Below are 57,671 nucleotides of genomic sequence, written 5' to 3' on the forward strand. Positions count from 1 at the left end.
AACAAAATAACAGCTAAACAAAAACAAATGAATAGTTCCTTCGTCCATATTTTTTTCACACGCATCCCCCAAACTTCCAATTGTAAGAATATTATACCAATTTTCAGAACAAATCGCATACGCTGATTTTATTCCTCCAAAATACCTAATGTTAGGTTTTCTAACATAACCCAAAAAGTTTTCTGAATTTTTAGTTGATTTTTATTTCTTTTTCGAATATGATATGAAACATAACAAGTCGATGTTATTTCTTCTAACATCATAGGAGGAGAGAGAATGAATACGGGAGATACAGTTTTTATGTTTGTAACGACAGTAATGGTCATGTTGATGACACCAGGATTGGCACTTTTTTACGGGGGCATGGTTCGCAGTAAAAACGTACTCAGCACGACAATGCATAGTTATAGCGCAATGGCTATCGTTTCGATTCAATGGATTGTTATCGGTTATTCTTTATCATTCGGACCAGATTGGCACGGACTTATCGGCAATCTCGATTGGTTCGCTCTAAACGGAGTTACCTACGCACCAAATCCAGACTACTCATCTACTATTCCTCACAATTTATTTATGATGTTCCAACTCATGTTCGCTATTTTAACTCCAGCTTTAATTTCAGGTGCATTCGCTGAAAGAATGCGATTTTCTGCCTTTCTTATTTTTATCCTTCTTTGGACAACAATCGTTTACAATCCTGTCGCTCATTGGGTATGGGGCGTTGGCGGATGGCTAAGAGAACTCGGCGCGTTAGACTTCGCTGGCGGTAATGTCGTTCATATCACATCTGGTGTTGCCGGTCTTGTATTAGCTATTTTCCTAGGAAAACGAAAAAACATAAGCGGCACCTCTCCTCATCATTTACCATTTACAATGTTAGGCGCAGGCTTACTTTGGTTCGGCTGGTTCGGTTTTAACGTCGGTAGCGCATTATCTTTAAATGACGTAGCTTTAACTGCATTTATTAATACAAATATAGCCGCAGCTGCCTCAGCTCTAACTTGGATGCTTTCTGAATGGTTCTTCCAATCAAAGCCGACTGCGATGGGAGCTGCTTGCGGGGTTGTTTCTGGTTTAGTCGCAATTACCCCGGCTTGCGGATTCGTTACACCTTTCTCCGCTCTTCTTATCGGAGCAATCGGCGGTATATTATGCTTTGGCGCTGTCTTCTTCTTAAAAACGAAATTCGGATACGACGATACACTCGATGCATTTGGATCCCACGGCATCGGAGGAACTTGGGGTGGTATTGCAACTGGACTATTTGCAACTACTACTGTAAACGGTGATGGCGCTAACGGATTATTTTACGGAAACGCAGCTCTCCTTTTCAAACAACTTGTAGCAATAGGAGCAACATATGCATTCACAATCATAATGACGTACGCCATTATTAAAGCGATCAACTTCTTCCTCCCTGTTCGAGTCGATGAGCATGAGGAACATATGGGGCTTGATATTTCGATGCATGGGGAGAAAGCTTATGAGTATACTGAGCGAGTGAACTAAAAAAAGAGAGGCAATCTATTGGTAGTAGATTGCCTCTCTTTTCATTGTACTTGTCAGCAGTATACCCCATCCAGTATTTATGTGAATATATCAGCGATTCTTTCAATATATCGACGTTTTGATACAACATATCAATTTACCAACAAATTCCGACATGACAAAACCGAAAAATACCCCTGCATAAGTTACGAATCACCGTATTTACTTTTATTCAAACTTAATATAATAAGAAACGCAATCGCTATTACAGCTAAAAAGCGAACTGGATTAAACGGTGTTCCTACCGTTTCATTAAAACGATGATAAATGAAAGGGATCATTTCAAGTACCATTAGCCCCATCGCAATTTTAAATGTCTCAGCCATCGCTTTATTTTTTATAAACGTAGCACGTTCATCACCTTGTTTTCCAATCGCTATAAACATTTTTATAATAGCAAACACTACAAATAAAAAGACACTTAATGCAATAATAAAAATCAAAACATCCATCAAAACACACCCCTTATATGTAAAACTCATTTGACAAGAGTATAACATTTTTTACATTTGATGTAAAACATCTTTTACACACAAAAAAGACGACCGTTTAACAGTCGTCTTTTCCTATTTATTTCGGAGTATTCCCTACATATTGCGTAATATCAACATTTAAAGCTTGCGCTAAGCGCATTCCATACTCTTGATCTGCACGGAAGAAATTACAAACAGCTAATAATTTCGTGCGCTCATTTACGTCTTTTAAGTCATTTGTTAAGTTTGCAATTAAGTTGGCTTGCTCTTCTTTAGAGAATGAACAGTAACGCTCACCTGCTTGTTTGAAATCATTTGGTTTCTCAATTTTTTCACGAGATACATAGCCTTCTACTTTCATGGTTGAATCGCGGTAAGTTGGGTCTTCAACTGGATTTTCAGTATGACGGCTCGGTTCGTAGTTGATTGTAGATGGGTTTTGATTCACTTGCATCGCACCATCACGTTGTTGGTTATGAACAGCTGCATATGGACAGTTTACAGGAATTTGTAAGTAATTTGCACCAAGGCGATAACGCTGTGTATCTGGATAAGAGAATAAACGACCTTGTAATAATTTATCTTCAGATGGTTCAATACCATTTACAGTTGCACTTGGAGAAAATGCCACTTGCTCTACTTCTGCAAAGAAGTTTTTCGGGTTACGGTTTAGCGTCATTGTCCCTACTTCAATTAACGGGAAACGATCTTCTGGCCATACTTTCGTTGGGTCTAGTGGATCGAAATCTAAAGAATCCGTTTCATCTAGTTGCATTACTTGTACGTGTAAATCCCATTTTGGATGGTTTCCTTTTTCGATTGCATCGAATAAGTCACGAGTTGCATGGTTGAAGTCTTTTCCTTGCACTTCCTGCACTTCTTTCGCATTTAAATTACGTACACCTTGTTGTGGTTTCCAATGATATTTAATGTAAACAATTTTTCCTTCTGCATTAATCCATTTAAATGAATGGACACCGAAACCTTCCATTTCGCGATAATTCGCTGGCGTACCGTAATCAGAAAATACCCATGTCATCATATGTGTAGATTCTGGGGTTAGCGTCATGAAATCCCAGTAACGATCTGGCGTTTGAACATTTGTATCAGGTGCTGGTTTTAAAGAATGTACCATATCTGGGAATTTAATTGCATCACGAATGAAGAAAACTGGTAAATGGTTACCTACAATATCGTAGTTTCCTTCTTCTGTATAAAATTTAACAGCGAAACCACGTGGATCACGCGCTGTTTCTGGAGAACCTTGACCATGAATAACCGTTGAGAAACGAACAAATACAGGTGTCTCAGTTCCTTCATTTTGTAAAAACGCTGCTTTCGTATATTGCTTCATGCTGTTTTTCGTTACGAACACACCGTGAGCACCTGCACCACGCGCATGCACAACACGCTCTGGAATACGTTCACGATCAAAGTGTGCAAGTTTTTCTACTAAATGATAGTCTTCTAACAATACCGGTCCACGGCGACCAGCTGTACGAGAGTTTTGGTTATCTCCAACTGGAGCACCTTGGTTTGTTGTTAAGCGATTATTTGGATTCATCTGGGGGATCCTCCTCTTTCTTTCATAGTAATTATTATTTATTTAAAATTATTATAAACTAATTATTATTCAAAACTAAATCTTTGTCAACTATTTCCTTCATTTTTTTGGAAACAATTTCAGCTAAACAATCAATAAATACAGGTTGTGCATTTGGCATATTCGGTCTAAAATATTGGGCGTTTAATTCATCCGTTACAACCTTACATTCATAGTCGTTGTCATATAAAACTTCTAAATGCTCTGCCACAAATCCAACTGGACAATATACGAAAGATTCATATCCATGCTCTTCAAATAAATCTCTCGTTAAATCTTGCACATCCGGTCCAATCCATGGGTCAGGTGTATTTCCTGCACTTTGCCAACCAATTGTATAGTGCTTTACACCTGCTTCTGTAGCAATTAAATCTGCTGTTTGCCGTAATTGCTCTACGTATGGGTCACCTGCTGCAATAATCTTCTCTGGTAAACTATGCGCCGAAAAAATTACGACTGCTTTTTCTTTATCTTTAACTTTTGTAAACGTTTCTTTTATTTGATCTGCCCAATAAGAAATAAACTTCGATTCGTCGTACCATTGTTCAATTGGTTCAATAACAGGGCCACCAATTTTTTCCGAAAGACGAATCGCGCGTTCATTATACGCTTTAATGCTGAATGTAGAGTAATGCGGTGCTAATACGATACTAATCGCACGCTCAATCCCATCTTTCTTCATCTCTTCTACTGCGTCTTCTATAAATGGTGCAATATGTTTTAATCCTAAGTAACAAGTAAATTCATACTCTGTAAATATATTATTCATTGAATCCGTTAATTTATGCGCTTGCTCTTTCGTAATTTTCGCAAGCGGTGATATTCCACCAATTGCTTTATAACGCCCGATTAAATCTTGGAGCGCTTCTTCTGTTGGCTTACGCCCATGACGGATATGTGTATAATACACTTCTACATCATCCAATGACTCTGGCGTTCCATACGCCATTACGAGTAAACCTATTTTTTTCTTTTCCATCTATTTCACACCTCAATTTTTGAAAATGAGAATCTTTTTCAAGAACATTTGTTTCCAAGTATAACAATTAATAATAAATACGTCAAAATAATAATTCTAAATAAGTATTATTTCTAATATGATTTTGAATTTTATATGACAATTTATTTAATAAAAAGAGCGACTCACATAAATGTAAGCCGCTCTTTTCCCTATTCTTTAATATTTACCCCATACTCTTTAAACCAAACGTGAATTTGAGCTAAGTGAGCTAAAAGTTGAGGCCCTGTCATTAATTGACCGAACCATGGCGTTTGGAATGCACTTCCACCAGACTCAATCAACCCGCTCAATTGCTCCTTATCTAACAATTCATGCAAAATTGAGCCTTTATCCGTTAATAAATCTTGTAGCCATACTGTGACCGCTTTCGTATAGTGCGGATTATGCGTTTTCGGATACGGACTTTTCTTTCTATACAATATATCATTTGGAAGTAATCCTTCTAACGCCTTACGTAATAGACCTTTTTCGCGGTTTTTATACATTTTCATTTCCCAAGGAATATTCCACGCATATTCGACAAGTCGGTGGTCCGCAAATGGAACGCGTACTTCTAAGCTTGCTCCCATACTCATGCGGTCTTTTCTGTCTAATAATGTTGTCATAAACCATACCATGTTTAAATAAAATAATTGTCGTCTCTTCGCTTCTAGTGGGCTTTCTCCCTCTAAAATAGGAACTTCTTGAATAGATTCTTCATAGCGTCTTTGTACATATTGTTGTAAATTTAATTTACTTCTCCATTCTTTCTTCAGAAGTTGTTCACGCGCTTCTGTAGAGCGCATCCATGGGAATGCACTTGATTGTAAATCATCTTCTCTATAAAACCACGGATACCCACCGAATATTTCATCTGCACATTCCCCAGATAAACCGACGACAAAATCTTGTTTAATTTCGCGGCAAAACCATAATAATGAGGAATCGATATCTGCCATACCAGGCAAATCACGAACGAGCACCGCTTCTGTTAAACACTCTGCTAGCAATTCATTTGAAATGACGCAACGATGGTGAGTCGTTTGAAACGTTTCAGTCATTAAGTTAATAAACGGTGCATCTGAATTTGGTTGAAATGCATTTGCTTTAAAATATTTTTCATTGTCTTCATAGTCAATAGAATACGTGTGTAACGGCCCTTTCCCTGATCTTTCATATTCTTTTGCGGCAATTGCTGTTATAGCACTTGAATCTACACCACCTGATAAAAAAGTGCATAATGGTACGTCAGAAACTAATTGTCTCGTAATCGCATCTTGTAATAAAAAACGAGTTTTCTCTACTGTTTCTTCAAATGAATCTTCATGTTTTTTACTTTCCACATTCCAATATCTCCATATACATAAACCGTCTTTTGAGAACGTCATTGCATGACCCGGGCGCAGTTCTTGAATACCAGCATATATACCGTGACCAGGCGTTCTAGATGGTCCGAGGCCGAATATTTCTGACAGACCTTCTAACGTTACTTCCGCCTTCACATCTGGATGCGCTATTATCGCTTTTAACTCTGAACCAAATAATAATCGTCCGCTATCATATTTATAAAATAGTGGCTTCACACCTAATCGATCTCTAGCAATAAAGACTCGTTCATTTTTCTCATCCCATACTGCAAACGCATATATACCGTTTAAATGATCGACACATTCTTCTTTCCATTCAATATAAGAGGCCAATAGTACTTCTGTATCGGAATGCCCTTTAAATGTATAACCTCTTCTTAATAACTCTTTCCGGATATCTTCTGTATTGTAGAGCTCTCCGTTATAGCAAATCGCATAACTAGTTTCATCTTTCAAACAAGTCATGGGTTGTTTACCACCTTCAGGATCTACAACGATTAACCGTTTGTGCCCAAATGCAACGTTCCCTTTAATCCAAACTTTATTATCATCTGGACCGCGTTTCGCTAGCGTTTCCGCCATCTTCGTCACGATGTCCCTTTCCCCTTCTAATGAGCGCTTATAATCCACCCATCCTGTAATCCCGCACATAAGAATCATCCTTCCTAATCTAATATCTGTTTCTGAACGTGCAGTAATCCCCACCCTATGAGTGCGGATACATAAAAACAACAAACTTGACGATAACTAACTATCCATATATGGAATAGCAGTTTCACTGTGTGAAGCGTGTTTTATTGTATGCCCATCTATCTTTAGATGTGTCTAGTTATAAAGAACGTACGAACTGTCCATAACAAGAATAACTATTTCTATAAAAGGAGAAATGAACTATGGTACAACGCAAACATATTTTGTATAACCAGCCGCGCGCTCATTCAATCGGTAATGTGGAATATATAAACAACGAATGGATATTCTTTGATGATGAAAATGATGAGGCTTTTCTATTAGAAGATATTGCCGAAGATGGTTTTGAAATTTTATATAACAACAATTGGCTACCAGCTCGTTTTTATGAACAAGACATATTGCAAATTGCAAATGAACAACACTCTCTCCAAAACGGGGAAATGATAAGAATTCGAAAAAAATTACTTCTTAGCTATAATGAATGGCTTGAGGAGTTACCTGACTCTGTCTTTACATTATTAACCGAATCATTGCAATCCCTTAATTACTCCTTATACGATTGCATGTATTGTCATAATTATTTATCATTCTTATCGAAAGAGGAAGCATGCGAAGGAGTAAATATTCTTTTGTTTGATAATGAAGAAATGATCTGTACATTGCAGCATCATTTCGTACGTCACTCTTCCTCTAATAAAAATATTTTACGATTTACGAAAGTAAACGGAGAAGAGTTGCATCTCGATGCGACATAAAATAAAAAAACCACCTTATCTCCCAAACATTTGAGATCATAAGGTGGTTTTATTTTTAATTAAAATACTTTCCAGCCAATTGGTAATTTCAATCCAAGATAAAATACCGCTACTAGCGCGACAATAAATAATCCCCAAACTGCCCCTGTTGCCTTGTTCTTGCTCATTTTTACAAGAACCATTTCCATTCCACCGATAACTAAAATACCAGCTAGCATTTTCATGCCGTACCACATGTGCATGCTACCTGTTGCCGTCTTCACAATACTCATGTACAACATGAAACCTGTCACAATAATGATAATGTACATAAGGCGAAGCCCCATATGTACACCTTTCCCTTTTCTTCCTGCTGAATAAAGAGAGTACGCTACAAAAAATAAAATTAAACCTAACGCCCATGCTGTAATATGCATATGTACCATCGTATCCCTTACCTCCTCTTTTCACACTTTTTCACTCTATATGATAACATGTTCATTTATTTTCAGGAAATGTTTCGCTTTTTTACATTTAAATGCTATAATATTTAGAGTATTTACAAACTTCTTGTAATAACAAAAGGGGGAACAATCATGATTCAAACTAAGGATATTATCGAACTTACAGACACATACGGAGCAAATAACTATCATCCACTTCCAATCGTTATTTCTAAAGCAGAAGGTGTTTGGGTAGAAGATCCTGAAGGGAACCGCTATATGGACTTATTAAGTGCATATTCTGCAGTAAACCAAGGTCATCGTCACCCGAAAATTATTAATGCTTTAATTGACCAAGCTAATCGTGTTACGTTAACTTCTCGTGCTTTCCATAGCGATCAATTAGGTCCTTGGTACGAAAAAGTTGCGAAACTAACTAATAAAGAAATGGTACTTCCAATGAATACAGGTGCAGAGGCTGTTGAAACTGCAATTAAAACAGCTCGCCGCTGGGCTTATGATGTGAAAAAAGTAGAAGCAAACCGCGCTGAAATCATCGTTTGTGAAGATAACTTCCACGGACGTACGATGGGTGCTGTTTCTATGTCATCAAACGAAGAGTACAAGCGTGGCTTCGGTCCAATGCTTCCTGGCATTATTGTAATTCCTTACGGTGATTTAGAAGCGTTAAAAGCTGCAATCACACCAAATACAGCAGCATTCATTTTAGAGCCAATCCAAGGTGAAGCAGGAATAAACATTCCACCAGCTGGTTTCTTAAAAGAAGCTCTTGAAGTATGTAAAAAAGAAAACGTTTTATTTGTAGCAGATGAAATCCAAACAGGCTTAGGCCGTACTGGTAAAGTATTTGCTTGCGACTGGGACGATGTAACTCCTGACATGTACATACTTGGTAAAGCACTTGGTGGCGGCGTATTCCCAATCTCTTGCGTTGCAGCAAACCGCGACATTTTAGGTGTATTCGAGCCAGGTTCTCACGGTTCTACATTCGGTGGTAACCCACTTGCATGCGCTGTTTCTATCGCAGCTCTTGAAGTGCTAGAAGAAGAAAAATTAACAGAGCGTTCTCTTCAATTAGGAGAAAAATTAGTTGGGCAATTAAAAGAAATTGATAACCCAATGATCACTGACGTTCGCGGTAAAGGTTTATTCATCGGTATCGAATTAAACGAGCCAGCTCGTCCTTACTGTGAACAATTAAAAGCAGCTGGTCTATTATGTAAAGAAACACACGAAAATGTAATTCGTATCGCACCACCTCTAGTAATCTCTGAAGAAGATTTAGAGTGGGCATTCCAAAAAATTAAAGCTGTACTATCTTAATCATAGTGAGGTTGTCCTAAATATAGGACAACCTCTTTCTTTTTTTAGTAATTTACCGTAAAATAAAATTGAATATTCTGTTTTATTCGAAAAGGGGGTAACTGCATGCTATTGAAATACGGTAAACATATTAACTATTTAGCTACAATTTTTATTTCTATGACATTCATCGGCTTCATATTATCTACAACTTTACTCAGTCATTATTCAACTCCTAATACATTCACACTACTTAAAACATCATTTTGGACTGCTGTTTTCCTTACAATTATCGGTTTTGGCCGTGAGAGAAGCGCACTTGCAGTTATGCTAATTGGAATTTGCACTTTAGCATTAATCGGATTGTATATTTTCGCCATTATAGATTACTCCGTTAATCCACGCCCATAGAAAAGAGCTATCTTTTCACAAGATAGCTCTTTTCTCATTTCACTATATTTCTTAGCGTACCAATTCCCTCTACTGTAACAACAACTTCATCACCAGCATGCAAAAACTTCGGTGGTGTAAAACCTTTACCAACACCAGCCGGTGTCCCTGTTGCAATGATATCTCCTGGTTCTAATGTCATGCCTTTACTTATAGTTGAAATAATTTCTTCTACTGAAAAAATCATTTCTCTCGTATTTGAAGTTTGCCTTACTTCTCCATTTACCACTGTTTCAATGTGTAATTCATTCGGCGTTCTAACCATCGATTTATGAATTAAATACGGTCCCATTGGACAAAATGTATCGAAACTTTTCCCTAGGAAAAATTGTTTATGTTTTCTTTGAATATCCCGAGCAGTTACATCATTTATAACTGTATATCCAAAAACATGGTCAAGAGCTTTTTCTATTTTTATTTGTTTCCCTCGCTTACCGATAACGATTGCTAGTTCACCTTCGTAATCAAGTTCATTCGTTGCGTGAGGGTGACCATTAATTTGCTCATCAATTCCAATCACTGTTGTTGGCGCCTTTGTAAAAATCATTATATTTTCAGGGATAGACTCTACTCCGCCCATTTCTACCGCATGCTCACGATAGTTCTTTCCAACACAAAGAATATTTTTTCTCGGCCTTGGAATGGGTGCTAATATTTTCACCTCTGCTAACGGATAATACGCTGATCCCGCATTTTCCTTCGCCCAATTTACAATGTCGCACACTTTCTCAAGACATTCGCTTCCTCTTTCAATACACTCTAACATGGTAATTGGGATAGTAACCTTTTCCCCTTTTTGTCTTTGCGCTTCTCTTAAATGTAATACTTTTTCTTCCTCTTCATCCACAATACCTACAAATACCTTTTCTTCTTTCTTCGCCGTTACAAAACGCAACATTTCCACTCTCCATCCTAAAACTCATACCCTATAATTGTATTCGCATCCTTAAGAAAAAAACCTTCTCACGCACGCTAATTTTTACAATATTCCTCCCTTCTTACATTCGTTCCTCACCCTTCATTTGACATAAAATGTAGAAATTATACTTTTTTTAGCGAAGATGTTTCTTTTTTATGTAATTTTTGTATAATATGTACTAAATATATACATAAAAATTTATTGAGAGATGGAGCCGATTTCAATGTTTGAGCAAGCTATCGAAAAAAAACGCGAAAAAATGATCTATTTTGCTGAACGCTACGGAATGACTTCTCAAAAAACAGTGAATTGTAGCCAAGAACTGGACAGGCTCTTAAATGTTATTTGGCATATACACACAGATTGCACGCACACTCAAATGTTCGAAACACATACGCAATAGCGTATGTGTTTCTTTTATTTCAAAAAAATACACATTTTATTGAAAACGCCCATACAATAGTAGAAAAGAAAATTTAAAAAATGAAAGGTGTTTTGTATGCCAGCTATGGTCGGACATATTCGTATCGTTAATATTGGATCAAGTGGTATTTTTCATATTGGAGATGTATTTGCGATTAGGCCTATTAGTTATTCACGCGCTTTTGCCGGAGCCGGTTCATTTAACGTTGGGGATAACGTCTCTGTCTACAATTATCAAAGCTCAACGACTGTCAATGATTCAGATGTAATCGATCAAGCAATAATTGGTTCGAACTAAAGGAGGCGATTGCATTGAATTTTTATGTGAACCAAAGTATCATCATTAACAGCATTAAAATCGATAGCATTACGACCTCTTCCGTTTTTCAAATTGGAACTGCAGGTAGTATTAAAGCTCTTTCTAAATTCTCAAATACTGGCGGATTTACAGAACCTCTTCGCCCTTTAAGTGCGAAAGGACAAATTATTTCCATTAAACCTTCAACTAGTTCTTCTTAAGGCATCCTTGTCATAAATATATAGCAGGAATATATATACCCTCCCTATTGAGAAGGAGGTTTCACAAAATGAATCAAGATATATACACTTACCTACACCAACTTCAGCAAGCTCTCCAAATACAGCAGCAAACTATTCTAAATCTTGAAGATCAAGTTCGCCTACTACAAGAAGAGCTTAATGAGTTAAAAAGTCGTCCCTCCTCTTCTATAGGAAAAGTGGAATATAAATTCGATCAATTAAAAGTAGAAAATTTAAACGGCACTTTAAATATTGGCTTGAATCCATTTTCAACAAAAGGGCAACAGATTGAAGATTTCCAAGTGGATACAGAAACATTAAAAGTAAATCCTGAAACAGAAACAAATCCAGACTTTTATCAAGGTATCCTTCAAGAAATGCATCGCTATTTAGATGAAGAAGCATATAGTCGAATTCTCCATTTTGAACAAGAAGAGAGAACGCCGCTTGATGAGATGTATCGACAAATGATGGTGGATGACATAAAAAAACAGATGGAACATAGACTTCCGTATTATTTATCACAAGTTCAATCGTATGAAGGTATTTCCACAGATCCCGATTATTTACGAGACGTTATTATTCAAGCAATGAAACAAGATATCGATAAAGCGTTCCTTTCCTTTATTCAACACATACCGGGCAATTTCCGAAAGGAGTAAGTATGTATGAACTTAAATGTTGTAAACCGTGAGTTAAAAGTAGGGCAGATTAAAATGAACGGGGTTTCTTCTTCCGCATTATTTTTAATTGGAGATGCAAACCTTCTCATCCTTTCTTCTATTCTTGATACGCCATTTGAATCCGTTACCGAGGGGCCATTTGTACCATTAGTAACAGATGTCCCTCCGACTCCAGGTTGAGGAGAGGAAAAATTATGCTCCGTCATACTTCAATTGTACAAAATGTTTCTATCGTTTCTATGGGGGTTGCAGCTGTCTTCCAGGCCGGGGATTCTAATCAAATAGAATTAAAAAATAGAGCGATTATCGTTCATCGAGAAATCCCTTGTTATATAAAAGGTGAAGGTCGTTTTGATGCGTTTGAAATCTTTACAGATGAACACATTACAATTCCAAAGCGAACAACAGATGTAAGAATGAATATTGTAAATGAGTGCCCTTTTATTGAAGTAAATGATGTTCACTTGCGAACAATTTTAAATTCCGCGTGCTTCCAAATCGGCAATGTTGACTATGTTTTTAATAATTCTCGCACGCTACAAATCCGCCAATTTATTACTGATGAACCTTCCTCTAAATAATTCATATAGTAATTAAAAAGCTTAGCAAAGTAGGTGGATGGTATGCCTTCGGTTGTGGGAAATCTTGTCGTTCAAAACAGTAACGGCTCTTTCAACTTAGGAGATTTTTATAACGTGTCTCCGAAAGAAAATACGAAAGCTTATAACGGGTCTGGAGCTTCCAATGTTGGATTTGTCGTCAATACTTTTAGCGGCGTGAGTGCAACAAATACATTCGATTCGGACGTTGCAGACCAAGATCAGATTGGAACAGCGTAAAAAAAGAAACAGCCCGAGCTCTATATTGTATAGAGCTAAGGCTGTTTCTTCTATTTTTTTAACATCTTACATATTTACGTTTGAACCCTAGTCTCCCTCTATCAAGTTCTTTATGAATACTTTCGTAAGCATTTAGAAAACTGCTTTTCTTCTTTTCTCGTTTTAGTTCTACTATGCCTACTTCTCTTGCCGTTTCAACTGCCTTTTCATGTAGCGGCACATATGAAATCCCCACGGTGTTTAGAAAATTATTCATAGCGGATTTCGTTCGTTCTGGTGCATCGTGAATTGTATTTTTCACAACTTCTAGCATATTGGCAATCTTGCTTTCGGAAAATTCATTGTCTTTTCGATTCCCTAAAAGCCAGCAGTAGCAACTCCAGCCCGCTGACATTCTTAGTTCGTCACCACTTGCAATCCATTTATCAGCCACGTCTTGTGCAAAATCTGATTCTGATAAAGTTACTGCCACCACGTAATCGGACAGCATATAAAAGTACGCTCCATCCATCCAACGATCAAAATCCGATTCATTCATAGTTTTTGGGTCTGCGATAATGCCTGCAAAGTACATTGCATCGTAGTTACCTGTAGCATAAAGCTCTTCAGCTAAACTTTGATTGATTTTTATTTTCTTTGCGATTGGTTTCATAGCACCTGTAGCTACACCAAAAAGTGGATCCTTTGCACCATTAGATATGTATATTTTTTTAGTTCGTTCCTTACCGAGAGTTTCAAGCTCTTGCATTACTGTTTCAAAATCCATCGTGTTGCACTTCCTTCCTTAATATTATAATTAATTCACTTATCTTCTTTATCAAGTTCTCTACACTTCATAAATTCATCTTTTACAGCGTTTTTTCCATCGATTTACGATTTTCAAAATGAGATTTCGTTATACGTGTTTATCCAGCTAATTAATACCGATTATATAAACTAATCATTAGTGAAGATACTACTCCCCACTAATGATTAGTTTTTCTTTATTTAAATGATAATCCCTTATCTTCTAAAGCCGTTCTCAATTTAGGTAAAGATGCTGGCCCTATACCGTGCAGTTTCAAAATTTCTTTTTCACTGTACTTTGAAAGTTCTTCTAAAGTATGAATTCCATAATGTTCTAACGCTCGCCTTGCTGGTGCTGAAAGAAGAGAAAGAAAGCCTTCTTTTGGCTTTCTCTCTTTCTCACAGGTTGGGCAAGTTGGACAATCGCTACTTTTGTAGTACTCGTGTCCTTGATCACAGGTTCTTAACGTCGCCATAATCCATAATCCCTCTCTAAGCTCTATTCCTCAATATTTACAACATGATTCCCATCAAAGAAATATAAACATTTCTCTTTCACAGGATGTTGTAAGCTTTTCTCGAGTGCTTTTGCATATAGTGATAGTTGTACTTTGTATCGATCTTCTAAAATTGGTTTCGCTTGATCGAATCCGCCTGGGAATTTCCCTTCAATCGTATCTGTTTTAAAGTCGATTAACGTAATTCCGTCTTCCTCTTCGATCATGCAGTCGATAACCCCTTGGACAAGTATTGATTCGCCTTTCTTCCCTTGCCAATCTTGATACGCTTCTTCTGCTGAAAGCATCATCGTAAATGGTACTTCACGCTCTACACTTTTCGCGGCTAATACTCTTTTACCAAGATTACTTTCAAAGAATGAAATTACTTTTTCAATCGCTATTTCTTCAGCTTGCTCAAATGTTAATAGTTCTTTATTTACCATTCTTGCAATTTGTTCTTGAAGAACTTCAATTGTAATTGGTTTCTTCAAGTCTACATGTTGCATAACAGCATGGACTGCTGTCCCTCGCTCTGCGTATGTTAGTCCTTTTTTCTCCATAAAGCGCGGGCGTGTTTTAATTGGTGCACGAAGTTTTTTAATAAAAGCGTTATCGCTGCCTTCTTCAGATTGATAATTTCTCTTTATCTCTGTAACAGATTGTTTCGCACGGTGAGATGTCGCGTCCTCATACCCGTATTCCCACATTAATCTGTCGTACACTTCTTCTTTTCGTTCACTCTCTAACGGAACAGCCTTTTTCTCACGAAGCGCTTCTAGCAATTCTTGTTTCTCTTCTTGAACTGGTTCTGGTGCAAGTAGATCTTTTCCTTCAACAACTTCTACTTTCCAGCTAGTATCATACCCATAAATTTCACCTGGAATATTTCCTTGTCCTAATTCCAGAAGCATTTCACTATCACGGTGCCTATACAGTGACGGCGCAATCCAATCTAAATAACATGACGCTCCCGCGCGTATATGATCTGGTAATAACCACTCACTATGTTCCCGTGCATCAAGCCATTTTTCCATTTCTTTATTTGCATCCTTAACTGTTCCAATTAAAATTAACTTCTCTTTCGCACGTGTTAAAGCTACGTATAATACACGCATTTCTTCTGCTATTAATTCCATCTTCATTTTACGCTTAATCGCTAGTTGCGATAATGTCGTATATTTAATTCGTTTACGCGGATCGATAAATTGTGAACCGAAACCGAAATCTTTATGAAGTAAGAAACGCTTCATTAAATCTTGTGTATTAAAACGGCGACCCAGTCCAGCTACAAATACGACTGGGAACTCTAGCCCTTTACTTTTATGAATCGTCATAATGCGAACTACGTCTTCTTGTTCACCGAGAGCTCTCGCCGTTCCCATATCATCACCGCGTTCTAAAATACGCTCAATAAAGCGTAAGAAGCGGAATAATCCTCTAAACGATGTTGCTTCATATTGTCTTGCACGGTCATAAAGTACACGCAGGTTTGCTTGTCTTTGCTTTCCGGCTGGTAAACCGCCAACAAAGTCGTAATACCCTGTCTCACCGTACACTTTCCAAATTAAATCAGAAAGTGACTGTTGACGCGCGAATTCACGCCATCCTTGCAGTAAGTTATAAAACCACTCTAATTTATCATGAAGTTCTTGTTCCTCATCAAGTGGTGCCCCTTTTAAGAATGAACTCATCACTTCATAAAACGAACCTTTCTTTCCATGAGCACGAAGCGTCGCAAGTTCTTCGTCATTTAGTCCAACGATCGGTGAACGAAGTACAGCTGCAAGCGGTATATCTTGCATCGGATTATCAATAACGCGGAATACGTTCATCATAATATTTACTTCTGTCGCTTCAAAGTAACCAGTCGCAAGGTCAGCATATACTGGAATTCCTTGTAGTTTTAACTCTTCCATAATTTGTGGTGCCCACGGCATGGAGCGAAGTAAAATAACGAAATCACGATATTGTACTTGGCGCATACTATCAGTTTTACGGTCATACACTTCATAACCTGAATCGACCATCGCTTTAATACGCTGCGCCATAAGACGAGCTTCCAGCTGCGCTTTTTCTACTTCGGCACCTTCTTCTCCGTCTTGCACTTCTTCTTCCGTTTGCTGAATACATAATAGCTCTGCCGCTACATCTTCACCTTCTGGATAGCTAGCACCTAGCTTTAATTCAGCGTCAGCATCATAATCGATTTCTCCGACTTCTTCGCCCATAATTTGTTTGAAGATAAAGTTCGTACCTGCTAGCACTTCATGACGGCTACGGAAGTTTTTCGCTAAGTCAATCTTCATTCCGCCGTCCAATCCTTCTTGTGTGAAACGTTTATATTTTCCTAAGAATAAACCAGGCTCTGCTAGTCGGAAACGATAGATTGACTGTTTTACGTCACCAACCATGAACAAGTTTCCTTCACTCTCAGAATCTTTCGTTACGAATTTAATAATTGATTCCTGTACAAAGTTCGTATCTTGATATTCATCGACTAGTACTTCAGCAAATTTATTACGATATTGAAGTGCTACTGCTGACGGCTTCATTTCACCGTCTTCACTTTGCTCACTTAAAATTTGCAAACAGAAATGCTCTAAATCTGTGAAATCGACCATTCCTTTATCTCGCTTAATCGCTTGGAAACGCTCTGTAAATACTTTTACAAGCTTCACAAGCTTTTCTAATACAGGATGCATATCTTGAAAATCTCGTAAGAAACTTTCGGGTCTGCGGCTAAATAACTCTTCTTGTAATTTCTTTACTTCATCTTTCGCTTTATTACGAAGAGAATCCACTTGCTTTACAACATCTTCGTTGTAATCACTTTTCTTAATACGCTTTAATGTTTGCCAAGATACATTTTGCATCGCTTCATAAACGCTTGTCCACGACCCACGAGCTGCTGATGATAACGTTCCAAGTAAAGCTAAATCCGCTTGCAGGGTTTCAACGCGAGGCGCTGGGCCATCAGGAAGCATTGCGAGTTCAGTCGCTTTACGAATATGCTCTTCCGCTGTTTCAAGCTGGAATTTCACATCTTCTAATAAGTAAGAAGCGTACACTAAATCTTCAATCGTCTTTCCTTCAACGTCGTATGCTTCTACTAATTTATCAAGCCACTTCTCCGGATTTGGATGCGCTCTTGATTCTGTATGAAGCGCTAAAATCATTCGTTGTAAGTCATCGTCACTACGGTCACTCGTATAACGATCAACTAATTCAAAGAAAATACTATTATCTTCGATTCCATACTCTTCTTCTAATATGTCATCTAGCACTTCTTCTTTTAATAACTCATTTTCTGTTTGGTTCGCAATACGAAAGCGAGGATCGACATCAAGCATGTAATAATATCCTCTAATAACTTGTAAACAAAATGAATGAATTGTAGAAATGGAAGCTTTATTTAATAAGCTAAGCTGTTTTCTTATATGCTGTGAACCTGGCCCATCAATTAATACTTTTTCTAACGCTTCCCCAATTCGATTTTTCATTTCTTGCGCCGCTGCATTCGTAAATGTTACAACGAGCAGGCGGTCGACATCGACTGGATTTTCCTCACTTATAATCTTTTTAATAATACGTTCAACTAATACTGCTGTTTTTCCTGATCCAGCTGCCGCTGCGACTAAAATATCACGTCCGTTCGCTACAACCGCTTTCCACTGATCATATGTCCATTGACTACCTTCTGGTTTCTCAGGCCAATTTTCTATCATTCTCCGCCAACCTCCTCTCTAATTTTCTCCATTGCTTCGCTATCTTTCATATCTTTTAACATACGGAATTGGTTATCTTCAAGTGATTCATCAAATTGACAAACAGATTTGAAGTTACAGAACGTACATGCCGCTTTATTCCCCTTTTTGTAAGGAGCAATATCGATAACACCTTCTGTTATGTCTTTTCCGATATTTTCAAACGAGTGATGTACATATTTTTGAAGTACGTTAAACTCTTGTTCACTTGCAATGCTAGAACGCGCACTAAAACTACCATCTTTTTTCAGACCAGCAGAAATAATATCAGAGCTTCCTGTTGAAAGTTTATTATCCATTAAACGCACAACGTCAGCATCTCCTAGTACGAGCCCTTTCATTTTAAATTTCTTTAAAATTTCTTTCTCAATTTCTTCTTCAGATGCATCGCCTTTCATCTCAACAATCGGGTTATGAATATGGAAATACAATACACCCGCCGGTGATGCAGTACTGCCCTTTTTCATCCACGTATGTGCATTTGCAGTAACAACATCTAAATACGTTAACATTTGAAGTGCGAGTCCGTAATACACTTCTGTTAAATCTAACGCTTTCGAACTTGATTTATAATCAATAATACGAAGGAACGTACCACTCTCATCTTCCGCTTTATCAACACGGTCAATACGGCCAACTACTTCCATCTTCACACCATTTGGCAACGCAAATTCCATTGGCGGAAGCGATCCTGTCCCGCCCATACCGAACGGTACTTCTAAATCAACCGGTACAAAGCCACTCGACTTCGCATGTTCACGAAGAATAAGCGATGTACGGAAAATGATTTGTTGTAGTTTTTGTTTTAAATAGAAATGACGGTTTGAACTTAATAAAATTTGTCTTTGTAATAACGGTGCAATTTCTTCTATTACTAAAGTAGATAGATGCTCACACTCTTTTATTGATAAATCCGCCCAAGTACGATTTTCACGTAATAGCTTGTCTGCAATTCTCTTCAGCGCTGCATGGAATAATTCACCGATATCTGGCGCATCAAGTTTGAAAATATCACGCTCTCTTAGCGATAAACCGTGCTGAGCAAAATGAGCGTACGCACAGCGATTAAATAGTTCCATACGAGAAACGCTTCCCTTAATTGTATCTCCATATAAATCCCTACTTACATCTGTACTTAGTTTCTGTGCACGATTTCGGTAGAATAAACTCGATAACACGCGGCTACTTTTTTGCTTCCATTCATCTGAAGTAACGTAGAAGTTATATACATCCCACCAAAAGTCTAAATTGCCTTCAAATCCGTATCGCTTCCACGTTTGCAGTTGCTGCATTACGTAAGACAACGTTACTTCTGGCGTTGCTACATATGAAATTTGTTCCGAACGCGATAAGTCATTTACATCGTTCGTAATAAACGATTCTTTCACATCCGGGAACATTCTTTTTATTTTCTTAATAAAACTAGAAGCAAGTAACGTCTTTCCTTCTTCATCCGCAAGCGGACAGGAAATGTATAACTTCTCAGATGCTCTCGTCACCATTTGATACATAACGAACTGTTCTTCTAATAAAGTTTGTCTCGTCGTTGGTGCTAATTCGATACCTGCAGCGGTGAGAACATTTCTTTCCTCATCAGAAAGCATACCTTCATCCATAGGCGCTGCTGGAATCACTCCTTCATTTACTCCAATAATGAACGTCGCTTTAACATCTGATAATCTAGAATGATCAATGTTAGCAACTAACACTTGATCTAGTGACGGCGGAATGTTCGCAAATTGAAGTGCCTCAAGACCCGTCGTCATTACATCAGTGAACATAGACAGGGACATCTTCTCTTCGCCAAGCATCTCAACGAACGTATCAAGAAGGCTCATCACTTCTTCCCATACTTGCTCATGGTCTGTCGCAAATAAGAAATCTCCGCTTTCTTCTGCACGAATACGTAATGCTGCTAGTTTTTTCGGAACGTCAAGCTCCTCTAAAAATAAATATACCGCTTCGCACATTTGCATAACTGTTCCAGCACGCTTCAGTCTTTTTTGCATACGAATAACTGGCGTTCTTACAACGTCGCGAAGTCGATTTATTTTCTCTTCCATTTCACGCTCACTGTCTGTTATCATTTCGCTCGCATCATCAAGAGAACGATAACGACGATACATCCACGGATCTTCAGAAGTCCATCGCTTCCCTTGTACACCGTACGCTAAACAGTAGTTTTCAAACTCATCCATCTCTTCGCGCATCGCTTCTTTTCTTACGTCTAGTGGATATAAGAGCTCTGTTTTCACACAGCGGAACACTGCATCATAACGCCAATTCCCGCTAATAATCTCGAGTGCCGAACGAATACATTCTACTAGCGGATGATGTGACATCGGGCGTTTTTCATCGATGAAATGCGGGATATTATAATCTGTAAATAACGTTCGCATTACATCATAATAACTTTCTCCGTTACGAAGAAGTACTGCGATATCTCGGTAACGATAGTCTTCATCCGCCACAAGTCTTCGAATTTCACGAGCAACACCTTCTACTTCAGCTCGTAAATTAGCTGCTGTACTAATTGTCACACTCGCTTCACCGTGAAACTTTTCATTTGGACGCGCTTCGTAATGCATTTCTAAATGCGCTAATGCTTGCGAATGAAAACGCGGCTGTTCCATAAGGGGAATTGTTTTTTCAACTTCTATTTTCTCTTCACGAGCTACTTGTTTTATTCTTTCATACGTTAACGTCGTTTCATAAAATAAATCTAGTTCATTCACTGGCTGCGCTAACGTTTTTTCATCTATCGTTAATGTTATTGTTACTCTAGTTCCTAATCTCATTAGCCCTCTAACGATTTCTAGCTCTTGAGGAGAAAATGAATGGAATCCATCTATATAAATTTCCGCGCCTTTTACATACTCAGAGTCTGAAAGCTTCTCAATTAATAATTGTAAGTAGTCTTCTGAATCTAAATACTTTCCGATTAAAGCACGTTCAAAATCATCATATAGTAACTGTAAATCATACACTTTATTCGCTAGTAGTTTTTGCTCTGCACTACTGCTATGCGTGTCTAATTGTTGCCACATTTCATATACGTTAGACGGCGTCACATTGTAACGTTTAAACTCCGCAATCATACTACCAAGATGTTCAAAGAAACCGTTTTGCTCCGCTGCTTTTTGAAACACAGATAGTCCATCTTTACGAGATTCTACAATTTTACGAAGCAACATATGTACACCAGCTTCATCAATATGAAGACGACTCGCTCCGCCAACTTCTTGCAGCACCTTCCACGCTAATCGCGAAAAACTAAAAACTTGTGCCCGAATAGAACCTCTTACATCTTCGCTCCCAATTAACGCCTGCTGCGTTTGGAATGTCATCTGTTCTGGCACAAGATATAATATTGTTTTCCCTCTTGGACGCTGCTTTAACTCTTCTTGCACTTCGTGTAAACAAAGTGTACTTTTTCCACTTCCAGCTCTACCAATCACAAATCGAAGTGACATGTAACCCCACCTTTCACTTACATAACGAACGTTAGTTTGCTACCATAATTGTATTATAGGACACGAAAAAAGACAAACTGAGCTGTTTGTCTTTTCCTTATACTTCATTTTATTATATCAGCCTTTTGAAAAATTCGTTTGTACCTCTTGAATCGGCCAATATCGTAAATCAACTTTACCGACAACTGTATCAGCTTTCACAAAGCCGAAGTGCCTACTATCCCAGCTACCAAGGCGGTTGTCACCAACTACAAAAATAGAACCGGGTGGTACAAACTTTTCTTTCGTTAACTCTTCTAGTTTAAAATCGCCTGTTAATTGCCGTCCATTTGTCTCTTTCTTATACGTCTCTAAATAAGGTTCATCCACGAATTGTCCGTTTATATATAGTTTATCCTGTTTATATTCAATATGATCCCCAGGTAAACCGATAATTCGCTTTACATAGTCCTCTTTTTTATTCGCATGAAAAACGACGACATCAAATCGATTCAAGTCCCCTACTTGATAACTCACCTTATTCACAACGAGCATATTTCCATCTTGCAATGTCGGCATCATTGACTTCCCCTCTACAACGTAAGTTGAAAAGAAAAACGTTCGAAAAAATACAGCTAATAGTACACCAATTAAAATTGTTCTTATCCACTCTAGCCCTTCTTTTTTCAAAGTTTTCTTCATTCGCTTCTCCCCTCGCCCTTTAATAATGAAGCTTTCCTTTACAAAGAAGACTAGTCCTAATGTAGTTCTAACTTTACTTCAATTTTTTTACCTACATACCATAAAATAAAAATAACAACGCCCACAATAACCGATTTCAACGGTTTATGAATAAACGACATTAAGTCATGACCGATATACGTTAAAATAAAGATCATAACAAGCTTTCCGAATGCTAATGCTAGTCCAAACTGTTTTACGCTAATGCGAGATAAACCAGCTACAACATTTATAAGCGCAGACGGTGTGAACGGAAAACAAAATATAACAAAGATTGGCGCGAATCCTTTTCTTTCAATCCATCCCATCGCTTTTCGCACTCTCTCATGCTTATTTACAAAAGAAAAGAAACGACTTCTTCCAAAGCTACGAATAATGAAAAATACAAGCATTGCACCAATTACTGACCCAAGCCATGAATAAAGAAAACCGAACCAAAAGCCAAATGCAACAGCATTCGCCAACACAAACACGATGAGAGGCAATGCTGGAATAAGCGCCTCTATCATCGGTAAACCAATACCAAGAAGCGGTCCGAACGCACGATAACTTTCAACAATATGATCCATATTTTCTGGTGAAAAATATTCTTTGATCGTTTGAAAATCCATTCTACACTTTACCCCTTTACTCTAATTACTACCTCTACTGTATCATTGCTTAAATGAAAGAGGAAATGGTAGATACGACATATGGAGATGTATTTATTAAAGTTTCCATATCTTTCATTAGAATTCCTTCATTATCACGCTATGATAATCTTTCAATATTCGACAAGACATGAGAATAATTTAGACACCACGCACAGATTATAACTTAACGGTTACATATTATAAAAAAGAAGAAACTACAGAAAGTGTCAATCTGTAGTTTCAAAAAAACCCTTACTACGCGTAAGGTTATTTCTACCTGTATGGAAATGAGTAATGACAAATAATTGTTATACCTTCAAACAATTCTCCTTTTCTAATGACTAGTTCTTACAAGAAACTTTTTTAGTAAGCGTATACTATCAATCACGATAAGTATTAATAAATATAAGAAAGATAGTATTAATACTATACTTGGAATAGGTAACATTCGAAATTTGTATAAAAACTTATCAATCGTATATATATCTTGCTCATTCGTTATAGTAGTAGGAGTGAATATAAGGTGCTCTTGCCAATTATCTATCCAAGTTAAATCAACTGCGGAAAATTGCATCGTCCCTAACCACACGTAAAGAAAAATTGGTATGAGAATCATATATTGCAAGCTATGTACTATCTTTCTTTGCTTCTTACATTCAATCATTTGCAAGACAATAAGTGTCAGTGCGTACACGATCGATAGAAGAAATACTATGGTGACAACTGGTTGAATTGAAAAAGCAAATAGCAATTTATCAATTTCACTAATTTGACTATATTCTGTTGCATTTTGAGGCGTAAAAATAAAATGTTGTTTATCAGCACCTATCATTAACTGACTGCCAACGAAACCAGTAAACATAAAGGTAAGAAATAATATAGGCAAAACAAGAATATATTGCGCCCAAAATAACATGGTCCTTTTCAATATAACAGCCCCCTTTTTTATATAATAAGGAAAGAACTATCCTGTATACCGCGAATATAAAATAATATATAATCACACTAAATTAAGAATATTTAAAAAATAAACCTTATATTGTAATTTTATATTATCTTAAGTTATTATAGGCTGAAAATTCAGGGAATTGACCTTGTTTTATTTATGAATCTTACCGTGTAAATAGTATATATAACGAAATCAAAAAGGATGAGTCTCCCCATCCTTTCCCTCTTACACTTCGCCTTCCTTCACAAAATACACTTTCTCATATGCTGGTGTTAATTTAGATTCTTCATTTTTATCAATCTCTTTAAAGCAAGGATTCCCTTGTTTTTTCTTACGGTCTTCATATTCTGTCCGCAATTTCGCTGTACGATTTTGCTGATTTTCAAAGCTAATTTTTGACATTTCTAGTTTCACAGCGAAACCATTTATAAATCTAATAATAAGATTTCCATCTTTTAATTCTTTATTACCTTCAATATGAAAATGAGACAACCACGCACACTCTTTTCGAGAATAAGAATACGTAGGGAAAAAATAAAGTTGATCTGTCGGGCTAATTGCGATAGGAGCTTTATGTGTAATACGAGTTAACTCTTTCGTTCCTTCTTTTCTTCCAAAGAAACTAGAACCGTGTTTCCGGCAACTTCTCTCTATAATATCAAGTGGCTTTTGAAATACGAAAAAAGAATCCTCCATTTCAACAATTCGCGTAACAACTTTCTTTTCTCCTAGAACAACAGGAAGTAAGGCCATTGTATTTTTGCTTACAACATAATTTTCGACATAACGTTCTACTTTACTTTCCATAGTCTACTATCTCCTTTTTTCCATTTATATTAGCAGCTGCATATATAATTTTAGCACCTATGAAAAGGAAGTGGTTTACAGATTACGCTTTTTTACAATCTTTTATCATTTATCAAACACTTTATAAATCTTAAAATAATAATATACAAATAAATACGTTAATGACTATATAAAAATTATTTATACTATCTACAAATATTTATAATCACCCCCTCTTTTCACATCATTACAACAATCAACTTTGCTATAATTAAAATATAAAGTGAAACTTTAATCAGTGGGGGTTTTGTCCATCCCCCACTGATTATTAGTTGAACCAATCGGGCGTTTACGGGCAGTTGATCTCCCACCTAACTTCTTTGCTCCAGCTGAATTTTGAGGTGGGAGTCTTACTGCCCGTTAATGCGGGATAAATCAAATATACGGAGGTCTCTCATGGAAGAAAAGCAAGATCATCCAACAATTCAAATGAAAAATAGTAGCATTGTTATCGTAAAAAATTCAGCGAGTATTATATTCGGTTTATTTTTTATTTTACTGTTCTTCGCGAAGCCTTTTCGTAAATCTAAATGTCCAGAATGTAAGAAACGCGAAAAGAAAAAAGCTGTGAAAGAACACTAAAAGGCCTTCCTTTACGGAAAGCCTTTTTACATATCGATTATCAATTCATTGTTCTTCATATTCAACAAAAAAAGGATGGCATAAGCCATCCTTTTTTCTATAATAAACTATAAAATTATAGTTTGATTACGTTTTTAGCTTGAGGTCCACGGTTGCCTTCTTCAATTTCGAAGCTAACTTTTTGGCCTTCTTCTAAAGATTTGAAACCTTCAGTTTCGATTGCAGAGAAATGTACGAATACATCGTTTTCGCCTGGAACTTCGATGAAACCGAAGCCTTTTTCGTTGTTAAACCATTTTACTTGTCCTGTAACTGTCATAATTATTTCCTCCTACGAAAATACATTTTATTTAGTCTTCATGTATAAAAAAAGAATCCACACATTATCAAATTCGAAACATAAACTAGTTCTCACATACTTTTCCCCGTTTGTTTTCGGCACTTGATAATATATGGATTGCTTAATTTAATTATTCAACTGGTATTATCATAGCATACTTAAAATAGAATGTACAATCCTTTTTGAAAATAAATTTTCTAAATTTTAGTATTTCTTATAAAATATAACCACACCTATTCTAACAAGGAGAAGTATATGACAGAAATAATCCCTAAAAAAACATTAAAGAGAATTGAAAAAGATATTGAAAATAACAATCTTGGAAAAGCAAGAGATAGATTACACGGATTAATCGCTACTTATCCGAATGAATTAGCACTTAGAAAAAAACTCGGTGATATTTACTTTACATTACAATACCCAGAAATGGCTGGACGGTATTGGTATCTTGAAAAAGAGAAAACAGATGTTATGCACGCGGCATGTCTACAATTTGAAAAATCGTTGGGAAACGACTCTTATCATATTGTACGTGCTTTAAAATTCAAAGGAGATCATAATATCATTACAGGACTATACACCGAACATCCTTTACAGCCATTGCAGAAAAAAGTGGTAGAGGAACTAATTGATGATTATAACGAAACATGGAAAGACAAACTATTTACATGGGGCTGTCTAGCATTATTCGCATTCCTTCTTTTTACTGCTATTATTGGTATATTCACTATATTAGATTGGATTTTTTAAATAGAAGTAGATGCCTATAACAGGCACCTACTTCTACCTTTATTTCGTAAACTGTTCTTCTTCTGTGGATCCTTTTAGAGCAGTCGTTGATGAAGTACCGCCTGTAATCACTTGTGCTACTTCATCAAAGTATCCTGTTCCTACTTCGCGTTGATGGCGCGTTGCAGAGTAACCATCTTTTTCTGCTGCGAACTCTGCTTGTTGTAATTCAGAGTATGCTGCCATGCCGCGTTCTTTGTAACCACGCGCTAATTCAAACATGCCGTAATTTAACGAATGGAATCCAGCAAGCGTTACGAACTGGAATTTATAACCGTACGATGCAATTTCCTTTTGGAAGCTTGCAATTGTTTTTTCATCTAGTTTTTGTTTCCAGTTAAATGAAGGAGAACAGTTGTAAGCAAGTAGCTTCCCTGGATATTTCTTATGAATTGCGTCCGCAAAGCGTTTTGCATCTTCTAAATTTGGCTCCGATGTTTCACACCAAACGAGATCGGCATACGGTGCATACGCTAAACCACGTGCAATTGCTTGATCAAGACCTGCTTTCGTACGATAAAACCCTTCTGGCGTTCTTTCACCTGTAATAAACTCTTGATCAACTGGATCGATATCACTCGTAATTAAATCTGCCGCATCTGCATCTGTTCTTGCGACGATAATTGTTGGTACGCCCATTACATCCGCAGCAAGACGTGCCGAAATTAAATTACGCACCGCTGTTTGCGTCGGTAATAATACTTTTCCGCCTAAATGCCCGCATTTTTTCTCTGAAGATAATTGGTCTTCAAAGTGCACGCCAGATGCACCCGCTTCAATCATCCCTTTCATTAGTTCAAATACGTTTAATTGTCCACCAAAACCAGCTTCAGCATCCGCCACAATTGGGACGAAATAATCTGTATCGCCGCTACCTTCCATATGCTGAATTTGATCAGCACGTTGAAGTGTTTGGTTAATTCGTTTTACAACAGCTGGCACACTGTTCGCTGGATATAAGCTTTGGTCAGGATACATATGTCCAGAAAGGTTCGCATCTGCCGCTACTTGCCAACCGCTTAAATAAATTGCTTTTAATCCAGCCTTCACTTGTTGCATCGCTTGGTTTCCTGTTAATGCCCCAAGTGCATTAATATAATCTTCTGTATGAAGTGATTTCCAAAGCTTCTCTGCACCGCAGCGCGCTAACGTATGTTCAATATCAATCGATCCGCGCAGACGAATTACATCTTCAGCTGTATATGGACGTGTGATCCCTTTCCAGCGTGTATCTAATTCCCAGCTTTCTTGCAATTTATCAATTCTTTCGTTTTTCATATGTTCCATCCCCTTTTCTTGTTTCTTATAAAATTTCATAACCCGGTAATGTTAAAAACGGCATGAACTCGTTATTACGAACAAGGTTTGTAAACAGTTTTGTAGCTTCTTCAAATCTCCCCTTCTTAAATGCTTCCTTACCAATCTCTCTTTCTATTTTTGCTAGTTCTTCTTCTTTCAATTCTTCCATCAATTTAAAAGTGATATCACGGCCGTCACTTAGCTTTCCGCTCTCATGACGAATCCACTGCCATATTTGTGCTCTTGATATTTCCGCTGTTGCCGCATCTTCCATTAAGTTATAAATAGGTGCTGCTCCTCTCCCGCTTAACCAAGATGCAATATATTGAATACCGACGTTAATATTCGTGCGAAGACCACCTTCTGTAATCGTTCCCATTGGTACTTCTAATAAATCCTTTTCTGTTACACGTATTTCTTCACGCTTTCTAAAAATTTGATTTGGCGTTTTCATTATGTGATTAAATACTTCCATTGCAACCGGTACAAGTCCCGGGTGGGCAACCCAAGTCCCGTCATGACCGTCTAAAGCTTCGCGCTCCTTATCAGCACGCACTTTCTCGAAAGCAGCCTCATTTGCTTCTGGATCATTTTTAATTGGGATTTGCGCTGCCATTCCTCCGATTGCTGGCGCGTTACGACGATGACACGTTTGAATAACTTTCAAAGAATACGCGCGCATAAACGGCGCTGTCATCGTGACTTGCGCTCTATCCGGAAGTAAAAATTTATTATGATTACGGAAGCTCTTTAAGAAACTAAATATATAATCCCATCGTCCGCAGTTTAAACCAGCAGAATGATCTCTTAGTTCATACAAAATTTCATCCATTTCAAATGAAGCATGAATCGTTTCTATTAACACAGTCGCTTTAATCGTTCCATTCGGAATACCGATATACTTTTGAGCGAATACGAAAACGTCATTCCATAATCTTGCCTCTAAGTAACTTTCCATTTTTGGTAAGTAAAAGTACGGGCCACTTCCTTTTGCTAAAAGCACCTTCGCATTATGGAAAAAGTACAAGCCAAAATCTACTAAACTGCCAGACATGTTCTTGCCGTCAACTTGCATATGTTTTTCTTCTAAATGCCACCCTCTCGGACGCACAATTAATACAGCTGTTTTACTATTTAAACGATATTCTTTTCCGTTTTCATTTTTATGTGAGATCGTTCCCTTACTCGCATCTCGTAAGTTAATTTGACCTTCGACAGCATTTCTCCAAGTTGGTGCATTCGAATCTTCAAAGTCTGCCATAAAAAGATGTGCTCCTGAATTTAAAGCGTTAATGACCATCTTTCTATCCACCGGTCCAGTAATCTCCACGCGGCGATCCTCTAAATCTTTCGGAAGCTGGGCGATTGTCCAATCCCCTTCACGTATATGCTTTGTTTCTTCTAAAAACTTAGGAAACTCCCCTGCATCAATTCTTTTTTGTTTCTCCACACGCTTTTGTAAAAGTTCCGTGCGGCGTTCATTGAAATTTCCATGCAGTTCCTTTAAAAAACTAAGCGCCTCAGGTGTCAATATTTCGTTGTACGCTGGTAACATTTCTCCAACGAGTGTAACCCGTGAAGTTTGCGTCGACATATTAGCATCCCCTTCTTAAACTGTCTTATAACAGATTTGATTTTATGTTTTATATTATATAACAAATTTTTGGAAAAGGAAGTTTTTTTTGAAAATTTAATGGTTTTTTTACAAAACTGTGTTTATCCATTATGATTTCAACAACAAAAAGAGCCAGCGTTATATAACACTGGCTCTTTTTTATAAATTATTGTTGCTCACCATTTAAAATTGCTTTGTATAGGAACTGTGCATATTGTTCACGTGTTACTTTCATACCTGGAGCAAAGTTACCTGAACCATCACCTGCTGAAATACCATTTGAACCTACTGCATTAATTGCCTTAGCTGCCCAATGTCCTGCTGGCACATCTTTAAATCCTGGTGTACTTTTTACTTGTAATTCAAATGTTTCCGTTAAAATTTGTGCCATTTCTGCACGTGTTAACGTATCTTTTGGTCTGAAGTTTCCACTACCATCACCTTTAAAGATTTCTAATTCTGTTAATGCTAAAATTTCAATTGGAAACATCGTTGAGTTATCATCAACGATATCGTTATATGTACTTACAAACTCATGATCTTCATCAAAGTATTGGTCCCCATCAATCGTACGGTAAATTAACGCCGCTACTTGCTCACGTGTTACATTATCCCCAAAACCGAATCTTCCATCTCCGTAACCAGCAATAATTTCCCAGTTTTTTAGGTTTTGAATTGCTTCATAAGACCAATGTCCTGATGGTACATCTGTAAATGTGCCAGGTACAGCTTGTTGTTTTACAGCTACTTCAGCATTCGCTGCAGCACCTTCAGCGCTTAATCCAATTCCACCCATAATTGTTAAAGCTGTTGCTACTTTTAAAATTTTTTTCTTCACTTTGTTCTCTCCCTAAAAAAACATATTTTTTTCTAATATAAAGAATTCATGGAAAAGTAACAATACACTTATCCATATAACATTTGTCTAATTTGTGAACTGTATTTCATATACTTATCTTTATACTTAGTGAACAACAAAGTTACTAAATCGCATTTTTTATTATAAAAAGTAACTAAAATTAGTATATTTTTCCCATTTAATACTATTCACCAAACTATGAACAGCAGAATAAATATACAAATAAACAATTTAAAATAAGAAAAAAGCGCGTTATCTTCGCGCTTTTTTTAAAAAATATGCTATATTAATATAATTTAAATTTCATGTTATTCATTTTTTAAATGGAAATTAATAATAGCTTTATATAAAAATGTTGCATATTGCTCACGTGTTACAACTTTATTCGGTTCAAACTTTCCATTTCCTGTTCCTACTATGACATTATTTGATTGCAGGGCACTAATTGCATTTTTTGCCCAGTAATTATTCGGTACATCTTTAAATGTATGCTGTTGCTTCGCTTCAAAGGAATATGTCTGTGTAAGAACTTGTGCTACTTCTGCACGTGTTATTGTTTCTCTAGGTCTAAAGTTCCCCTTCTCATCACCTTTAAAAATACCGCGTTCTGTTAATGCTAAAATTTCATTCGGGAACATTGTTGATCTTTCAGAAATATCATTATAAGGATTTTTTAACGGTCCTTCATGTTTTATATTAAGTGCGCGATACAGTACTGCCGCCACTTGTTCACGTGTTACGTTATCACCTACACCAAACTTTCCATTTCCATAACCTAGCATAACTTTATGATATGCCGCATCTAGAATATAATCATATGCCCAATGGTTTACTGGGACATCGTCAAATACAATCATTTCAGGATATTCTTCTGCTTTTATGTTAGGAACATTTGCACTTACCAATAATCCACCCATAATAGTCGCTGCCGCCATTATACGGAACATTTTTTTCTTCATTGTCCTCGCTCCTTCATTTCCACTTTATTAAAAGTGGAACATAATAGACTAAATTCTTTCCCCATATTACATATGCTGTATTTACAAGCCGTATGTAATATATTGCATTTTGACATCTATTATTTTGAAGATTACTAGGAGAGCCAATTCGCTCTCAATTCCAATTGGCATTCTGAATTGCATGCAAATCATTTGAAGATATATTCTCATCTTTGCGCTCTAATTTTTCTGTTTGATTTTCAAAAAGGATAAACAAAAGCTTTTGCAAAGATGTTATATATACAATATTCTACTATCTACTAATCAAGTCCTTCACTTATAAAAATTTCACTTTATAGACAAAAAAAGCGCAAATATCATATTTGCGCTTTTTTCGAGCTTCATAGATTAATCGTTTGCGTAGAATCTATGAATGGCATTATCTAAGAACTTCGCATACTGTTCACGTGTTACAAGTTTTTCTGGTTCAAATAAACCATTACCAGTTCCAACTATAGCTTTATTAGATTGTAAGGCGCTTATCGCATCTTTAGCCCAATGGTTTTCTGGTATATCAGTAAATGTATGTTTTTCTTTCACTTTAAATTCATATGCTGTCGCAAGTATTTGCGCTACTTCTGCGCGAGTTAGCGCATCCTTTGGACGGAAATTCCCATTGTCATCACCTTTAAAAATACGACGTGTCGTTAATGCTTTAATTTCATAAGAAAACATTGTTGAGTTGTCATTAATATCATTATACGGATTCTCTAAATATTCTAGTCCTTGAGGCATTTTAAGCGCACGGAAAAGTACTGCTGCTGCTTGTTCACGTGTTACATTATCTCCCACACCGAATCTTTCATTTCCATAGCCAACCATAATGTTATGGTGTGCTAAATTATATATTTCTGTACGTGCCCAATGATCATCTGCTACATCATGAAATATAATCATCTCATCTTCAAGTTCAGCATAAGCAGATGCATCATTTATAGTTAGAAATATACCTCCCATTAACGTTAACGATGTAGCTACCTTCAATAATTTTTTCTTCATTTCGGCCACCTGCATTCCCCTTTATTTACATACAATACAATTATATGTAAATTATAAGATTTCATCAATTGATTTTTGATTTTTCATTCATTTAGAAAACCTTTATTTCTAAGAATTTCACCTTTCAGACAAAAAAGTACAAGTATAATCTACTTGTACTCTTTTATACTCTTATTTATTCCCATTTCGCTGGTGAATTATAAATTGCTTGTTGTAAAAACTTAGCAAATTGCCCACGTGTAACGAGCATTTCTGGTTCGAACTTACCATCTCCGGTTCCTACCACGACTTTATTAGACTGCAATGCACTAATTGCATCTCTTGCCCAATAGTTTTCTGGTATATCTGTAAATGTGTGCGGGTGCTTTGTTTTTAACTCATATGCTTTCGTTAAAATTTGTGCTAATTCTGCACGAGTCAATGTTGCTTTCGGACGGAAATTCCCATTTTCGTCTCCTTTAAAAATACCAAGGCTTGTTAAATGTAAAATTTCGTAAGGGAACATTGTTGATTTCCCACTAATATCTTCATATGGATTCTCTTCAAATGGACTTCTTTTTAAATTGAGTGCGCGATGTAGTACTGCTGCTGCTTGTTCACGTGTTATATTATCTTCTACCCCAAACTTACCGTTTCCATATCCATACATAATACGGTGATATACTAAATTCATAATTTCATTATAAGCCCAATGATCATTTGCTAAATCATCAAATTCTAGCATAATATCAGGTGGAGGTGGAGATTGTTGAATTACATCTGTATTTGCTGAAACAATATTACCGCTAACAAATATCCCCCCTATTAAAGTTAATGATGTCGCTATCTTTAATAACTTTTTCATCTCTCTCATCCGCCTCTTCCTTTATTTTCCTACTTTTATATTGTACAAAAAATAAGAAATTTCTCAATACGATAGGAGGTAATTTTTCACAATTCATAATACGTATTTTCTTTTACCACTACTTTTTCATCCTTCGTTTTTCGAAAAGTAAACGCCATTCCTACAAATATTAAGACAATCCCTACAATTTGCATACTAGTCGGTCTAAAACCGGTAAAGACCGTATCTAACAAAATTGCAACAGCAGGATCTAAAAACACTAATACAGAAATAAGTCTCGTCGGTAAATCTCTTAAACTGTCAAAAAATAAGTAATATACAAACCCAGTATGTATAAGTCCTGTCGCAGTAATCATCATCCAATTCATCTCTGTTAATCCTTGAAACTGTCCGAAATCTACGAATGGTAGCAATAAAAATATGCCTAAAAACGTTTGTAAAAAGGTCATCGCATATGCACTCGTATGCTGAATCCCCTTTCCTAGTAACGTGGTAAAAGCATAAAATAAAGCCGCAAGAAGTGCCCATACCATTCCAGATGACATTAACTTCTCAAGCGACATACTACCGTCCACTCCAGCTACTAACACTGTACCGATAAAACAAATAACAATGGACATAACAGCAAATACTGTAAGTCTCTCTTTAAATACGATACTACCGATCATTAATACGATAATTGGAGCGAGATGATACACTGAAATCGCAATTGTAATCGACATGAGTTCAAACGCTTTAAATAAAAACACCCAGTTAAAAACGAGAAATACACCACACGCTAATATTTGCACAATTTCTTTTTTATTCCATTTCTCATTTTTATATTGTCCTGTTGCAAACCAACATAGCGTTAAAAATAAAGTCGCACAAATACAACGAATAAATACTAATTCAAAAGATGGTAAACCCGTTTGGACAGAAAAAAATCCAATCGATCCGAAAATAGACATCGAAAGGATCATTTTTATAGCCGGCATTGATTTTGAATGAAACAAAATATTAACCTCCTGAATATTTAACTGAATATTCTATGTATTATACACTGTAATTTTCCAAAACTCGAATCATCCACAATAAAAAGAAGCAGTACACTACTGCTTCTTCTCTTTTTCATATTGTTCGAACGTATGAATTCTTTCGAAAATTGGTGGATGTGTATATAAGAAAAACTTCACTAACGCAGGCGGATTCACTTGGCTTAAGCTCGTTTTTGATAAATATTGAAATGTTTTCACACCTGATTCCCCATCTTTCGTCATGTCTAGAGCGTATTGATCTGCCGCCCGTTCCTCTATACGAGAAACGTAGTTTGTTGCTGGTTGTGATGCAAACGATAATACAGAGGAAATTAAGAAAAATAAAGGTAAAATTGAAAAACATGCCATTTTGGAAATTTGCAGCGTATCTCCCCATTTTCGAATACACATATTTAAAATACGACTAATTAAATACATACCTATAAACGATATGAAAATATAACTCGCAACGCCCCAATATATATGTTTCATTACGTAATGTCCCATTTCATGGGCCATAATAAATAAAATCTCTTTATCTTTTAACTGCTGAAGTGTTGTATCCCACATTACAATACGAAGGTTTTTTCCAATTCCTGTTACATATGCATTTAACGCATTCGTTTTTTCCGACATATTTACTTCATATACATGTTCAGATGGAATATCAGCTTTATCTGCGATCGCTAAAATTTTCGTTTCTAATTCCTTATTTTTCAGCGTTGAAAAATCATTATAAAGTGGATCAATTACAACAGGTTGCACAAACGTTAAAAAAATCGTAAACGGAACAGAGAGCGCCCATCCTGCTAGCCACCATCTCTTCGGGAATTTACGGATAAGCCATAACAAAATCGTAACAATGAGTAACATAGTCGCATAGTTCACCCAAAAATCGATGACATGATCTTTTATCCAGCTTTGTGTGCTTTGCGTAGATATTCCGTAATCAACGGATACTTTACGTCCGATCCATTGCATCGGTAATGCAAGAACTGTTGTTAGTAGTGATAAATAAAAGAAATAAATCGCAACTTGTAAGACATTTATTTTGGTCGTTTCCTTCGACCATTTCTCAAACTTTCTTGAAATACCGAGCACGAGTACAAATAATAAAATAATCCATTCAAGAGGCGTCGCTAAAAAGAAAAGTAAATTTTTCACGCGCGAATAATCTTGACTTAGCGTAAGCTCTTTCGCATTCATAAAGGTTTCTGGATCTGCACTCGTTCCTTTATACATGTCCGGAATGAGTTCATGATTCCATCCAAATAAATACCAATATATAAATAACGCAAACCCGACGTACAAAAAAAGCGACCACCCAATAACTTTCCTCACGTTATTCCCTCCTCTATGCTGCCTGTCTATTATTATTGTAAGTTCGTACTTTCAAAATTAGAACAAGCTAATCGTGAGAATTGTTCTAGCCCGTTCAATTTACATAAAAAAACTCTTCTATTACAAGAAGAGTTTCACCTATTTTCAAATATTTTCTTCGGCTCATAATCTGGTATAAGAAATGTACTTACAAACAAGCTCCTTTTACATATCCTATATATTCATAACCCTTAAAATCCTTCTTAAGGCAGTACATCTATTAACAAACTGAAATCTTGTACAGAAAAAGAACTATATTTCATAATACCTTGTACAGCTAAAAGTAAAACAAGACCGATCACACACATATAGTTAACACTTTCGTCACTCTTTTTTTCAGTAACCATGCCACCACTTATACATAAAACCCCTAATAAATGGAGCGCTAAATACATGAAAAAGTAGGCTTCCTCCCAGCGGAGAATAACATTTACTGTCGTTATTAGCACTATGCTAAGTAAAATCAAATAAAAAAACTTATTTGATGATATTGTTTCATTCATATAATTTTATACATTCCTTTCAAATTTAGAATTAATGATGTTTCAAAGCTATAAAGTAAATGATTGTTTTCATACCATAAAACAAAAGGAAAGCCCCCATTACTTTCGCGAATACTTTATGAACCCACACATACTTCTCTTCATTTTTTCTGAAGATGCGCTTCATCATTGCTTCTAAAATTAGACCGAATATTATTAAAATCCCTAACACAATAAGAAGAGAAATAATATTTTCTTTTAAATGAGTACTAGAAAACAATTAATACTCTGGAAACACAATTGTATCTACTACAGGTTGAATCCAATTACAAAAGCTTTTATCACACATATCAGTAATAGACGTAGCATCTATAATATCTTTCAATATTTTCTCAAACGTCTTCTTCATCTCATTTATCTCCCACTACATCTGCAAAACTCTTTACCTGCTCTGCATATATAACTGGCACTTCTTTACTCCAGTATTTGCGGTTAACAAATAAAAAAATGAGTACTAAATTTAATCCTGTTATAAAAATAATAAGTCCTGGAAAGAACGTCGTATAGTTTGAGAAATCTGCAAAACTCATGATCTTTCCTCTACTTACTAGGAAAGATGCACAGAGTACAAATGTATTGTTTAACATATGTATCACAATTGGCATGAGTAAGCTTTTCGTACGAATATATACGATTGATAATACGATACTAAATACGGCGGCACCGAGAAAATCGACATGTAATATCGCAAATAAAAGTGCCACTGCAATCATCGCTATACTCGTTCCCCATTTTGCTGCAAAACGCTGAAGTAAAAATCCTCGAAAAACAAATTCTCCGACAATAGGCGCGATAAATACAACCATGATAAATTGATATACATATCCTCCGGTACTATCTATAATCGGTTCATGCAAGGCATTCATAATAAAATCTGGTGTAATCCATGCAAAGCTGTACATATACAAAATAAGATAGCCGTAACTAAAAATACATAGCATAATCGCGATGTACAAAACTTGCACTAGGTTAAATGTTTCGTTTCTATTAATAAATAATGAAAATGAAACACGATGCTTTCTATATCCGTAAAACAGCCATATTATTGGAAGGATATAAAATATAAAAATATTTATAAAAGAAGAATTTTGTATATGAAATGTATTTTCTAGCAATTCATTACTATTTCGTGCTACTAAAATTAATAATGCAAATACAATTAAAAAATATCTAGCTCGCATCGTTTGAAACGGATTCACACTCATCTCCTCCCCTATGTTACTTTTATCATATCATTTGAATCTTAATTTTTTGTGAAAGAAAACCTTAAATTTTCCTTAAAAATTCCATATGTTACAAAAAGATGATATGATATTCGAGAAAATTAAGGGGGATTCTTATGTATCAAGCAAATATATTACTCGTCGATGATGAAACAGCAATTTTACAACTACTAACTACCATTCTTGAAAAAGAAGGTTTTTCTCATATTACAACTGCAACATCAGCTGAATTAGCTTTATCTCTCACCAAGCAAAACAATTACGATTTAATTATTTTAGATGTCATGCTTCCTGGACAATCTGGTTTTGATATTTGTCCGATTATTCGCCAACAAACAGATTGTCCGATTTTCTTCCTATCAGCGAAGGCATCTGATTTAGATAAAATATCTGGATTTTCATACGGTGCAGATGATTATATTACGAAGCCATTTAATCCATTAGAAGTCGTAGCTCGTATGAAAGCACAACTTCGAAGACATATGAAACAAACCGTACCACACGAACAAAACGCACACTCCATTTCATTTGGGAGATTTGAAATTGATCAACATTCCGCAGAACTTACAGTACATGGACACGTTGTCGAATGTTCCGCCCAACTGTTTCAACTACTACTCTTCTTTTGCGAGAATCCGAACTACGTATTTTCGAAAGAAGAAATATACGAAAAAGTTTGGGGAGCACCTGCCTATAATGGAGATGATAATACTGTTATGGTTCACATTCGAAAACTACGTGAAAAAATTGAACAAGATCCAAGTAAACCAGAATACATAAAAACAGTTCGTGGACTTGGCTATAAGTTCATTACAAAGTAGGTTAAAGATATGAATTTTAATAAGAGACTTATAATCCAGTTTATCTTACAACACGTTTTTGTCTTAGTTACGTTACTTATCGCAGTAGTTGCTTCTTTTTCTTATTTAATTTTTCTTCTTAATAGTACTTTATATGAACCTAATATTTCTGATTATGATACCTTTACAATCTCCGAATATATTTCTTCTGAAGACAATAACATTACTTTAAAATCTGAGGTAAAAGATTTAATAACAGAAAAGAGTGATTGGCTTCAAATTGTAGATGAAGATGGAAAGGTCCTTTACAACTTTAATACGCCTAACGATGTTCCTACCTCTTACACAAAGACATCCTTACTTACGTATTTACAGAATAGCAGCAACAATATTTATAAATTTAACTATTGGGAAATTGAATTAGAAAAGAAACCAGTGATCGTTATTTACGGTGCCAAACTAAAAAGTAATGCATTACTAAAAACGATACAACAAGGACATCCTTCTTTATCATTAAATGAATTTGCATTAACTGAACAAGAAAAGCAATTAATGTCTAAAGAAAAAGCAACACTGCAAATATTTAATAACAATGGCGAAGAAGTTTTTTCCTATCCGACTGGGAAGAAAAAAACATTTTCGGCTATAAAAACGGCTCTTAATGAAAAAGAACCGTGGAATTATAAAGAAAATACATCTAGTTTTTACGATTCAAATAGCGGGCATCTCGTCGTTGTATCCGCCCCAAACGCTCATTATTATCCAGATGATGTATTAGATGATGTATTTACCAAGAAACTTCTAATCGGATGCAGCTTAATCCTCCTTATTGTGTTTGTTTATTTAGTCATTCTTTCAATTTGGTATGGAAATAAGTTTGGAAAGCCTTTATTACACACGATGCGCTGGCTTAAAAACATAGCCGGAGGAAAATATGAAGAACCTGTTAGTAAAAAAGGCAAACCTGTTCGGTTCCGGCGCTCCGGTAAAGAAAAATGGTCGTTCCGCATATTTAAAGATGTTACAAACTCACTAGAGCACCTTTCTATTACTTTGAAAAAGAACGATGCAATGAGAAAAGTTTTGCAACAAACACGTGAAGAGTGGATTACCGGCCTGACGCATGATCTAAAAACACCGCTTAGCTCTATATACGGCTATGCATTATTACTAGAATCGAAGCAATATAATTGGACTGATCAAGACATTCAACAATTCGGCCATGTAATGAAAGAAAAATCTCAATATATGACTACATTAATTGACGACTTAAGCTTAACATATCAATTAAAAAATGATACTCTTCCTGCGCAACACGTAAATGTTGAAATTAATCAGTTCGTCCGAAAAGTACTATTACAATTTATTAATAACCCGACACTACAAAATCAAAACATTGAATTCGTGCCAAGTTCAAGCAAAATCCAATATTTTATTGAAGAAAAATGGTTCCAGCGTATTATCGAAAACTTATTAGCAAACGCTGTAAAACATAATAATGAAACGACAAACGTAATCGTAAAACTTTCGCAAAATGCTAACTTCTTTACACTATCTATTTCAGATAACGGAAAAGGTATGGATGATAAAACGAAAGAACTTCTATTCGAGCGATATTACAGAGGAACGAATACAGAAGAAAGCAACATCGGAACTGGACTTGGTCTCGCCATTACAAAACAGCTCGTTCATGCCCATAACGGAACGATTTCCATTGATAGTGAGCTTGGACAAGGAACGACGATTATACTTGTATTTCCATTGTAAACGCCAAATAACTCCAAAATGTACAATTAATTTTGGAGTTATTTTTTATTAAGCAAGAACGTAACAGTACATGAAATTATATCGACTTAACTACAAACAATATTAGCAATTTATTAAGAAAAAAGACCGTCCCAAAATATTTTTAGGACGGTCTCTTTTCTATTATTTTTTCTTCACCGGTATCCAAAGCTCTACTTGAGCAAACTCACTCTTATCTTCGTGGCAACGCTCATCGTATAGTTCGAACTCTGTAACTCCGCAATGTTCATACCCTGAATGCGGGAACCATTCTGAGAATACTGCATTCCACGTTTGGTGGATAGATGGTACCATTTCTTCATGAGGAACTTTCGGCGTTGTAAATACGGCATATGTTGCTGCTGGGAATGTACGCTTTGCAATTTCATTTGGTACATTTTCAAAGTCTGTAACTTCCATTCCGATAATATAAGTGAAGTCCCCTGTTTCTAAATTAAAATCAGTACATAATCCAAGCTCTACCCATTGACTCGTATCTTTACGATTCGGAATTGTCGTTCCAAGATCTTTTTGTAAATATTCTTGCCAAAATGCTGGAATGTCTTGATGGTTTTTCCCTTCTTTACTTGTCGTCTTCAGTTCATAACCTGCCATTAAAAATTCTGGTTTATTTACAATACGATATTCCATTTGTATGCCCCCTAAATACGGATTTAATTTTCTTTGTTTTACATTCACTCTGTAATACATCGGTGTTTCTATTTCTTGTTTTCGATATTCACTCGGTGTCATTTGAAATAATTTTTTAAAGGCTCTCGTGAACGTTTCGTGAGATTGAAAGCCATGCTCAAATGCGATATCAATAACTTTTTCATCCGTATGAGAAAGTTGATAAGCTGCCCGGGCTAACCTCCTCTTTCGAACATACTCCATTACTGTATCGCCTACTAACGCCTGGAATACACGATGAAAATGCGACTCAGAAAAACCTGCAACACGTGCTAAATTACGCAGCGTTTGTTTTTCCATTACATCTTCCTCAATATAATCAATTGACCTTTGAATTTGTGTTTCATAGCTTTCCATCTCTGTTCACCCGCCTTATATGTATTATGATAAAAGAGAATCCTATCCAATTCTTGACGTTTTTTACTATAATTCCATAAAAATTGTAACTTTTTTATATGTATTTCGTTGTTATGTATGAAGGGAGGGAAATTAGTGAAACGCAAACAATCATTAGAAGAAATTTACTCAGAGCACATGCATGATTTATTTCGCTATCTTCTCTCCCTAACCGGAGATTCTCACTATGCTGAAGATCTCATGCAGGAAACGTTTTACCGAATGCTCGTCCACATTGATTATTATAAAGGAGAAGAAATTAGGCCGTGGTTATTTACAATCGCCTACAACGCCTTTATCGATTGGTACCGAAAAGAAAAGAAGTATAAAACAACGCAAATTGAAGAATTCCATTTACCAAACGTGCCAAGTACAGAACACTCTTATTTCGTAAAACATGAGATTGCTAGTTGGTTACAAAGTATATCCTCTCTTCCGCTCGAAAGACGAAATGTGTTACTACTACGAGATTACTACGGATTCTCTTATAAGGAAATAGCAGAAATGACTGGTCTCTCGTTAGCAAAAGTAAAAATTGAATTACACCGAGGACGAAAAGCAGCAAAAAGCATAAAGGAGTGATGCAGATGGTTTGTGCAGAGTTTAAAAAACTATGGGAAAAATATGAAAACGGTACACTCACACATGACGAACAAGAAAAGTTAGAAAGTCATATAGAAACTTGTGCAGAATGTGAAGCTCATTTAGATGAATTGCTTGCGAAGAGTGAACCCGTAAAGAAAAAATTACCGCCAAAAGATCTTAAAGTTCCTTTTTGGAGAATTAAGTGGAAACATCGGTTACAAACGCTTGGCTTTATACTAGCAATTTGCCTCGTTATATATATGATTGGCGGAGTATTATCTGCCTTTTATTTTCAAGCTGATAATGATAAACGACTAAAAGAAATACGAGATGTTCCTTCTCTTGCACTTGAAGCAACTATCCCAAACAGCCGCGTTATGGGCGGCGGAACAAGTGTAGAAGCTTTCTTTCGAACAAACAGCCAATTTGATTTAGTAAAAACGATTGGTAAAAAAGAAATGCCACTCGGTACAATAGAAACGAGCAGCTTCTTATCTTCTTTAAATATCACAAATAAATCTTGGGTGAATATGCACTATCAGCCGAACATCCACTTTGTTCATCCAAAAATAAAACAAGGTGATTATTTGAAAGAAGCATCTAAAAAGGTTTGGGATACACTTGCAAAGGTACATGAGGGAACAGTTGCAGAAGTAGCAATTTCTTTTGACAAAGCTTACACTTTAAAAGAATTAGAACCACTTTTATATAGCGTATTTGAAGCACAAGAACTCCCTCCAACTCCTGTATGGTACGCTTTAGACACAGGACAAGAAAGAATAAATGAAGAAGATTTCATACTATCTGGAAGCGACTTTATAGGATTTCCAGAACATATAGGATTCCTTGATGATGAAACAGAAAAACAGAAAACGCAAGAAGACAAAGTAATTGAAATGATGCGTATTCTTTCTACACATAAAAAAACTGTAAGTACAGTTGCTATGCTTCCTGAAAGCGAACTAAACTTAGATAAACGTTATAAATATGTAAAAGATAACGGCGTAAAAGTATACGGCATTGTCATTACTGGACCGTCGAAAGAGTTATTAAAATTACAAAACTCCCCTCACATACGTTATGCTACTCTTGGAGATATTGAGGTTTGGAATTGGTTTGATCATTAATGAGAAAAAGGTAGAGCATCCCTATTGGATGCTCTACCTTTTTTACTCAGAAATCACTTTCACATACGTCCCTCTTACCGCTTTTTCATAAGCGATATCGCTCATCTGTCTTATTTTTTCTGATACGACAGACGACTGAACGATTTTCCCTTCACGAAGTAAGGGTGGGTCAATGAGACGCACTTTATTTTTCTGATGTAGATCATACTCATTTCTATCTTCTTTTACTTCTATACTTGGATGAACTTTTCTTAATAAAGCATCTACTTCTTGATCTTTACATAGCCGCAATTTCGTAATAAGCTCATGATCTTCAAGAAGAAAATCATCTGGATGGATTATCTTTTTATGAAGAGCTAATTTTAACGTTTTAGCTAACATATCGTTTCCATAAATATTCATTGGTTTCATAAAGAAATCAATTACTTCTTTGTAATACGTCTTCGTAAACCATTCTGCAATTTCAATATTTTGAAGAACCATTTTCCCATTAACTTCGATTAAATCATTTAAAAAGTCTTGAGCTTCTTCTAAAGAAATATATCCATATGTAAACATATCCCGTAATGTGTAATCCACTCGGTCTGCACATAATTCTGGCGCAGATCTTTCAAGTAATGTCCACTTCGAATCATCTAACAAAATATCTTCATAGTTATAACCATGTTTTGAAAGAATCGCCGGGATTTCCGAGTTTTTCACGACAGCACTAAATATTTCTTCATGATAACTTTCATTTTCGTTATCAAAAACGTAATCGATCACATGGGAAAAAGCAGTATGCGATACGTCATGCAGCAAACCAGCAATCTGTTCTTCTACTGAACCACCAAGTTTTTTAATTAACAACATAGCACCAACTGAATGATCAAAACGTGTTACATTCCATTTCTCATTCATTAAGTAACTTGCTCCGGCCTGATGAACCCCTTTCAGCCTTTGCACAGCTTTACTTAAAATTAATTCTTCTAACACTTTATCTACTTTAAACTCACCGTATATAACATCTGATATAACCACTCATAATCCCCCTTTTCAAGCAGAGTCTTCTTATAGTATCTCTTTTTTCAGAGAGTAAATAAAGAACTTCAATCGAATATTTTGTACCTTTAAATAAAAAATAGAGAGCACTCAGCTCTCTATTTCACATACCTATTCAAACGTAACTTCCACCTGCACAATCTCAGATCTACTTCCCAGTCTAAGCGGTGGTCCCCAGAACCCGAACCCAGAAGAAACAATCGCGTGGAATGCACCTTTTTGTACGTATCCCCAGTCTAATTCATACATTCTTCTCGTCACAATATGATTTGGCGCCATTTGTCCGCGATGCGTGTGACCGGATAATAATAAATCAACGCCGGCGTCCGCTGCTTGTTTTAATTCAAATGGTTGGTGATCCATTGCGATAACAGGAAGCGATTTATCTACCGTACTCATTAAATTTTCAAAACTTTGACGATCACGCTCTGTTTTATCTCTTCTTCCAACGAGATAAAAATCATCTTCAATTGTAATGACTTCATCTAAAAGAATACGAATATCAATCTTATCCATCTCTTGTAAAAACTCAGGAACAGCTCGGCCGTAATATTCATGGTTTCCTAACACACCATATACGCCTAATGGAGCTTTCATCTGTTTCATGATTGGTCCCATATTTTTTTGAATGAACACACCTGGATGATCGTCGATAATATCACCAGGCAGTAAAATAATATCGGGCTCCATTTCATTTACATGACGAACAAGTCTCTTTAAATGCGAAACACCAGACAGTTTACCGAAATGCATATCCGAAGCCATCGCAATGCGTAAACTTTTACGCCCTTCTACTTTTTTCGGTATGTGCACTTCGTATTTTCTTACTACTGGGCTATATGCGTTGAATACTCCATATGCGAAGATAAAGACGAATACGAGTAAAACGACCGTTCCTGTCCAAATAATTGCCGTCTCTTTCTCTAGAGAAAACTGTAAAAAGAAGACTGCAATATCGGCTAATGGCAATAACATGAGCGCATATTGTATAACCGCAAACCAAATTGAACCGACAGTTCGCAGGAAAGGAAGGAATTTAAACACTTGCACGAGAATATACGCATATGAAATAAATCCGACTATGAAAGCGTAATATCCCCAAGATTCCCAGCCAAATACCGTACTGAGCCAAACCCAGCCGTTCCAGCCAATGTAAAACATAAGTAGTGTGTATACAATTAAAATAGTGAATATATTGAGATAACGAAAATTTTTCACTGCTAGCCTCCTTAGTGATTTCTTCTATTATATCTTGTTATGCACGTTTAACGTAAATATTAAGCACATCAATCTTCACAGTAAAAAACATTGATAAACATATCATTTTAAAATTTTTAGGAACGGCTGTAATGGGCATTTTAGAGTCTTACGTATTAGACGAAATTGATAATGATATTGAATATGTTGCGACGCAGGTTGGGGAATTGATGAGGCGGAATATATAAAAATCAGACATTCACGCAAACAAAGAAAAGCCCCACCTACAAATACTCATATAGGTGCGGCTTTTCACTATTAAATCACAAAATCCTCCGGAATAAACACTTTCACTTCTCTCGGATGTACATATACAAACTCACCCGTTTGAATGTTGAGCTTTCTGAACTGCTCTTTACTAATTTCTGCTTCTAAATATTCCTCTGTTCCGTCGCGCTTCAATTCTACATATACGACAGGGCCAACTGCGTGAGAGTATGATACTTTCGCTGGAATTGCATCTACACTTTGTTTCGTACGAGAGATTGATAGATGATGTGGCCTTACATATCCCACTCCGTCTACATTTGAAACGTGCTTATGCTCTGGTGCTTCTAGTGCCACCGATCCTACATTTAGCTTACCTTTATGAACGCGGCCGTGAAATAAATTCACGTTTCCTAAAAAGTCATATACGAACGGGCTTGCTGGATTTTCATACACTTCTTCCGGTGTTCCCATTTGTTCAATGCGCCCTTCATTCATTACAACAATGCGGTCCGCAACGTCTAATGCTTCTTCTTGGTCATGCGTTACGAATACGCTCGTAATTTGAAATTCGTCATGTAGTTTCCGGAGCCATCTTCGCAATTCTTTCCGTACTTTTGCATCAAGTGCACCAAACGGTTCATCTAGCAATAAAATTTTCGGTTCGACTGCAAGTGCCCGGGCTAGTGCGATACGCTGTCGTTGTCCGCCAGATAATTGCGCTGGATAACGTTTTGCAAAACCATCCATTTTTACTAGTTTCAATAGTTCTGTTACTTTTTCTTCTATTACTTCAGCTGATGGTCTTAAGTTTTTCTTTCTTACTTTTAAACCGAAAGCGACATTTTCAAATACATTCATATGTTTAAAAAGTGCATAATGCTGGAAGACGAAACCGACTTGCCGGTTTTTCACATGAATATTTGTTAAATCTTCCCCATCAAATGAAATGGAACCTTGATCCGCTTCTTCTAGCCCTGCAATAATTCGTAATAACGTCGTTTTCCCAGAACCTGATGGACCTAATAAAGCGACCAGTTCACCTTTTGGAATATCCAAATGAATGTCTGTCAGCGCTTGAAATGTACCATATTGTTTTGATAAATTTTGAATTTGAATACTCACCGCATTCACCCCTTATTGTCGTTTTTCTATTCTCCATTCAATCCAGTTTTTTATAACGAGCGTAAGAACTGCGATGAGTGACATTAAAGTCGCCACAGCAAACGCTGCTGAAAATTGATATTCATTGTACAAAATTTCAATATGAAGCGGCATCGTATTTGTAACACCGCGCACGTGACCAGACACAACGGAAACGGCTCCGAACTCACCAATGGCGCGGGCATTGCATAAAATCATGCCGTATAATAGGCCCCATTTTATATTCGGTAATGTGACGCGCCAAAACATTTTCCAGCCGCTTGCGCCAAGTGATAGCGCCGCTTCTTCTTCACTCTTCCCTTGCGCCTGCATAACCGGGATTAATTCACGCGCAACGAACGGAAACGTAACAAAAATCGTCGCAATGATAATACCAGGGACAGAGAAGATGAGCTTTATCCCGTGTTCCAATAACCATCCGCCAAGAGCCGCACGAGGTGTGAAAAGTAAAACGAATACTAATCCTGCGATAACTGGTGATACAGCAAACGGCAGTTCAATAAGAGATAATAATAATTGCTTTCCTTTAAACTGAAACTTCGTAATAAGCCAAGCCGCTGCTATTCCGAATATCGTATTAAGCGGTACAACAATTAATGCAACGAGAAGTGTTAACCTAATTGCCAAAAATGCTTCTTGATCTGTTACAGCGGCAATATATACATCAACTCCTCGTTCAAATGCTTTCATAAAAATTGTCACGAGCGGCAGTAATAGAAAGAGAGATAAAAATAAAATTGTTATCGTAATAAATAGAATGGGTACAAACTTAGATTCTTTTTTAGCTGATACGCTTTTTACTATTTTCTTTTCTAATAATGTTGGTTCCATTTTCTCCCCTCCTATTCGCTTTTCATTTCATGCCTTCTGCTCCAAGTTTGAATCATATTAATAAGTAGTAGGAAAAGGAGAGAAATAATAAGCATCACAGCCGCTACAGCTGTTGCTCCTGCATAATCATATTGTTCTAGTTTCGTCATAATCATAAGCGGTGCAATTTCTGTTTTCATCGGCATATTACCTGCAATGAACACGACAGATCCATATTCCCCTAACGCCCGCGCAAAGGCGAGTGAAAAACCAGCAAGTAGAGCCGGAAATATTTCTGGCAAAACGATTTTCACAAATATTTGGAAGCGCGACGCCCCTAAACTAGAAGCTGCTTCTTCTACTTCTTTATCAATACTTTGTAGTACTGGTTGCACCATTCGGACGACAAATGGTAAGCCAATAAACGTAAGTGCAACAATAATTCCTAGCTGGGTAAAAGCTACTTTTATATGAAACACACTAAATATTTTTCCAACCCAGCCATTTTCCGCATAAAGCGTCGTAAGTGTAATACCTGCTACAGCAGTCGGAAGAGCGAATGGTAAATCGATTAGTCCGTCTAATAACCGTTTCCCTGGAAATGTGTAGCGAACGAGTACCCAGGCAATTAATAAACCGAAAATGGCATTTACGATTGCCGCTGCAAGTGAAGTTGTGAAACTTACTTGATAGGAATGTAAAACGCGCTCACTCGTTATAACCCCAGCAAACTTCTTCCAGCCTAGCTGCGAAGTTTGAATAAATACGATAGAAAGTGGTATAAGTACGAATAAACTCATATACAGCATTGTAAATCCAAGAGATAATCCAAACCCCGGTAAAACACGCTTCTTCTTCCTCACAATCTTTCACCTCATCCCCCCTTATTTTTGATAAATTTTATCGAATACGCCTCCATCGTTAAAATGTTTTTCTTGCGCTTTTTTCCATCCGCCAAATAGTTCATCAACTGTAAATAATTGAACTTTCGGAAATTGTGATGCGTACTTTTCTGCTACTTTTTCATTACGAGGGCGATAAAAGTTTTTCGCCGCAATTTCTTGCCCTTTTTCTGAATACAAATAGTCAAGATATCCTTCTGCTACTTTTTTCGTTCCTTTTTTATCAACGACTTTATCTACAACAGCTACTGGCGGTTCTGCAAGTATACTAATCGAAGGTGTTACAATTTCGAATTTATCTTTTCCAAGCTCTTTTTGTGATAATAATGCTTCATTTTCCCAAGCGATTAACACATCACCAATTCCTTTTTCAACGAAAGTAGTCGTTGCCCCTCGTGCTCCTGAATCTAGTACTTCTACGTTTTTATAAATTTGACCGACAAACTCTTTCGCTTTCTCTTCACTATTGTTATATTTCTTCAGCGCATATCCCCACGCACCTAAATAGTTCCAACGTGCTCCTCCAGATGTTTTTGGATTCGGTGTAATGACAGACACACCTTTTTTCGTTAAATCATCCCAATCTTTAATTCCTTTCGGGTTTCCTTTCCTCACAAGAAATACAATTGTTGATGTGTACGGAGTAGAATTATCCGCAAGTCGCTTCTGCCAATCTTCTGCTAGTTGTTTCTTCTTACTAATTGCATCAATATCATAAGCGAGCGCTAGCGTTACAACATCTGCTTCTAAACCGTCAATAACGGAGCGTGCCTGACTTCCTGATCCCCCGTGTGATTGCTTTACATTTACTGTCTGACCATGTTTCTCTTTCCAGTACTTCGCAAAGTCTTTATTGAAATCTTGATACAACTCACGCGTCGGGTCATATGAAACATTTAAAAGTTCGACTGTCTTCTTATCTGCACTTCCTTCAGAATTGTTAGTGGATGTTGCCGAACCACACCCTGACAAAAGGACAAATGCTGATAATAAAACACCTGTACTTTTCATTAATGCTGTCTTACTCCACTGTTTCATATATAAAGCCCCCTTAGTTTGTACAATAGAAAAAGGCACACAATCTATTCACAAAAGTGAACGTTGTGCGCCTTCAGTTTCTCTGATGAGCTTCTATTGTATTCTGTTTGATTTCTTTCCATTTTAATTCCGTAATTCATATGTGTCAACTTGGAATTTATTTCTTCAACTTATCTGTCTTCGCAATAAATTGAGCTGCTTCTGCGCGGCTTACCGCTTTATCGGGAGCCCATCCATTATCTGTTCCAGCTGAAATGCTTTCTTGAATTAAAATGTTCGCATACTTCGCGCCCCAATGATCTTTTAGGTCAGCAAACTCTTTAGGTAGTTTAATATTTTCATTTCTTTCTAATTTATATGCATTCACTAGCATAGAAGCCATCGATGCACGGTTAATTAACCCGCTCGGATTGAAGTTACCCTTCTCATCACCTTTTACAATACCAGCTTTTTCAACTGCTGCGATGTACGGTGTAGCCCAATGATTTTGCGCATCATGGAATGATGGCTTCGCATCTTTATTAATTTCTAATCCTAAAACAGTAGCTAATATTTTTGCTGCTGAACCACGATCGATATTTTCAGCCGGTGCAAATGTACCATCTGGCTTACCATGTACTGCCTCTTTGTCTACTAAATATTGAACTGAATCTTGTGCCCAAGTCGGTACATCTGAGAACTTAGATTTCTTTTCAATTGCACTCGCATCAATTTCAAACTGCACTTGATATTTATGATCATATTTAATTGCTGGAATTAATATATGCATTTGCATATTATATTTTTTCGAGAACTCATCGATTTCAAATTGAACAACCTTCGTACCATTATTTGTTTTATCTTCAGAGATCACTTTCACATCATGGAATGTCCCTACTTTATTAGTATCTTCTACTCTAAGATACTGGAAATAGCTACTATCTTGAACTGTTAACGTAACGATTTTTTTGTCACCTTGAATTGTTACTTTTGCATTTTTTAAATATGTAGAAGCAACAGATGTTTCATTCGTTTGATCTTTATAAGTTTTTAAAATAACGTCATATGTACCATCTGCAAGTTTGCTATTTGCTTTCATTTCAACCGCTGCATCTGCTTTCGCAATAGGTGCCATGATACCGCTAAATGGAACTGCTAAAGTTGCTGCTATAACGAATGCATTAATATATTTTTTCTTAATCATTATCAATATGACATCTCCCTTTATATGAATATACCCAACATAACTATCATATTGATAATGATTATCAATGTCAAATAAAAAAATTAAACAAATACTACCTATTTATTACACAAATATGCTTTCCGATCATTTTTAAACAATAAATAATGAGCCGTATGCACTTTTCTCTCTAAATAGTCTAATGAATACGTACCCGATGGATCCACTAAATCCCCAATCGCCCCTGAAAGGTGATCAATTACTTTTTGCAATGTTTCTAAGTTCTTCTTTTCATTCTCCATATTCATTTCATCCATAATGTCACAAATAAGATATTGTACTTTCCGTAATCGTAATTCCTTCTGCTCCACGTATATCTCCTCCTTATTAGTCATATTACGTTTTAAATATATGGGCTTATAGCTTAACCAATTCTAAAAAATAACGTGAAACTTTAATCAGTAGGGATTTTGTCCATCCACACTAATCGAGCTTTTGCAGGACAAAAAGATATCCATCTCTAAACATGTAGCCATAGAGGTGGATATCTTTATTTTTATACTTGTAATGCCTTCTCTCTCAAAGCTCTTCTTAACAACTTACCAGTTGTATTCTTCGGCAATTCTGTTAAAAATTCAATGCTCTTTGGCACTTTATATTTCGCTAAATGTAACGTGCAGTAATGCATCAGTTCTTCTTCTGTTACGTTCGTTTGTTTCAGAACGACGTAAGCTCGTACTGCTTCTCCTAAGTTTTCATCAGGAACGCCTATTACAACAACTTCAGCTACCGAATCGTGAGTATATAATACTTCCTCTACTTCACGAGGATATACGTTATAACCGCCAACTAAAACAATATCTTTTTTGCGATCGACGATATAGAAGTAACCTTCTTCATCCATTTTCGCTAAGTCACCTGTATATAGCCATCCGTCTTTAAGTGTCGCTGCTGTATCTTCTGGCGCATTATAGTAACCCTTCATAACGTTAGGTCCGCGAACAATTAACTCCCCAACTGCACCGACAGGTACTTCTTCCCCAAGTTCATTCACAATTTTATTTTCTACGTGCCAAATATTTGTACCAATCGAACCTGGTTTACGAGGACGATCTAACGGATTAAAACAAGTAACTGGTGATGCTTCTGATAAACCGTATCCTTCTGAGACAATCACATCAAAACGTTTTTCAAAGTTTTGCAGAAGGGCAACAGGCATTGACGCACCACCTGAAATACAGAGACGAAGCGTCTTTACATCTTCTGCGCTTGCTTCTTCAAATAAATATAAGTAATTGTACATCGTCGGCACACCAGCAAAAATCGTTGGTTCATACGTACGACAAATACGGAATACTTCTTTCGGACTAAACCTCGGTATCATTAAAATCGTTGCCCCGTTCACAATCGGCGCATTTACTGCAACTGTTAAACAGAATACATGGAACATCGGCAGTGCCGCAACGACGCGATCATCAGCAGTATATTGTAAATATGACGCAACATCGCTTGCGTTACTATATAAATTTTTATGCGTTAACATAGCGCCTTTTGGCTTTCCAGTTGTACCTGAAGTGTATAAAATAACAGCTACATCTTCTTCATCTAGTTCAGGACCTTCGTAAGTTATATCTCCAGTTCCTATAAAACTAGTAAACGTTTTCATTTTTTCAGTTTCTGTATGAGTAAAATCTGATGAGGTTTCGCATATGATGATATTTTCAAGTGAAGGAAGTCTTGTTGTAAGAGATTGTATAACAGGTAGAAGGACGTCGAGTACGATGATTGTTTTTACATCTCCATTTTGTAATATGTAATGTATTTCGTCTGCTGTATAAATTGGATTAATTGGAATGACAGTTGCCCCTGCTTTCATTGTTCCGTATAAACCTACTAAAAAATGTGGTGAATTGCCTACAGCTAATGCGACATTGTCCCCTTTTCCAACGCCCATTTTTGCTAAATTACTAGAAAACCTAGTGACCACTTTGTTTAATTGGTCATACGAGACCGACTGATCCATAAATATGTACGCCGGTTTATCCCCCTTCTTTTTTGCCGTTTCAGCCAAAGATTGAACGAGATTCACACAAACCCCACCTTTATAAAATTTAGAATATTTAAAAATTCTAAATTAATTATATTAAAAGAAAATTAAAGTAGCAAGTAATATTCCATTAACTGCATATACACGGCGTACTTTCTATTGAATAACTTTGGAAAGATAAGGTGATTCTACTTGCCAACAAAGTATTAAACGAGGACAGAAATCATTTTAGGATAATATGCGCTCATCTTGTCTCTAAGCTTATCAAGTTCCTCTTTATTTAAACTCGTATACTCTCCATACAAGTTAATCGCGTCCGCTCCATCTTCATGAAAGTACACTGTAACATATAGTGTCGGTAACCCTTTATCGTCTTCATCTATAGACAAGACAACATCTGGCGTTTTATTAACAGCGCTAAACGTTTCATTTCTTTTCCATTTCTTATTTTGAAACATAGCCTGTATATCATGTATCTTTCTTTCGTTATCTGTATGCGTATAATATATGACATTATCCCCCGCTGGCTTTCCAATAGACAAAGTCGTACAGTTTGAAGAAGTTTCATCGTTACAAGCTGTCATCCCTATAACGAAGCTGATCAATAATATAAAGTGTATTATCCTTTTCATTTCGATCACCCTCCTTTTAGTATATATATTCCTTTATAAGGAGCAGATGTCCTGGAAGTGGATGTTTTAATGACGATATTCGTGATAAATGAAATTATATTAGCGATTTTTAAAATATATCGATTTCCCGACAAAACCTGACAAGTTATACAAAAAGAGGCTGTCTTTTATGACAGCCTCTTCTGTTTAGAAGAATAAATGTAAGAAATCTTCTGTTGTAATATTACCGAAGTAACGCGCGATATCTACGCCTTCTAAAGCTACAGTGAATGCATCTTTATCAAATTGTACGCCAGTTAAACGTTCTTCAATGTCATGAACATCTAGTGAGCCGAAGAAATCACCGTAAATTTTACATTCTGTTACTGTTCCTTTTTTCACTTCAAGACGAACGTCAACTTGTCCAACTGGGAAGCGGTGTGAATGTTGTAAGTTGAACTTCGGAGATTTTCCGTAGTTCCAGTCCCAATTGCGGTAGCGCTCTTCAGAAAGTTTATGGATTTCTTTCCAATCATCTTCTGTTAATTCGTACGTTGGAATTTCTGTTTCTCCTTCGAAAATTGTTTCTAGAAGAAGTTGTCTAAACTCTTCTGTCGTCATTTTTTCGTTTAGGAACTCTGTAATGTTCGCAACGCGGCTACGGATTGATTTAATTCCTTTTGATTGAATCTTATCCATCTTTACTTTTAACGCTGATACGACATGATCGATTTCAGAATCAAATAGTAACGTGCCGTGACTAAACATACGACCTTTCGTTGAGAACTGCGCGTTACCTGAAATTTTTCTACCTTCAGCTAAAATGTCGTTACGACCACTTAGCTCTGCATTTACGCCTAGTTTACCAAGCGCTTTCGTTACAGGCTCTGTGAATTTTTTGAAGTTGCTGAAACTATCTCCATCATCTTTCGTAATAAAGCTGAAGTTTAAGTTTCCTAAATCATGATATACTGCGCCCCCGCCTGATAGACGACGAACGACATGAATACCTTGTTCTTTTACGTAATCTGCATTAATTTCTTCTACTGTGTTTTGGTTTTTACCAATGATAATCGAAGGCTCATTAATGTAGAACAGTAAATACGTTTCGTTAATATCTAAGTTTTTCACACAGTATTCTTCAATTGCTAAGTTTATTCTAGGATCTGTAATCCCTTTATTATCAATAAATAACATCGTATCACCTCATGAGTTCCATACGTAGCCACTATGCGCTAGCGTAATATGACCACTGAAAATTTGTTTTGCTTCTGTTACTAAATCAGATGGGTTGCCTGTATGCGGCAAGTGCGTTAATAAAAGTTCTTTTACATTCGCAGTTTTCGCAATACTTGCTACTTCTGTACTATTCATATGCCCTGCTTTTGCAGCTTCTTGATGTGCATACATGTTACACTCACAAATGAAAAGATCAGCATCCTTCGTGAATGGGATAAATTCAGGAATATAACTTGAATCAGCGCTGTATACTACGGCATCATCGCCAGCTGTAATACGCATCGCAAAGCATGTAACAGGATGAACAGTTTTTAAGAATGAAATGGAGAACGGCCCAATTTGAAGTGTTTCTTCTGGATTGTACGCGATCCCTTTCGTATGCGGTGCATGCGTTAAAGAATTAAATCCATTCTCATCAAACGAATGACCGTATATTGGTAACTCCGGTAGTTGTCCTTTTATCGCACTCGTAATTAATCTCGCATATTGCAATACCCCAATGTCTGCAACATGATCGTGATGATAGTGCGACAATACAACTGCATCTATATCAGACGGTGTTATATATTTTTGAATCTGTGCTAGTACACCACTACCACAGTCTACAAGTAAACGAAAACCATCGTGTTCAAACAAATACCCCGACGTTGCTTCTCCCGCTTCTGGAAAGCCGCCCCAAAAGCCGACAACAGTCATTTTCATATGTATCCATCCTTTCTAAAACCGAGTAGGAATGCAGTTTTTCTCCGTACTTGAGAAAGTTTTTTACTTACATCCTACATTGTTAACTATAATCCATTTCCTAAACTTTTTCATTAATTTTCAACTTTGTTATAAAACAGTTGTTGACTTTTGTTTTTTGTACTAATACAATGATAGTAAGAAATGGAAATGGAGGGATTGACATGATTGATCAACCAATGGAGTTTTTCCGAAATTTACCGACGAAAACTTGTGCACACTGCGGGAAGGAAATTGATGAGCAGCACGAAGCATACCATAACAAATGTGACGATTGCGTTCACGAAGATTAGTAGTTTGTGAACATAAAAAAACCTAGCAGACATAGTCTACTAGGCTAATAACATCGTATCCTTCATCGTTGAACCTTTCACCAAGAGCTCCAGTTCAAACTCATACAATTCTTTTTGTCGATAATTTTTCGTATGGATTTTATCCATCATTAAGTCAACAACTTTTCGGGCCATCTCGTCGATTGGCTGTTCAATTGTCGTAATACCTGGCTCTGTAATCTGCGCTAAAATTTGATTATCAAAACCGATCACAGCGAGATCTTCTGGAATACTCCAACCATGGCGTTTCGCCTCTGAGATAATTCCAGCTGCAACCTCGTCGCCTCCTGCCAAAATCGCGGTAGGATTTTTTTTGTCCTTTAATACTTCATTGAATATTCGTTTTCCATCATCCCAAGAGAAAGCGTTTTCAAGAAAATCGATCGCTTCCACTTCTCTACTCTTTTCAGTAATAGCGCGTAAAAAGCCCATTTTTCGCTGTTGGCTCACTACTTTCGTTTCGTTACCACGGCAAAAAATCAGATTACGATATCCTTGTTCTAATACATGATTGGCAGCTATGTATGCTCCCTGTGCATGATCAAACTTCACTGTTGGAACATTTGCTTCCTCAATATATTCATTACATAACACGATTGGACCGTGTTGCAAGTATGGCTCTACATCTTCCCACGGATTTTCTAGTGAACATAGAATAATCCCATCTACTTGTTTCGTAGATAATAATTGTAAATACTCCATCTCTTTTTCCGGTAAATATCTTGTTTGACAAATAATCAGTTTATATTTATGTTCAGAAGCAGCAATCTCGATTGCTTCAATAAATCTACTAAAAAAAGGATTTGTAATCCTTGGAACAAGCACCGCAATTGTTTCTGTTTTTTGTTTACGAAGCCTTCTCGCCGCAGAATTAGGAACGAAGCCTAAATGCTTCATTGCTAATTGAACCCTTTTCTTCTTCTCATCTGAAACATATGGATGATTATTAATCACCCTAGAAACCGTTGTCCTTGATAACCCCGCTAATTTCGCCACGTCCTCGATAGTCGACACGAAATTTTCCCCCTTTGCATGAAAACGTTTTCTTATCCTGATTATATAGTATATTATTGGAAACTGCAATATAGGTTCTTATGATTTTACTATATTAATATTATACATAGGGAAAAGTCTGTTAACTGCAGGGAATTACACACTACTTTTAGAATTTCACAATAAGAATATTTATAAAATAAAGGATGATATTTCATGAATCGGACGGATCGTTTATTAGCCATATTAATTGAATTACAAAGAAAACAAACCGTTACAGCACAAAGCTTAGCTGAAAAATTCGAGACAAGTATACGCACTATTTATAGAGATATGGATGCACTTAGTGAAGCTGGCGTCCCGCTTTTCGCAATGCCTGGCCACGGTTATTCATTAATGGATGGTTATTTCTTACCACCCATTCAACTTACGCCTGAAGAGGCTGTTACTCTTTTATTAGGGGGTGATTATATTGAGAAAACTTTCAATTCTTCTTTTTCTGTACATGCGCGGTCAGCAACAGAGAAACTGGAGGTTATTCTCCCTACTGATCAACAAAAGAAAGTTGAGGGATTACGAGGAGCTTTCCGTTTCCTTTCTCCTATATGTTCAAACCAGCAAGCCGAGCAAGAAAAACTAGAGAGCCAACTTTTCTTGTTACAAGAAGCTATTCAAAGAGAGCAATCTATCTCCTTTCACTATCGTAAACCAAGAGATATTACAAAAATAAAGCGGACCGTTCACCCTTACGGTTTAGTTAATATTTCAGGAATTTGGTACATCGTTGCTCATTGTCTACTTCGAAAACAAATACGTAATTTTCGCTTAGACCGTATGGATACATTACAGCAAGAACAAGAATTTTTCACAAAACCGAAAGACTTTTCTTTACAAGACTATCAACCTAAAAGCAATCGCACTGTTACAATTCATTTATTGTTCTCATCTCATATTGCACATAAAGTTATTGAATCACGATACTTTTTTATAGATTCATACGAGTATAAAGATAATGGGTTTCATGTATTTTTGAAATCAAGAAACATAGACGAAGTATTTCAATGGGTATTAAGCTTTGGGAGCCAAGTACAAGTACTAGAGCCAACAATTCTTTCTGAGAAAATACGTGATGAAGCAAAAGAAATGTTAAAACTTTAATTTTTTTATTTTACTACTGACATAATGTTGTCAGTAACCTTCCTTTATAGTAAGTATCAACAAATATATTTTCATAAAAAGGAGCTAACAATATGAACAGTACTACCACTTTAGAGAAATTTGAAAGTTTAGCAACGTATTACATAGAGGAATTAGAACAGTACTCTCTCCAACAATTTATAATGAAACCTTCTACAGAAGAATGGTCTCTTGGTCAAATGTATAATCATTTACTTTCGGCTACATATATGCAGTTAGATGCAATCGCGAAATGTAAAACTGAAACACCATCTGTAGCTAACAAAAAAACGGATATAGGTGAAAAAGTATATGAAATGGGCGCTTTCCCTCCTATACAAATAAAAATACCTAATCACTCTGGATACACACCT

Annotated in this window: 60 protein-coding genes and 2 pseudogenes (2 of these 62 running past the window's edge); 21 read left to right on the plus strand and 41 right to left on the minus strand. The window is 36.5% G+C overall.

Going from position 1 to position 57,671, the window contains the following annotated elements; translation table 11 throughout:
* Window positions 1-119 carry the 5' portion of an alpha-amylase family glycosyl hydrolase gene (locus tag QCI75_RS21070; protein WP_353761110.1) on the minus strand. Its footprint begins 1,237 nt before the window's first position, so only the first 119 of its 1,356 coding nucleotides appear in the window; its start codon is at window positions 117-119; the stop codon falls past the left edge of the window.
* A 157-nt stretch (window positions 120-276) separates the two neighbouring features.
* Here QCI75_RS21070 and QCI75_RS21075 point away from each other — a divergent pair, with 157 nt between their 5' ends.
* The gene (locus tag QCI75_RS21075) at window positions 277-1,509 is read left to right on the plus strand and encodes an ammonium transporter (protein ID WP_353761111.1); all 1,233 of its coding nucleotides are present in this window, start codon (window positions 277-279) and stop codon (window positions 1,507-1,509) included.
* Window positions 1,510-1,694: 185 nt separating this feature from the next.
* Here QCI75_RS21075 and QCI75_RS21080 read toward each other — a convergent pair whose 3' ends face one another.
* From QCI75_RS21080 to asnB, 4 genes are all read right to left on the minus strand, one after another.
* On the minus strand, window positions 1,695-2,000 hold the full coding sequence (locus QCI75_RS21080) for a hypothetical protein (RefSeq protein WP_000382767.1): 306 nt from the start codon (window positions 1,998-2,000) through the stop codon (window positions 1,695-1,697).
* Window positions 2,001-2,118: 118 nt separating this feature from the next.
* Window positions 2,119-3,585, minus strand: a complete 1,467-nt coding sequence (gene katB / locus QCI75_RS21085) for a catalase KatB (RefSeq protein WP_144504108.1) — start codon at window positions 3,583-3,585, stop codon at window positions 2,119-2,121.
* 58 nt (window positions 3,586-3,643) lie between these two features.
* Window positions 3,644-4,603, minus strand: a complete 960-nt coding sequence (hemH, locus tag QCI75_RS21090) for a ferrochelatase (protein ID WP_144504106.1) — start codon at window positions 4,601-4,603, stop codon at window positions 3,644-3,646.
* A 191-nt stretch (window positions 4,604-4,794) separates the two neighbouring features.
* Window positions 4,795-6,642: an asparagine synthase (glutamine-hydrolyzing) gene (asnB, locus tag QCI75_RS21095; protein WP_353761112.1), complete on the minus strand. Its 1,848-nt coding sequence runs from the start codon at window positions 6,640-6,642 to the stop codon at window positions 4,795-4,797.
* A 242-nt stretch (window positions 6,643-6,884) separates the two neighbouring features.
* Between asnB and QCI75_RS21100 the strand changes: the two genes are divergently transcribed.
* The gene (locus tag QCI75_RS21100; protein WP_144505936.1) at window positions 6,885-7,439 is read left to right on the plus strand and encodes a DUF2777 domain-containing protein; all 555 of its coding nucleotides are present in this window, start codon (window positions 6,885-6,887) and stop codon (window positions 7,437-7,439) included.
* Between the two features lie 59 nt (window positions 7,440-7,498).
* Here QCI75_RS21100 and QCI75_RS21105 read toward each other — a convergent pair whose 3' ends face one another.
* A complete protein-coding gene (locus QCI75_RS21105) occupies window positions 7,499-7,864 on the minus strand; it encodes a YisL family protein (protein WP_002201404.1) in 366 nt (121 codons plus the stop codon).
* A 150-nt stretch (window positions 7,865-8,014) separates the two neighbouring features.
* On the opposite strand from QCI75_RS21105, the gene rocD reads away from it, so the two are divergent.
* Window positions 8,015-9,205, plus strand: coding sequence for an ornithine aminotransferase (rocD, locus tag QCI75_RS21110; RefSeq protein ID WP_000616647.1), 1,191 nt, complete (start codon window positions 8,015-8,017; stop codon window positions 9,203-9,205).
* Window positions 9,206-9,310: 105 nt separating this feature from the next.
* Window positions 9,311-9,595 (plus strand): hypothetical protein, encoded by a 285-nt coding sequence (locus QCI75_RS21115; protein ID WP_002149887.1) that lies wholly within the window; start codon window positions 9,311-9,313, stop codon window positions 9,593-9,595.
* 34 nt (window positions 9,596-9,629) lie between these two features.
* Here QCI75_RS21115 and QCI75_RS21120 read toward each other — a convergent pair whose 3' ends face one another.
* On the minus strand, window positions 9,630-10,532 hold the full coding sequence (locus tag QCI75_RS21120; protein WP_070141250.1) for a fumarylacetoacetate hydrolase family protein: 903 nt from the start codon (window positions 10,530-10,532) through the stop codon (window positions 9,630-9,632).
* Between the two features lie 244 nt (window positions 10,533-10,776).
* Between QCI75_RS21120 and QCI75_RS21125 the strand changes: the two genes are divergently transcribed.
* From QCI75_RS21125 to gerPF, 7 genes are all read left to right on the plus strand, one after another.
* A complete protein-coding gene (locus QCI75_RS21125; RefSeq protein ID WP_144505935.1) occupies window positions 10,777-10,956 on the plus strand; it encodes an aspartyl-phosphate phosphatase Spo0E family protein in 180 nt (59 codons plus the stop codon).
* Window positions 10,957-11,052: 96 nt separating this feature from the next.
* Window positions 11,053-11,274, plus strand: coding sequence for a spore germination protein GerPA (gerPA, locus tag QCI75_RS21130; RefSeq protein ID WP_001111190.1), 222 nt, complete (start codon window positions 11,053-11,055; stop codon window positions 11,272-11,274).
* 14 nt (window positions 11,275-11,288) lie between these two features.
* Entirely contained in the window at window positions 11,289-11,495 is a 207-nt protein-coding gene (gene gerPB, locus QCI75_RS21135) for a spore germination protein GerPB (RefSeq protein ID WP_002116962.1), read from the plus strand.
* 68 nt (window positions 11,496-11,563) lie between these two features.
* Complete coding sequence (gene gerPC / locus QCI75_RS21140) at window positions 11,564-12,178, plus strand: spore germination protein GerPC (protein ID WP_144505934.1); 615 nt, start codon at window positions 11,564-11,566, stop codon at window positions 12,176-12,178.
* Window positions 12,179-12,184: 6 nt separating this feature from the next.
* Window positions 12,185-12,379, plus strand: coding sequence for a spore germination protein GerPD (gene gerPD / locus QCI75_RS21145; RefSeq protein WP_001052805.1), 195 nt, complete (start codon window positions 12,185-12,187; stop codon window positions 12,377-12,379).
* Window positions 12,380-12,393: 14 nt separating this feature from the next.
* Window positions 12,394-12,780 carry a spore germination protein GerPE gene (locus tag QCI75_RS21150; protein WP_144505932.1) on the plus strand — a complete coding sequence of 129 codons (387 nt, stop codon included), beginning with the start codon at window positions 12,394-12,396 and terminating at the stop codon, window positions 12,778-12,780.
* 42 nt (window positions 12,781-12,822) lie between these two features.
* Window positions 12,823-13,038, plus strand: coding sequence for a spore germination protein GerPF (gerPF, locus tag QCI75_RS21155; RefSeq protein ID WP_001141570.1), 216 nt, complete (start codon window positions 12,823-12,825; stop codon window positions 13,036-13,038).
* A 58-nt stretch (window positions 13,039-13,096) separates the two neighbouring features.
* On the opposite strand, the gene QCI75_RS21160 is transcribed toward gerPF, so the two are convergent.
* The 8 genes from QCI75_RS21160 to QCI75_RS21195 all read right to left on the minus strand — a co-directional run bounded on the left by QCI75_RS21160 (window position 13,097) and on the right by QCI75_RS21195 (window position 24,669).
* On the minus strand, window positions 13,097-13,804 hold the full coding sequence (locus QCI75_RS21160) for a DNA alkylation repair protein (protein ID WP_144505931.1): 708 nt from the start codon (window positions 13,802-13,804) through the stop codon (window positions 13,097-13,099).
* A 217-nt stretch (window positions 13,805-14,021) separates the two neighbouring features.
* Window positions 14,022-14,300, minus strand: a complete 279-nt coding sequence (locus QCI75_RS21165; RefSeq protein WP_105584288.1) for an RNA polymerase alpha subunit C-terminal domain-containing protein — start codon at window positions 14,298-14,300, stop codon at window positions 14,022-14,024.
* Window positions 14,301-14,323: 23 nt separating this feature from the next.
* Window positions 14,324-18,049 (minus strand): helicase-exonuclease AddAB subunit AddA, encoded by a 3,726-nt coding sequence (gene addA / locus QCI75_RS21170; RefSeq protein ID WP_353761113.1) that lies wholly within the window; start codon window positions 18,047-18,049, stop codon window positions 14,324-14,326.
* On the minus strand, window positions 18,046-21,561 hold the full coding sequence (gene addB / locus QCI75_RS21175; protein WP_353761114.1) for a helicase-exonuclease AddAB subunit AddB: 3,516 nt from the start codon (window positions 21,559-21,561) through the stop codon (window positions 18,046-18,048). Before addB ends, addA begins: the two co-directional genes overlap by 4 nt.
* A gap of 117 nt (window positions 21,562-21,678) precedes the next feature.
* On the minus strand, window positions 21,679-22,242 hold the full coding sequence (gene lepB / locus QCI75_RS21180) for a signal peptidase I (RefSeq protein ID WP_144505928.1): 564 nt from the start codon (window positions 22,240-22,242) through the stop codon (window positions 21,679-21,681).
* A 56-nt stretch (window positions 22,243-22,298) separates the two neighbouring features.
* On the minus strand, window positions 22,299-22,892 hold the full coding sequence (locus tag QCI75_RS21185; protein ID WP_353761115.1) for a TVP38/TMEM64 family protein: 594 nt from the start codon (window positions 22,890-22,892) through the stop codon (window positions 22,299-22,301).
* Between the two features lie 355 nt (window positions 22,893-23,247).
* Complete coding sequence (locus QCI75_RS21190; protein WP_353761564.1) at window positions 23,248-23,844, minus strand: DUF4306 domain-containing protein; 597 nt, start codon at window positions 23,842-23,844, stop codon at window positions 23,248-23,250.
* 243 nt (window positions 23,845-24,087) lie between these two features.
* The gene (locus tag QCI75_RS21195) at window positions 24,088-24,669 is read right to left on the minus strand and encodes a competence protein ComK (protein ID WP_144505925.1); all 582 of its coding nucleotides are present in this window, start codon (window positions 24,667-24,669) and stop codon (window positions 24,088-24,090) included.
* Window positions 24,670-25,104: 435 nt separating this feature from the next.
* Here QCI75_RS21195 and QCI75_RS21200 point away from each other — a divergent pair, with 435 nt between their 5' ends.
* Window positions 25,105-25,290 (plus strand): hypothetical protein, encoded by a 186-nt coding sequence (locus QCI75_RS21200; protein WP_002011281.1) that lies wholly within the window; start codon window positions 25,105-25,107, stop codon window positions 25,288-25,290.
* Between the two features lie 115 nt (window positions 25,291-25,405).
* On the opposite strand, the gene cspA is transcribed toward QCI75_RS21200, so the two are convergent.
* Window positions 25,406-25,609 carry an RNA chaperone/antiterminator CspA gene (cspA, locus tag QCI75_RS21205; RefSeq protein WP_000218989.1) on the minus strand — a complete coding sequence of 68 codons (204 nt, stop codon included), beginning with the start codon at window positions 25,607-25,609 and terminating at the stop codon, window positions 25,406-25,408.
* A 276-nt stretch (window positions 25,610-25,885) separates the two neighbouring features.
* Here cspA and QCI75_RS21210 point away from each other — a divergent pair, with 276 nt between their 5' ends.
* Entirely contained in the window at window positions 25,886-26,380 is a 495-nt protein-coding gene (locus QCI75_RS21210; RefSeq protein ID WP_353761116.1) for a DUF6584 family protein, read from the plus strand.
* 39 nt (window positions 26,381-26,419) lie between these two features.
* Here the strand turns inward: QCI75_RS21210 and aceA are convergent, their stop codons facing one another.
* From aceA to QCI75_RS21265, 11 genes and pseudogenes are all read right to left on the minus strand, one after another.
* Window positions 26,420-27,697 carry an isocitrate lyase gene (gene aceA, locus QCI75_RS21215; RefSeq protein WP_002149914.1) on the minus strand — a complete coding sequence of 426 codons (1,278 nt, stop codon included), beginning with the start codon at window positions 27,695-27,697 and terminating at the stop codon, window positions 26,420-26,422.
* A gap of 25 nt (window positions 27,698-27,722) precedes the next feature.
* Window positions 27,723-29,312, minus strand: a complete 1,590-nt coding sequence (gene aceB / locus QCI75_RS21220; RefSeq protein WP_353761117.1) for a malate synthase A — start codon at window positions 29,310-29,312, stop codon at window positions 27,723-27,725.
* Window positions 29,313-29,499: 187 nt separating this feature from the next.
* On the minus strand, window positions 29,500-30,171 hold the full coding sequence (locus QCI75_RS21225) for an S-layer homology domain-containing protein (RefSeq protein ID WP_144505921.1): 672 nt from the start codon (window positions 30,169-30,171) through the stop codon (window positions 29,500-29,502).
* 329 nt (window positions 30,172-30,500) lie between these two features.
* Entirely contained in the window at window positions 30,501-31,151 is a 651-nt protein-coding gene (locus QCI75_RS21230; RefSeq protein WP_353761118.1) for an S-layer homology domain-containing protein, read from the minus strand.
* 387 nt (window positions 31,152-31,538) lie between these two features.
* On the minus strand, window positions 31,539-32,189 hold the full coding sequence (locus QCI75_RS21235; protein WP_144508712.1) for an S-layer homology domain-containing protein: 651 nt from the start codon (window positions 32,187-32,189) through the stop codon (window positions 31,539-31,541).
* A 175-nt stretch (window positions 32,190-32,364) separates the two neighbouring features.
* On the minus strand, window positions 32,365-33,042 hold the full coding sequence (locus tag QCI75_RS21240) for an S-layer homology domain-containing protein (RefSeq protein WP_144508711.1): 678 nt from the start codon (window positions 33,040-33,042) through the stop codon (window positions 32,365-32,367).
* A 77-nt stretch (window positions 33,043-33,119) separates the two neighbouring features.
* Window positions 33,120-34,028, minus strand: coding sequence for a DMT family transporter (locus tag QCI75_RS21245; RefSeq protein ID WP_144508710.1), 909 nt, complete (start codon window positions 34,026-34,028; stop codon window positions 33,120-33,122).
* A 96-nt stretch (window positions 34,029-34,124) separates the two neighbouring features.
* Entirely contained in the window at window positions 34,125-35,390 is a 1,266-nt protein-coding gene (locus QCI75_RS21250) for a M48 family metallopeptidase (RefSeq protein ID WP_144508709.1), read from the minus strand.
* A 242-nt stretch (window positions 35,391-35,632) separates the two neighbouring features.
* A complete protein-coding gene (locus QCI75_RS21255; RefSeq protein ID WP_002201425.1) occupies window positions 35,633-35,932 on the minus strand; it encodes a DUF2101 family protein in 300 nt (99 codons plus the stop codon).
* A 31-nt stretch (window positions 35,933-35,963) separates the two neighbouring features.
* Window positions 35,964-36,320 (minus strand): annotated as a pseudogene (locus tag QCI75_RS21260) (hypothetical protein).
* Between the two features lies 1 nt (window position 36,321).
* A complete protein-coding gene (locus QCI75_RS21265; protein WP_144508708.1) occupies window positions 36,322-37,170 on the minus strand; it encodes a CPBP family intramembrane glutamic endopeptidase in 849 nt (282 codons plus the stop codon).
* A 140-nt stretch (window positions 37,171-37,310) separates the two neighbouring features.
* On the opposite strand from QCI75_RS21265, the gene QCI75_RS21270 reads away from it, so the two are divergent.
* On the plus strand, window positions 37,311-38,015 hold the full coding sequence (locus tag QCI75_RS21270; protein ID WP_144508707.1) for a response regulator transcription factor: 705 nt from the start codon (window positions 37,311-37,313) through the stop codon (window positions 38,013-38,015).
* A gap of 9 nt (window positions 38,016-38,024) precedes the next feature.
* Window positions 38,025-39,761 (plus strand): ATP-binding response regulator, encoded by a 1,737-nt coding sequence (locus tag QCI75_RS21275; RefSeq protein WP_353761119.1) that lies wholly within the window; start codon window positions 38,025-38,027, stop codon window positions 39,759-39,761.
* Window positions 39,762-39,923: 162 nt separating this feature from the next.
* Here the strand turns inward: QCI75_RS21275 and QCI75_RS21280 are convergent, their stop codons facing one another.
* A complete protein-coding gene (locus tag QCI75_RS21280) occupies window positions 39,924-40,826 on the minus strand; it encodes an AraC family transcriptional regulator (RefSeq protein ID WP_144508826.1) in 903 nt (300 codons plus the stop codon).
* A gap of 135 nt (window positions 40,827-40,961) precedes the next feature.
* Here QCI75_RS21280 and QCI75_RS21285 point away from each other — a divergent pair, with 135 nt between their 5' ends.
* Window positions 40,962-41,447 carry an RNA polymerase sigma factor gene (locus QCI75_RS21285; RefSeq protein WP_144508827.1) on the plus strand — a complete coding sequence of 162 codons (486 nt, stop codon included), beginning with the start codon at window positions 40,962-40,964 and terminating at the stop codon, window positions 41,445-41,447.
* Between the two features lie 5 nt (window positions 41,448-41,452).
* Entirely contained in the window at window positions 41,453-42,577 is a 1,125-nt protein-coding gene (locus QCI75_RS21290; protein ID WP_113709049.1) for an anti-sigma factor, read from the plus strand.
* A gap of 42 nt (window positions 42,578-42,619) precedes the next feature.
* Here QCI75_RS21290 and QCI75_RS21295 read toward each other — a convergent pair whose 3' ends face one another.
* Both QCI75_RS21295 and QCI75_RS21300 read right to left on the minus strand, forming a co-directional pair.
* Window positions 42,620-43,597, minus strand: coding sequence for an HD domain-containing protein (locus QCI75_RS21295; RefSeq protein WP_144508828.1), 978 nt, complete (start codon window positions 43,595-43,597; stop codon window positions 42,620-42,622).
* Window positions 43,598-43,729: 132 nt separating this feature from the next.
* Window positions 43,730-44,836: a metallophosphoesterase gene (locus QCI75_RS21300; RefSeq protein WP_353761120.1), complete on the minus strand. Its 1,107-nt coding sequence runs from the start codon at window positions 44,834-44,836 to the stop codon at window positions 43,730-43,732.
* A gap of 80 nt (window positions 44,837-44,916) precedes the next feature.
* Between QCI75_RS21300 and QCI75_RS21305 the strand changes: the two are divergent.
* A pseudogene (locus QCI75_RS21305) lies at window positions 44,917-45,063 on the plus strand (TetR/AcrR family transcriptional regulator); the annotation flags it as partial.
* A 70-nt stretch (window positions 45,064-45,133) separates the two neighbouring features.
* Here the strand turns inward: QCI75_RS21305 and QCI75_RS21310 are convergent.
* The 10 genes from QCI75_RS21310 to QCI75_RS21355 form a co-directional block, all read right to left on the minus strand.
* On the minus strand, window positions 45,134-46,207 hold the full coding sequence (locus QCI75_RS21310; RefSeq protein WP_144508374.1) for a sulfate/molybdate ABC transporter ATP-binding protein: 1,074 nt from the start codon (window positions 46,205-46,207) through the stop codon (window positions 45,134-45,136).
* A 12-nt stretch (window positions 46,208-46,219) separates the two neighbouring features.
* Window positions 46,220-47,077, minus strand: a complete 858-nt coding sequence (gene cysW / locus QCI75_RS21315; protein WP_144508373.1) for a sulfate ABC transporter permease subunit CysW — start codon at window positions 47,075-47,077, stop codon at window positions 46,220-46,222.
* 11 nt (window positions 47,078-47,088) lie between these two features.
* Entirely contained in the window at window positions 47,089-47,919 is an 831-nt protein-coding gene (gene cysT / locus QCI75_RS21320; RefSeq protein ID WP_144508372.1) for a sulfate ABC transporter permease subunit CysT, read from the minus strand.
* A 21-nt stretch (window positions 47,920-47,940) separates the two neighbouring features.
* Complete coding sequence (locus QCI75_RS21325) at window positions 47,941-48,996, minus strand: sulfate ABC transporter substrate-binding protein (protein ID WP_144508371.1); 1,056 nt, start codon at window positions 48,994-48,996, stop codon at window positions 47,941-47,943.
* Window positions 48,997-49,153: 157 nt separating this feature from the next.
* On the minus strand, window positions 49,154-50,179 hold the full coding sequence (locus QCI75_RS21330; protein WP_144508370.1) for an S-layer homology domain-containing protein: 1,026 nt from the start codon (window positions 50,177-50,179) through the stop codon (window positions 49,154-49,156).
* A gap of 98 nt (window positions 50,180-50,277) precedes the next feature.
* A complete protein-coding gene (locus QCI75_RS21335; RefSeq protein WP_002064161.1) occupies window positions 50,278-50,529 on the minus strand; it encodes a hypothetical protein in 252 nt (83 codons plus the stop codon).
* 185 nt (window positions 50,530-50,714) lie between these two features.
* Complete coding sequence (locus QCI75_RS21340) at window positions 50,715-52,247, minus strand: fatty acid--CoA ligase family protein (protein ID WP_144508369.1); 1,533 nt, start codon at window positions 52,245-52,247, stop codon at window positions 50,715-50,717.
* Between the two features lie 164 nt (window positions 52,248-52,411).
* Window positions 52,412-52,837 carry a hypothetical protein gene (locus QCI75_RS21345; protein ID WP_144508368.1) on the minus strand — a complete coding sequence of 142 codons (426 nt, stop codon included), beginning with the start codon at window positions 52,835-52,837 and terminating at the stop codon, window positions 52,412-52,414.
* Window positions 52,838-53,023: 186 nt separating this feature from the next.
* On the minus strand, window positions 53,024-54,013 hold the full coding sequence (gene lplA / locus QCI75_RS21350; RefSeq protein WP_002116865.1) for a lipoate--protein ligase: 990 nt from the start codon (window positions 54,011-54,013) through the stop codon (window positions 53,024-53,026).
* A 9-nt stretch (window positions 54,014-54,022) separates the two neighbouring features.
* Window positions 54,023-54,757: an MBL fold metallo-hydrolase gene (locus QCI75_RS21355; protein ID WP_144508367.1), complete on the minus strand. Its 735-nt coding sequence runs from the start codon at window positions 54,755-54,757 to the stop codon at window positions 54,023-54,025.
* Between the two features lie 203 nt (window positions 54,758-54,960).
* Between QCI75_RS21355 and yhfH the strand changes: the two genes are divergently transcribed.
* Entirely contained in the window at window positions 54,961-55,089 is a 129-nt protein-coding gene (gene yhfH, locus QCI75_RS21360) for a protein YhfH (protein ID WP_016119782.1), read from the plus strand.
* Window positions 55,090-55,128: 39 nt separating this feature from the next.
* Here yhfH and QCI75_RS21365 read toward each other — a convergent pair whose 3' ends face one another.
* Window positions 55,129-56,142, minus strand: coding sequence for a LacI family DNA-binding transcriptional regulator (locus QCI75_RS21365; protein ID WP_002116861.1), 1,014 nt, complete (start codon window positions 56,140-56,142; stop codon window positions 55,129-55,131).
* A 195-nt stretch (window positions 56,143-56,337) separates the two neighbouring features.
* Between QCI75_RS21365 and QCI75_RS21370 the strand changes: the two genes are divergently transcribed.
* Both QCI75_RS21370 and QCI75_RS21375 read left to right on the plus strand, forming a co-directional pair.
* The gene (locus QCI75_RS21370) at window positions 56,338-57,279 is read left to right on the plus strand and encodes a helix-turn-helix transcriptional regulator (protein ID WP_353761121.1); all 942 of its coding nucleotides are present in this window, start codon (window positions 56,338-56,340) and stop codon (window positions 57,277-57,279) included.
* Window positions 57,280-57,371: 92 nt separating this feature from the next.
* Window positions 57,372-57,671 carry the 5' portion of a DinB family protein gene (locus QCI75_RS21375; protein ID WP_353761122.1) on the plus strand. Its footprint extends 225 nt past the window's final position, so only the first 300 of its 525 coding nucleotides appear in the window; its start codon is at window positions 57,372-57,374; its stop codon lies beyond the right edge, outside the window.

Origin of the sequence: Bacillus cereus group sp. RP43, assembly GCF_040459645.1 — a bacterium.
Taxonomy (GTDB): domain Bacteria; phylum Bacillota; class Bacilli; order Bacillales; family Bacillaceae_G; genus Bacillus_A; species Bacillus_A mycoides_C.

What these genes read in the sequence shown, in the direction of transcription:
- QCI75_RS21230 (WP_353761118.1), bottom strand. Translation starts at nt 31,151, where the DNA reads ATGAAGAAAAAAATGTTCCGTATAATGGCGGCAGCGACTATTATGGGT.
- QCI75_RS21270 (WP_144508707.1), top strand. Translation starts at nt 37,311, where the DNA reads ATGTATCAAGCAAATATATTACTCGTCGATGATGAAACAGCAATTTTA.
- QCI75_RS21185 (WP_353761115.1), bottom strand. Translation starts at nt 22,892, where the DNA reads ATGGATTTTCAAACGATCAAAGAATATTTTTCACCAGAAAATATGGAT.
- QCI75_RS21330 (WP_144508370.1), bottom strand. Translation starts at nt 50,179, where the DNA reads ATGATTAAGAAAAAATATATTAATGCATTCGTTATAGCAGCAACTTTA.
- gerPA (WP_001111190.1), top strand. Translation starts at nt 11,053, where the DNA reads ATGCCAGCTATGGTCGGACATATTCGTATCGTTAATATTGGATCAAGT.
- QCI75_RS21275 (WP_353761119.1), top strand. Translation starts at nt 38,025, where the DNA reads ATGAATTTTAATAAGAGACTTATAATCCAGTTTATCTTACAACACGTT.
- QCI75_RS21280 (WP_144508826.1), bottom strand. Translation starts at nt 40,826, where the DNA reads ATGGAAAGCTATGAAACACAAATTCAAAGGTCAATTGATTATATTGAG.
- QCI75_RS21255 (WP_002201425.1), bottom strand. Translation starts at nt 35,932, where the DNA reads ATGAATGAAACAATATCATCAAATAAGTTTTTTTATTTGATTTTACTT.
- addB (WP_353761114.1), bottom strand. Translation starts at nt 21,561, where the DNA reads ATGTCACTTCGATTTGTGATTGGTAGAGCTGGAAGTGGAAAAAGTACA.
- QCI75_RS21115 (WP_002149887.1), top strand. Translation starts at nt 9,311, where the DNA reads ATGCTATTGAAATACGGTAAACATATTAACTATTTAGCTACAATTTTT.
- gerPF (WP_001141570.1), top strand. Translation starts at nt 12,823, where the DNA reads ATGCCTTCGGTTGTGGGAAATCTTGTCGTTCAAAACAGTAACGGCTCT.
- hemH (WP_144504106.1), bottom strand. Translation starts at nt 4,603, where the DNA reads ATGGAAAAGAAAAAAATAGGTTTACTCGTAATGGCGTATGGAACGCCA.
- QCI75_RS21195 (WP_144505925.1), bottom strand. Translation starts at nt 24,669, where the DNA reads ATGGAAAGTAAAGTAGAACGTTATGTCGAAAATTATGTTGTAAGCAAA.
- QCI75_RS21240 (WP_144508711.1), bottom strand. Translation starts at nt 33,042, where the DNA reads ATGAGAGAGATGAAAAAGTTATTAAAGATAGCGACATCATTAACTTTA.
- cysW (WP_144508373.1), bottom strand. Translation starts at nt 47,077, where the DNA reads ATGGAACCAACATTATTAGAAAAGAAAATAGTAAAAAGCGTATCAGCT.
- QCI75_RS21150 (WP_144505932.1), top strand. Translation starts at nt 12,394, where the DNA reads ATGCTCCGTCATACTTCAATTGTACAAAATGTTTCTATCGTTTCTATG.
- QCI75_RS21160 (WP_144505931.1), bottom strand. Translation starts at nt 13,804, where the DNA reads ATGGATTTTGAAACAGTAATGCAAGAGCTTGAAACTCTCGGTAAGGAA.
- lepB (WP_144505928.1), bottom strand. Translation starts at nt 22,242, where the DNA reads ATGAAGAAAACTTTGAAAAAAGAAGGGCTAGAGTGGATAAGAACAATT.
- QCI75_RS21100 (WP_144505936.1), top strand. Translation starts at nt 6,885, where the DNA reads ATGGTACAACGCAAACATATTTTGTATAACCAGCCGCGCGCTCATTCA.
- QCI75_RS21210 (WP_353761116.1), top strand. Translation starts at nt 25,886, where the DNA reads ATGACAGAAATAATCCCTAAAAAAACATTAAAGAGAATTGAAAAAGAT.
- lplA (WP_002116865.1), bottom strand. Translation starts at nt 54,013, where the DNA reads ATGTTATTTATTGATAATAAAGGGATTACAGATCCTAGAATAAACTTA.
- QCI75_RS21200 (WP_002011281.1), top strand. Translation starts at nt 25,105, where the DNA reads ATGGAAGAAAAGCAAGATCATCCAACAATTCAAATGAAAAATAGTAGC.
- QCI75_RS21370 (WP_353761121.1), top strand. Translation starts at nt 56,338, where the DNA reads ATGAATCGGACGGATCGTTTATTAGCCATATTAATTGAATTACAAAGA.
- aceA (WP_002149914.1), bottom strand. Translation starts at nt 27,697, where the DNA reads ATGAAAAACGAAAGAATTGATAAATTGCAAGAAAGCTGGGAATTAGAT.
- QCI75_RS21345 (WP_144508368.1), bottom strand. Translation starts at nt 52,837, where the DNA reads ATGAAAAGGATAATACACTTTATATTATTGATCAGCTTCGTTATAGGG.
- gerPD (WP_001052805.1), top strand. Translation starts at nt 12,185, where the DNA reads ATGAACTTAAATGTTGTAAACCGTGAGTTAAAAGTAGGGCAGATTAAA.
- QCI75_RS21125 (WP_144505935.1), top strand. Translation starts at nt 10,777, where the DNA reads ATGTTTGAGCAAGCTATCGAAAAAAAACGCGAAAAAATGATCTATTTT.
- QCI75_RS21105 (WP_002201404.1), bottom strand. Translation starts at nt 7,864, where the DNA reads ATGGTACATATGCATATTACAGCATGGGCGTTAGGTTTAATTTTATTT.
- QCI75_RS21120 (WP_070141250.1), bottom strand. Translation starts at nt 10,532, where the DNA reads ATGTTGCGTTTTGTAACGGCGAAGAAAGAAGAAAAGGTATTTGTAGGT.
- QCI75_RS21075 (WP_353761111.1), top strand. Translation starts at nt 277, where the DNA reads ATGAATACGGGAGATACAGTTTTTATGTTTGTAACGACAGTAATGGTC.
- aceB (WP_353761117.1), bottom strand. Translation starts at nt 29,312, where the DNA reads ATGTCGACGCAAACTTCACGGGTTACACTCGTTGGAGAAATGTTACCA.
- cspA (WP_000218989.1), bottom strand. Translation starts at nt 25,609, where the DNA reads ATGACAGTTACAGGACAAGTAAAATGGTTTAACAACGAAAAAGGCTTC.
- QCI75_RS21290 (WP_113709049.1), top strand. Translation starts at nt 41,453, where the DNA reads ATGGTTTGTGCAGAGTTTAAAAAACTATGGGAAAAATATGAAAACGGT.
- QCI75_RS21080 (WP_000382767.1), bottom strand. Translation starts at nt 2,000, where the DNA reads ATGGATGTTTTGATTTTTATTATTGCATTAAGTGTCTTTTTATTTGTA.
- rocD (WP_000616647.1), top strand. Translation starts at nt 8,015, where the DNA reads ATGATTCAAACTAAGGATATTATCGAACTTACAGACACATACGGAGCA.
- QCI75_RS21325 (WP_144508371.1), bottom strand. Translation starts at nt 48,996, where the DNA reads ATGAAACAGTGGAGTAAGACAGCATTAATGAAAAGTACAGGTGTTTTA.
- addA (WP_353761113.1), bottom strand. Translation starts at nt 18,049, where the DNA reads ATGATAGAAAATTGGCCTGAGAAACCAGAAGGTAGTCAATGGACATAT.
- asnB (WP_353761112.1), bottom strand. Translation starts at nt 6,642, where the DNA reads ATGTGCGGGATTACAGGATGGGTGGATTATAAGCGCTCATTAGAAGGG.
- yhfH (WP_016119782.1), top strand. Translation starts at nt 54,961, where the DNA reads ATGATTGATCAACCAATGGAGTTTTTCCGAAATTTACCGACGAAAACT.
- katB (WP_144504108.1), bottom strand. Translation starts at nt 3,585, where the DNA reads ATGAATCCAAATAATCGCTTAACAACAAACCAAGGTGCTCCAGTTGGA.
- QCI75_RS21165 (WP_105584288.1), bottom strand. Translation starts at nt 14,300, where the DNA reads ATGGCGACGTTAAGAACCTGTGATCAAGGACACGAGTACTACAAAAGT.
- gerPC (WP_144505934.1), top strand. Translation starts at nt 11,564, where the DNA reads ATGAATCAAGATATATACACTTACCTACACCAACTTCAGCAAGCTCTC.
- QCI75_RS21355 (WP_144508367.1), bottom strand. Translation starts at nt 54,757, where the DNA reads ATGAAAATGACTGTTGTCGGCTTTTGGGGCGGCTTTCCAGAAGCGGGA.
- QCI75_RS21235 (WP_144508712.1), bottom strand. Translation starts at nt 32,189, where the DNA reads ATGAAGAAAAAATTATTGAAGGTAGCTACATCGTTAACGTTAATGGGA.